The organism is Bombiscardovia coagulans (assembly GCF_002259585.1).
Lineage (GTDB): Bacteria > Actinomycetota > Actinomycetes > Actinomycetales > Bifidobacteriaceae > Bombiscardovia > Bombiscardovia coagulans.
In genome coordinates, this window is the sequence record NZ_MWWS01000003.1 from 115,343 (window position 1) to 167,031 (window position 51,689).

Genomic DNA, 51,689 nt, shown 5'->3' on the forward strand with positions numbered 1-51,689 from the left:
GCGTTTATCTTTGCTTTGAGATATAATTTTGCTGTTATTCGTGCGAGCGGGCCCTCTCATACCGTGAGGACGAGGAACACGTGGTGCTTGATTTGTATGCCCCACATAGAAGTCGAATACCACAATTCTAGTAACAAGGAGAGCCATTTTGGCAACCAAGATTCGTCTGAAGAGAATGGGCAAGAAATTCTACGCCTTCTACCGTGTAGTCGTAGTAGACTCCCGTAAAAAGCGTGACGGTAAGGTTATTGAGGAGATTGGTACATACAATCCAAATACCCAGCCTTCAACCATCAACATCGATTCCGAGCGTGCCCAGTACTGGCTTGGTGTAGGTGCACAGCCAAGTGAACCTGTCTTTAACCTGCTCAAGATTACCGGTGACTGGCAAAAATTCAAGGACCTGCCCGGTAAGGAAGGAACATATAAGGTTCCTCAAGCAGAGAAAGACATACAGGCCCGTATTGAGCAGGCAGAAGCTGAAGCCCAGAAGCTTAAGGCCAAGAAGTCTGAAGCAGAGGCCAAGGCAAAGGCAACAGCTGAAGCCTCCAAGTCCAGCGAGACTGAGACCGCAGAAGCAGCCGCCGAAACCGAAGCAGCTGCTGAATAAATCACCAAAAGACAATTAGAGGGGTAGACAGTTATGCTCGCGCAGGCAGTCGAACATTTAATTAAAGACATCGTCGATTTTCCTGATGATGTTTCAGTTCGTTCCCACGAGAATGCACGCGGCGAACTCTTACGCGTGCAAGTCAACCCTGAAGACATCGGCCGAGTTATCGGTCGTAGCGGAAGAACAGCTAATGCTATTCGAACCGTTGCTCAGGCTATCTGCGATCACAAGATTCGCATCGACATCATGGATGTGCGCCAGTGAACGCGGATACTGACCGCTATACGGCAGACCCTCAACAGTCTAGACTGTTGAGGGTCTGCCGTATAGGTCGTGCGCAAGGTCTGAAAGGCGAAGTCAATGTATTCGCCTATACGGACGAACCAGAACGTCGCTTCTCCCCCGGCTCTGTCTTAACCCAACCCGAAGAGCATCAAAGCTTTACCGTTGAAAGTTCTCGCCGTTTTAAGAGCCGCTGGATTGTGCACTTCACAGGTGTTGACAACCGAACTGCTGCTGAATCCCTTACTGGCATAGAATTATATGTTCAAGCCGAACTACTTGCAGATAATACAGATGATGATGCTTGGTATTTAGAGGATCTGGTCGGTCTCGATGTCCGCATGGCTGCCGGTAATACCTTGGGAAGACCAGCAAACGAGCAAGTCGGAAGAGTCAGCGCTGTGATTGACTCCCCTGCCCAACAACTCTTAGAGGTTCAGTTAACCTCTAGCAAGCACGGAGATAGTGATGATGGCACTGATGTAACTACTGGACTAGTGCCGTTTGTAGAAGAGTTGGTACCCGAGGTCAATCCTGAAGAAGGATACATACTCATTGATCCACCAAAAGGTCTCTTAAGCTTGCCTGAATAGGCATACACTTTCATCCGAACTTGCAAAAAACTAAGGCAGGTATTACCTGGCTGCACCTGTACTATACTGCGAGTCAACGATTGCGACAAAGCTACCGTTGACTCGCCTGCTACATATCACTGACAACCAGATACGTCATATCCAAAGGACCATGAACACCGACTACTAGCACCATTTCAATATCACCAGTGTTGGATGGTCCGGTGATAATGTTGATGTTGGAAGTCTTGAGTTCACCTGCCTTTATAGCCTTGTCATAGCGATCCATAGCCTGCCTGGAGCGAGGTAAAATTCTGGATTTACGGACGATTGCCAAATAGTGCACCGGCAAGAAATGAAAAGCCCTCCCCTGCCCTGGCGTCGTAGCAGTAGTAATACTACAAGACTCAGCCAAGAGATAATCTGCAAAAGCTATAGCAGCACCTGCATGTTCTGCGGTAGTGATGTTGGTTGTACGACCTGCTCCAGGTTTCCAAAAGGTTGGTGCTGGATCCGTGAGACCATCTCTCCAAGACTCTAAACCAAAATCAGCATACAACTCCGAAGTGGGCAGTAAAAGATGGTTGTGATCGTTGGCTTGGTAAGGGTCATCCTCGTTATTAGTGATCTTGTCGCGAATAAAATCATCTAGGACGGCCGGCAGGTCCACTTTCGTCGTAACCTGTAAGTTCACGTTGACTGCCGTACTGTTTGCCTTAGCAATTTCTAATAGCTCATCCTGGGTCTTTCCTGAGAGGGTTGTCTCAGGTAAGTCATTGACAGGAACTAACGGGTTATCCTTGAGCTGGTGACGGGGACGACGGGCCTTCTCAGCGATGTTATTGAGAAATACTTCGCGATCTGTCATTGCTCAAGCCTTCCTCTCAGCTTGTATTTCCTGTTCTCGTTGAGCCGTATGCTTGGCTATCTTAGGATCCACATCAGCTGGTTTGTGAGTTTTGAACCAGCTACGGAAATTTTTAGAGTGAGCCGGTGGATCAGGCAAATCACGAACTTTTGTCCAACCGCCAAACACAAAGGGCATCCATTCCACGTGCTTGTCGTCGGAGTAGAGGTTCTTAGCAGCTTCAGGCCCTTTTCTAGCAAGAGGAGCCATAGCTAAGTGGTCTAGTCCCAGAGCAGTTCGGAAGAGAGAAGAATGGCCTGTTCCCAAACCGACGACGCGCATCACTACATCATCTATGAGCTTACTTTGATGAATGTCGTCCATCTCAATCTCACGATGTTTGAGCAACAGCTTGTGCAAAGGAATTTTAACGGGGCAGGTAGATGTGCAAGCCGTACACAAGCTGCACGCATAGGGCAACTCGGCAAAGTCATCATAGTTGCCTTGCAAGACTGGAGATAAGATTGAACCTACAGGACCTGGATAGATAGAACCATAGCCATGACCACCAATATGCCGGTAAACTGGGCAGACGTTTAAGCACGAAGCACAACGGATACATTGCAGGATCGGCTCGAAGTCAGTACCCAGGGCGTTAGAACGGCCGTTATCAATAATGACCACATAAAACTCTTCAGGACCATCCGACTCTCCATCAACCTGCCTAGAGGTAAAAGTGCAATACGTGGTAATCTTTTGACCAACTGCTGAACGGGCCAGCATATTATCAATCGTCTCAGCCTCACGCATACCAGGTACGATACGTTCCATCCCCATGCACACCACTTGAATTTTAGGAATGGCCATACACAAGTCAGCATTGCCCTCATTGGTGTCTAAGTTGATCATACCGTTATCAGCTACGGCAAAATTGCAGCCAGTAATGGACATCTCATTCTCAAGGAAGCGCTTGCGCATTACCTTACGGGCAAAACGGGCTAAGTGCTGGGGGTCATTGTCACCCTCATAACCCAGCTTCTCCATAAAGACTTCTCGTACCTGATCGCGGTTCTTATGGAGGGCCGGAAATACTAAATGAGTAGGTTGGTCCCAATCATCCTGCTGAAGAATAAACTCAGCTAAATCTGTCTCCAGTAACTCCATACCAGGAATTTCTAAGAGAGCCTCATCTATCCCGATCTCAGTGGTGACCATAGACTTGGACTTGACCACATGTTTGACTTGCTTTTCTCTGGCTAAGTTTGTTATAAAATCACGAGCTTCTATGTCAGTCTGAGCGAAGAACACATGTCCGCCATTGCTTTCAACATTATCGGAAAATTCTTCCAAGTAATCAGGCAAATATCGTACAGTGTGCTGACGGATTTGTTCACCAAGTTTGCGCCAGTCTTCCCAATTGCCCAACTCTCGGCGGGCACCCTCACGTTTAATCCACTGGGCATCCTGGGCTTTTGCTACAGCTTTCTGCGCGAAAGTGTCTTCCTCGGATTCCTTAACACGAGTAAGAAAATCATGGTCACTGCTACGAATCATGCTCCCAGTCTTCATATCAAGACCCCCTTGCTTTCCTGTGCATCCACATAGGTAACTCGACTGATATCAACATCGTGGTTGAGTACCTCAGCAAGATGCATAATCGTAATGCTTTCACCTCGCCGGTTGCAACGACCACCTATGTTCATTAGGCAAGCCGGGTCGCAAGAAATAAGAACCGATGCATTGGTCGAAATCACATCATTAACTTTTTCATCAACCATCTGCCGGGAGATTTCTGGTTCCTTCATGGAAAACATGCCACCAAAACCACAACAATTTTCAATGTGCGGCAAGGGAACCATAGTTAAGCCCTTGACGTGATCTAGAAGGGCAAACGGGCTTGTGCTTTCACCCAAGAGCCGGGTCATGTGGCATGAACGATGATAGGTTGCCACTGCATCCAGCTCAGCACCAGCATTTTCAATACCGAGTACACGGTATACAAACTGCGAAAACTCATAGGTCTTATCAGCAATAGCCTGGGCCTTAGCCTGGTAAGCCGGTTCTCCCTTAAGGTGTGCGGGCAGCTCCTTGAGCATGTTGACACAAGAGCCAGCAGGACCAACAACATAGTCTGCATCGACACTCAGCAGAGCATCTACTTCATTGTGCATCACATGCTTAGTGGACTTAACATACCCGCTATTATAGGTAGGCTGTCCACAACAAATTTGTTGCATAGGCATAAAGGTTTCACAGCCGAAGCGTTCTAGTACCTCAACCATGGCTTTGCCAACATTAGGGAACATCATATCAACCACGCAAGTAGAAAAGATAACTACTTTCATGTTCACCCCTCACTTCTTTGTCAGATGTTCTATTTTTGGTCACCACAGTCAAAAACAACCTATCCTACGACTCCAAGATAAGTACTAGGTGCCCGCCACCCCACAAGCACGACTGCAAAAGACAACCAAAAAACAGATACTTATATCATCTCACCACAATCGACTCATAGAGGCCAAAATAGGAAAATCTCCATATTCTGGTGTATGCATACTAGCTCTTGCGGATACATCTAAACTACATTTAGTACCTTGTGCCCCTTACTGAAGGGGCAGATGAGCAGTTTTCTTCTTCCGAGCCATCAAAACATAAGCAGCTGAGATGGCAAGAACTACCGATATGACAACAACAGCAATTATCGGAGAACCGGTTGAAGCAAGCGTTGACTGACCATGCCCTGACTGTGTTTGCCCTAGTTCAGTAGTTTTAGTTGGAACATCTGCTAGGTGCTGAGCCGCATCACTCGAACCCTGCTTCCTATCTACGAGTCCAGGAGCAGCGGGCTTGGGGTCGGTTTGTTGCTGTTGTATGAGTTTTGGTGGAACTGGGTTGGTAGGAACCGGCTGAGGTACAGTTGCTATCTTATTGGGAGCGTATGCCAGAGTATACGTTACAGGAACAGCCCAAAAAGATGAGGGTATCGTTCTGCGCGCTGCATCCAGGTGAACGGTAAGATCTGGCCTCAGTCTGATGAGGGTATAGTTACCGCCAATAGCAGCGGGATTGAGTGTCCACGTATCACTACCACCTACACTAGCTTGAGGCATTTGCGCTGCCACTAGAACAGAATTGTCTTTCTCCATGGTGAACACATAGTCTAATGAACGTATATCCTTGCCTGAACCCTTGATGATGGATATATCCACATAATGAACTTGATCAGCATGTACAATCCCATCTATCTCATTACCAGCTATGTCATACCAATGCACACCCAAACCAAACCCTGCCTGGTGTAAGCTTTGAATACTAGCTCTCAGTTCCTGCCTGTCAAAACTAAGCTTGGACAACTGCTCATGGCTGAGTTGTAGGTTCGGATAGGTGTGCTTATCCAAGGTAAATTCCTGAAGGACAAAAGGACTCGTACCGTCGTTCTGATGAGCAGGTACAGCAGGCTTAAAATCTTGCCCGACTATTGTCTTGAGCTCGGTAAGATCATCAGAGCTGAACTGTGTATTCAAATGAAAATCCACGGAAGCGCTGATATTCGGAGCACTTCCCCCCTGCGGATTACCTGAAGCTGTTGCATTCTCTACTAGCCAACCATTCGGCACGTTAGTGACTTGGATAGCCTTAGGTTTAGCTACTAACTGGTAGTTCGTTTTCATATACGTAAATCCATCAATAGCCTTACCATCTGTAAGAATATTGATACCGGAAAGCTGCTGGTCTACTGGCAATACATGAGCTTGAGCAGACTTAGGTGAAAGACCAAGAAAAATCAATGCTACACATGCACAAGTTGCCGCTAATCCTTTTCCATACTTGTGCTTGCTTAGGTATGTAAGACTCATACATCCACTCCTCAATGTGAATCCACTACTGCCTCAAACCTACATCCTCGTAACTGCTAATACTTACTATCTAGCCTAGTAGCCACATAGGCTTTTATCAAACCAGGAAGTCAATCCTATGAGCGCTGGAACGGCTATATATGGCATGATAGGACAAGCGAGCGCTCTGCCTGACTGGGCTACTAGATACAGTTGACTGCATGAAGATTGACATAGTATCTGTGTTTCCTGAATTCTTCGAGGTTGCTCAACTGAGCCTCCTAGGTAAGGCTCAAGATAAGGGGATACTTCAAGTACAAGCGCATAATCTACGCGACTGGACTCACGATGTACATCACTCAGTTGATGACACACCGGTCGGAGGTGGGGCCGGAATGGTAATGAAAGCTGAGGTATGGGCTGAGTGCTTGGACGATCTCCTTGGACTATCTACGTCTGCACCTACCCAAGCCCAAGGGACTTCGCCTGCGGACGCAACAGGATTCACAGACAGGCAGCCCGTACTCATTTTCCCTAACCCTTCAGCACCCCTCTTTACTCAGTCTGCCGCCAGTGAGCTCAGCCAGGCCGAACACCTCATTTTTGGCTGCGGCCGCTATGAAGGCTATGATGCCCGCATTCCTACGTACTATCGAAGGCAAGGTATTCAAACTCGCGAGTACTCCATTGGTGATTACATACTGAACGGCGGTGAAGCAGCCGTGGCCGTTATGGTAGAAGCCATCACCCGCTTAATCCCAGGTTTTATGGGCAATCCCAATTCCATCATAGAAGAATCCTATACGGGAGACGAATCTCTCTTGGAATATCGCCAATATACTCGCCCCAGTTCTTGGCGCGGCATAGAAGTACCATCCATCCTAACCTCTGGAGACCACGGTAAAGTCGATCGTTTCCGGCGCGATGAATCCCTAGAACTCACCTCAAGAATCCGCCCCGATCTCATTGAGCACCTTGACTGTAACCGTCTCGATATTAAGGATAAAAACAAACTCCGTGACTTAGGTTGGAATGTCGATGGATCTCATCCCCGGCATGGCACGCAAGGGCGTTCCCACTTATAGGTTTCCACCCATAAGCTATTTCTTGCCCAGTAGCAACGTTTGTAAGGAAGTCATGCCAATAGAACCAGGTAAACAGTCACTCACATTCGATGTAGTAGATGACTGTTTCCCCATAGGTCTTTGCCTGGCTGACACCCCATCCTTGAGGTGACTGAGGTGGTTGGGAGCGTGTAGAACGTTCAAGTATGACGATTGATTCCGTGGTTACCAGACCTGAACTGATCAATTTTTCGAGAATAGTATCACACTCTTGTGAGTCCACATCGTATGGCGGATCCATAAAGATCACGTCAAAGGTTTGAGCACTTGCATGAGCTGTCCCTTCTGGTGAAACAGCTCGTGGCTCCTTCATAGATTCCAGGTAACGATCGACAGGAAGGGATACCACCTGGGCGTAGTCAGTAGCAGTCCAGGAGGGTGCAGCTTTAAGCTCCTTCAAGGTGCGAGAGAGGAGGGCAGCTGCCTTGCGGGAAGATTCTACTGATACCAAGCTAGTAGCGCCTCGTGAAAGCGCTTCAAAGCCAAGCGCCCCTGTCCCAGCGAATAAGTCAAGAACCCTGGCATTCTCTAACACAGACCAAGCATCCAAATGCGAAAAAATAGCTTCTTTGGTTCGATCGGTGGTAGGCCTTGTTCCCTGTAGCGCTGATGGTATAAGCAAACCTTTGAATCTGCCGGCGATAACACGCATATTGGGCCTGCCTTGATAAGAGCGTATATGAACTTGCCCTATTGTAAACTTGCGTCCAGCCAACCTGTAGATGGTGTTTTATACCGCCCAGCTGTTTGACCGCTTATGAAAATCTCAGGTTGACGTAAGGAAAGTTTCGTTACCCCGAACGAAGTCAAGAACTGCACCAGCAAGCTGGACCTCATCCCCTAACTCCGGATCAGAAGTCAACAGGGTCTGGGCATCCTGCCGAGCGTCAGTGATCAGTTTAGCGTCCGTCACTACTCGCAGAAGTTTGAGGGAAGAACGACCTCCAGACTGTGCATCACCAAGTACATCACCGGCCCCACGTAATTCGATATCAGCCTGAGCAATTTCAGCACCGTCCGTAGACTTGCGAATAACTTCTAACCGGCTGGCTGCTAATGAATCAGGATCTGCCCGAGAAACCATAAATGCCCAACTATGCGTACCACCACGACCCACTCGCCCCCGCAACTGATGAAGCTGGGACAGCCCGAAACGATCAGCATCAAAAACTACAACAACTGAGGCCTGCGGCACATCCACACCAACTTCAATCACCGTAGTAGCTACCAGCACCGGAGTTTTTCCTGATGAGAAGTCGGCCATGACCTGTGTTTTCGTCTCATCATCATCCTGACCAGTAAGCGTAGCTATCGCAATATCTTGGAACTGGGGCAAACTAGACAGGCGGCGGCTCATTTCCTTCACAGAGTGCAAAGGCACTTGCGATTGACTGTCTTTATCCTCAACATATTGGGGCGCATACGGGTCCATGGCAATGAAATCATCGGCAGGGACTTGCAAAGCGTTACTGGCAGCCTTTGTAGCTAGCCGCTGAGTATTGCTACTGGCCTGCCCAGCATCATCTTCCCCGTCACTAATTCTGGGGCAGACGATATATGCTCGTTCACCCGCCTGCACCCGCTGGTGGATAAGCCAGAACATGTTGCCCATAGTAGTCGAATCTACTTCTGGAACAATGAATGTCTGTATCGGCTTACGCCCGCCTGGCAATTCAGTCAACTCTGAAATATCTAAATCACCAAACCACGTCATTGCTGCCGTTCGTGGGATTGGAGTAGCAGTCATCACTAACAGGTGAGGCGACTTTTCTGACTTGCGTCGTAACGTTTCTCTCTGCTCAACACCAAAACGATGCTGTTCATCAATAACCACCAACGCTAAGTGGGGAGCTTGGAAGGTCTTAGAAAATGCGGCATGAGTTGCAACAACTATACAAGGTTGTCCTGAGGCTATAAGAGAAAGCACCCGACGACGCTCCGCCAACCTCATTCCACCGGTAAGTAACACTAAAGGTACGGGAGATGGCTTGTCGGTTGAGGTCTGCAAACGTAAACCTTGTATCATGCGACCAATTGACTCGACATGTTGCTCAGCGAGCACCTGAGTGGGCGCCACTAATACCGCCTGATATCCTGCGTCGACAGCCTGGAGCATAGCAGCCAGAGCCACTACAGTTTTACCAGAACCAACTTCGCCCTGTAACAGCCGCTGCATAGGATACTGCCGAGCCATATCTTGGTATATCTGTTGGATGACTACCTGTTGCCCTTGCGTAAGCTGAAAAGGCAAGGAGTCAATAAAGCGTGCGGACAAACTACTGGCTTTTGGTTCTGGACAGGTGTATGTTGTAACATCTCTTGCTTGGTACTTGCTCCGCAAAAGTGCTGTCTGAGCAACAAGCGCTTCTTCAAAGCGCAGAGTATTCACCGCAGCACGAAAATCCTCAACTCGGTTGGGAGTATGCATGTCCAACAAAGCCTGAGACCGATGAAGTAGCCCCCTGCTAACCCGCAGCTTTTCAGGCACAATATCTGGAACAGCTGCCGCAAAAGCTTCACTGTCAATAACCTGGCTTGGCTCTTGGTCTGCATCTGTGCTTTCCCCAATCGTTTGCGTTGACGCTTCGAGATTGTGCCCCTCCACAGCCAGCGCAAGCATGCGCATGATAGAGACGATGGTGTCGTGGATATGATCCGAAGAAATACGAGAGTTGGCATGGTAGACAGGTCGCGGGCGAGAAACTTTAGATAAAGCCTGTGCCACGCTCTCTGCATCTGGACGGATAGATGTCGACAGAACAGTATGCTGTTGATCATCGCTCACCTGAGGTGCTACCACCAGTACCTCAGGGTGAGTGAACTGTAGTTGATCGTTAAACGTGCTTGGCTCTCCGCCAATCACAACGGTTGTTCCAACCTGCAACCGCAGGTTCATCCAGTCTATATAGGATTTACGATGCGAAAAGAAAACAAGCTTAGCTGATCGAGCTACCATACCGCCCGTAGTATCAAAGTCACTATCTTCTACAGATACCTCCAGCCGAAATCCTCGGCGTACGCCCATTGAAACAACTCGCATCTGCTCTACACGAGCAACACAAGCAACTGGAGAACCTAGCGTAATTTGGGATATTGTGCGGACCGGAAGCGGATCAGTAACCCTGAAAGGATAATACGTCAGGGCATCAGCAATAGTGATAATGCCTAGTGATTTTAAGGCACTAACCCGGCGCTTATTCGTCATCAGAGATGACACTGTACTCTGTAAAGACAGTCCTTCTCCAGTTGACATACACGTCCTCCTCTTGCTTCCGACTATATCGGAAGGCTAGGAAGCTTTGAGACAGAAAGATACACAAAGGCCTCTAGAGCACTGCCCTAGAGGCCTTTACCATATATCGCCCGTATTTCAGGCTGCTACGCGCTGCACCTTGCCAGCCTTCAGGCACTTGACACAGACGCGAACATGTACATTCTCGCCGTCAATAGTGGTGTGCACCGACTGCAGGTTGGGGCGGAAGACGCGCTTATTGCGGATATGTGAATGAGAAACACTGTAACCAGAGCGCGGGCCTTTGCCGCACACTGCGCAACGAGCTGCCATGATGACTCCCTTTGACGTCGTTCTTCCAAGTCCTACCGTGTGTTCTCTTAAGAGCTCTATGCGCTGCACGAACACACAACTTGTCTAAGATACCACAATTCCTAGCACTTGACAAGCTCAGTATGTATTACCGCTTATTAGAGTACACGCATCCACGGTCAGATCACTCCATACCAATCGATCAAACTGGAGTATTGCCAACTTGCCCCCGTCACCAGTGCAGTTACAGAAACGCCCGAAGCAGTCATTCATGACTGACTCCGGGCATACAGAACTGCTCAACCTTGGACTACCAGAACTTACGCAAGGAGTTCAGCTGAAGCAAACTGACTGTTGTAAAGGTCTGCATAGAAACCATCTTGCTTGAGCAATTCCTCATGCGTACCGCGTTCAATAATACGACCGTGGTTCATGACTAAAATCATATCCGCATCACGAATAGTCGACAGTCTATGCGCAATTACAAAAGACGTGCGGCCTCGACTCAAAGCATCCATGGCTTTTTGGATAAGTTCCTCAGTACGGGTGTCCACTGAGGAAGTAGCTTCATCCAAAATCAGAATCGGTGCATTTTGTACCATGGCGCGAGCAATCGTCAGCAGCTGCTTCTGCCCTTGAGAAAGTGAGGAGTCGTCAGATAGCACCGTATCATAACCTTGCGGGAGAGTACGGATAAAGTGATCCAGTCCCACTGCCTTGCAAGCTTCTACTACTTGCTCATCACTGACACCTTGCTTATCATAAATAATATTTTCTTTGACGGTACCACAGAAAACCCAAGTATCTTGCAAAACCATAGAGAACTGATCATGGACATTCCAACGAGGTAGGTCCCGGGTAGAAATTCCATCAATGCGAATGTCTCCAGAATCTGCCTCATAGAACCGCATCAGCAAACTAACCATGGTCGACTTTCCAGCTCCTGTAGGACCAACAAGAGCTATCTTTTGCCCCGGTTGAGCCTCGGCTGTGAAATCATGGATGACAGGATGCTTACCGTCGTAGGAGAAGTTCACATGATTGAACTCTACGTGACCCTGTACTGGAGCAGCATGAGCACCTGCGGCAGCACCTAAGAGCGCAGGTTTGCTGGATTCATCTTCCATTTCGGGTTCATCGAGGAAGTCAAACACACGTTCCGAAGCGGCAGCTGTACGCTGGAGGTTCTGGAAGGCTTGAGCAAACTGACTCAAAGGCTGAGTAAATAGCCTAATGTACATCATAAAGGCCACAATCACACCGAATGATATGCTGCCATTGAGAACTAAAGCGGCACCGACTACGCACACGGCAACATAGCCAAAGTTACCAACAAAATTCATTAACGGCATCATGAGTGAAGACAGGAATTGGGATTTCCATCCAGAATCGTACAGATCATCGTTATAGCGTTCAAACTCTGCAATAGAGTCCTCTTCACCCGAGTATGCTTTAACGATGATATGACCGGTATACATTTCTTCTACATGCCCATTAACATCACCAAGGGCAACCTGCTGGCGTACGAAATACTTCTGTGAAATAGCCATGATTACCATCATCAATATACCCCCGATGACAGCTGCTCCTATGGCCACAAGCGTCAAAATCACGTTATTGGCAAACATCATAATCAGGGAACCCACAAAGGTAGTGATAGAAATAACAAGCGAACCTAAGCTCTGGCCTAAGGTCTGTCCTATGGCGTCTACATCGTTCGTAATGCGAGAAAGAACATCCCCATACGAGACCTTATCAAAATACTTAAGAGGCAGCTTATTGATTTTATGAGAAATTGCCTCACGCAGACCTTGTGAGATACGTTGTGTAGTAGTAGCCATAATCCACGACTGCACATACGTCAGGAGAGCATATCCCAGGTAGAGGCCAACAAGAATAAAGCAAAGGTGCTCTACGTATTGCAAATCAATAGAGCCCGCTATAGGGCGCCCGTGAACTACCGCCGGTAATCCATGAGCGATAGCATTGGTCACATCTTTCAGTTTGTCAGGGCCGATAATCTGGCAAGCAGCCCCAACTCCACCAAAAATGAAAGCTACAATTACTGCCGGCAGATAGCGACGAGAGAACTGGGCCAACTGTTTCATAGCTCCACCAAAGCTCTCTGGACGCTCTACCACTCCTCGAGAAGGTCCGTGTCCCCGTCCAGCTGGACTGGCAACTGACCCAGAATGTGGTGAACTCATAGTCATTAACTCCTTGAAAAAGTACTACGTCTACACGCCAGGGCACGCCTGGCTCCAATTTAGGGTCTTACGCTGCCAGTTCTTTTTCAGTCAGCTGGCTCCTGGCAATTTGCTGATACACTTCACAAGATTTCAGCAATTGTTTATGAGTGCCCTTACCGACAACCTTGCCTTGGTCTAAGACCACGATTTCGTCAGCGTCCATGATGGTGCCAATCCTTTGAGCAACAATCATGGTAGTGGTACCCTTCATTTGCGTTTTGAGAGCATCACGCACTGCACGGTCAGTTTTGAAGTCAAGTGCTGAGAAAGAATCGTCGAAAATTAAAATTTCAGGCTTACGCCACAGGGCTCTTGCAATTGAAAGTCGCTGCTTCTGCCCTCCGGAGACATTTGAACCACCCTGCGCAATTGCTGCACGGTATGTTCCAGGCATGTCGGCCACAAACTCTTGCGCTTGGGCAACCTGCACAGCTTCTTTTACCCCATCCAATTTTTCTTGCTCATCAACATTTTTGGCCTTATCACCATATGCCACATTGGATTCGACCGTACCCCGGAACATCAAAGATTGTTGGGGAACATAGCCAATCTTGTCCCGCAAATCTTTGACTTTATAGTCGCGCACATCAACGCCATCAACCATAACCTGACCAGAAGATACATCAGCGAAACGGGGAACGAGGTTAATGAGAGTTGATTTACCTGAACCAGTAGAACCTATAAAAGCTATAGTCTGACCTTTCTTGACTTCAAAGTCTACGTGCTCCAAGATTGGAGCAGATGCACCATGGTAGGTAAAAGATACATCACGGAAGACCACACTGCCATCTTGGTCAGGCTTACCTGAAGATTCACTACCATCCACAATAGTAAGCTTGGTGTCAAGTACTTCCATAATGCGTTGCGCAGAAACATCAGCACGAGGCCACAGCACAAATACCATACTCATCAGAAGGAAGCTCATAATTACCTGAACTGCGTATGAAGAGAAAACCACCATATTGCCGAAAAGGGTTATTTTATCCATTAAGTTGGCAGCATTGATAAGGTAGGCACCGATCCAATAAACAGCTAACATAAGTCCGTTCATAATAGTGTTCATCAACGGCATCATCAGGCTCATAGCTCGAGTCGTAGAAAGCTGTGTATTCGTTAACTCACTATTAGCTTTGGTGAACTTGTCCTCTTGATAGTGTTCAGCATTGTAGGCGCGCACAACCTTCAAACCGGTCAAGTTCTCGCGGGCTACTTGGTTAATATTGTCAGTTAAGCGCTGCATCCGTTTAAACTTGGGCATCACAAAAAGCATGAGCAAAAATACAGAAACCAAAAGAATAGCCACAGCAATTCCCGTAGTTACTGTCCATTCAAATCCCTTGCCTGCGATTTTACAAACTGCCCAGACTGCCATAATAGGAGCCTTGATGAGCATCATCAGGCCCATGGTAATGAACATTTGTACCTGAGTTACATCGTTTGTTGAGCGGGTTATCAAGGAAGCTGTAGAAAAGTGGCTGAGTTCTTCACGAGAAAAAGACTCCACCTTAGCAAACTCTAACGAGCGAAGAGTCTGGGAAAAGGAAGATGCTACACGTGTTGCAAAGTATGAAGTAATAATCGCACAAACCAGAGAAAGGAAGGATACCATGAGCATTTTGCCTCCGGCCTTCCAAACCTCGCTCATTTGACTACCAGGCGTCTCCACCAATTCGGTTATGTCTGACATGTAGTCAGGCAGCTTAAGGTCTAGCCAAACTTGGCCAACGATAAAGGCAATCACCACAAACAGCTGACCGACCTCACCCTTGGAAAGATATCGACAAATTCGTATCATGCTCGTTGTTCCTTTAACTTTCTTGGTAAGCAGTAGATTGCTTATATCTTTTACTAGACCAGCTATGTGTCTGTACCCTTCAAATAGACGCTAGCTATACATCTCCGTGCAACTCATAAGGTGATGAAATGGTTTGGTATTGCAGCCGAACACTTGTCATGCCCACAAAATGTACCCTGCCCAAACCACCTGTTGAAAGGAAAGTAGTAGATCCTCCGCCCATCACTCAAGTTGAAGTTGAACAAGTTGCTGCTTGCTTAACACGCATTTGGAATCTTTGCCCTGAACACTGCACAAAAAAAGAACACAGACGAATAAATTCTTGGGTTTGTGCTTTCCCCATCTGCTCAAAGATCCAGCAAATATCTTCTTGCATCATACTATGTGCAGCCTGATTCCGCTGACTACCGGATTCAGTGATAACAACATGCACGTTACGGCGATCCTGTTCATCGCCAGATCGGCGCACTAATCCTTTCTCCTCCAGTGACTTCAAAAGTGAAGAAACCCTGCCAGAACTCAAGCCCACTAATTGAGACAGTTGCGAAGGCGTAAGACTACCAGATTGTTCCAATACTCGCAGAATAACCGCTTCCCCCCGCATAGAACGGTCTACCTGATCCGGAATCATTCCCCTGTGCTTCATGACTAGCTGTGACAGTTCTTCAAAAGCTTCCTGCGCGTATGTCAATCCTATACCTCCCACAAACATAGCCATTAACGTCTGCCCTATACACTTTATCTTCTACCCAAAGTTATTTTGAATAGAAGATATTATTTCACAATTACTACACAATAGGCTCCTCGTTCTCTGCGGAAAGCAAGGAGCCTATTGAGTATTCAAGGGTAATTAGTCAGCTTCAGGCACCCTGTGGGGTAAATCAACAGCATCACTGTCAGTAATTTCACGAACCACTTTGCAGGGGGTACCGACCGCCAGAGAGTGGGGAGGGATATCATGAGTCACGACAGAACCGGCACCGATAACTGACCCCTCACCAATTGTGACACCGCCTGTGACTGTCACATTAGCAGCAAGCCAGCAGTTAGAACCTATAGTGATAGGAGCACCGTACTCATAGTCAAAGAGGGATCCATCAGCTGCCTTGCGTAAGTTACGATCCTGCCAGCGTAATGGATGAAGGGGCGTCATAATCGACACGTTAGGCCCCATCATCACGTCGTCCCCAATCGTAACTGGGCACACATCCAATACCGTAAAGTTAAAATTAGCAAAGACACGGTTTCCAATAGTCGTAAAAATGCCGTAGTCAAAGTAGACTGGCCCTAAAATCTCACTATAGGCCCCCATATGAGGTACAAGCTGCTTCATAATCGCCGCCCTCTCTTCCCGAGAGGTTTCAGGCAAAGAATTGTACTGACGGCAGAGTTCATGGGCTTTATCCCGCAAGGATCCCAATTCGGGCGACGCAGCATTATAAAACTCCCCAGCCAGCATACGTTCACGCTCACTACGTTCCCCTCGTAGATTTCCCTTATCTAGTTCACTCATTATGATGTCCCTTCATGCTTGACAACTTACTCCAGTAACCACTGTAGCGGAGATTTGTTGCTGCAAGCGAGATAATACCAGTAAAATGCAAGCTATATTACAGGATTCGTTAACTCACGAAACAGTCTACCAACTATGATTATGAGTACAGGTTCCTGTCGTCAGTCAAACGTTGAGGAGAGCACTCATGCGATACTGCACCTATGATTACTTGCCCGCTCAGGCCCGGTTGATTCGAGAGCAGGTATTTGTAGACGAACAGGGGTTTCACGATGAATACGATCACATAGATGACCTCTGCCAGCATTTACTCGCTTTTGCTTCACCCAACGATTGGGTAAAACTAGAACACGCGAACATGACAGTGGACCAGAGCACAGATGGTCCTGTCGCTATCGCCACTAGTCGCTTTTTTGCAAGCACCCCCAAGGGCGAACCTCTCCCCCAAGACCAGGCTTCCCATGCCACAATTTATACCATTGGCCGAGTAGCTGTTGACAAAGCTTGGCGGGGGCTGCATTGTGGCGCACAGGTCTTAGCAGCAACAGAAGCAGCTATTCGCCAGCGCGGAGGGCGAACAGCAATACTCCACGCTCAGGAACAGGCGAAAGACTTTTACACCAAGCAAGGCTACCAAGTTATAGGAGAGCGTGACTACGATCAGCATTGTCCTCATGTGTGGATGAGTAAAGACCTCGATTGAGCACTTTCATAAGCAAACGACTTAGACCTCAAGCCGAAAGCAACAAACACAAATCTCAGAAAGAGAGAGCATGAGCCACACCTTACTCATAGCATCAGATTCAGATCACTCGACCATCCAATTGGGTGATTTTGTCTTAAACTGGTTCAGCCACAATACTTGGCGCATTCTGCTTTTTGTCATAGTGATGCTTGGAGCCGGTCTAGCCTCACGTTTCGTCTCTGTTGTTATGCGTCGCACCTTAGAACACACTGCAATACCATCTGCATCTATTTTTATCAACATCGTTAAGGTGGTTATTTGGATCTTCGCAGCAGCTTGCGTACTTCAACCAGTCTTTGGCATAAATCCAACTACTGTGGCGACAGCATTAGGTGTCTCTGGATTAGCCTTATCTCTAGGTCTCAAAGACACGATTGCCAATATCGTCGGTGGTTTTGGCCTCATGCTGAGCAAGGTAATTCAACCAGGAGATATTATTTCAATACAAGGGATCACAGGCACAGTCAAGGACATCAATTGGCGTAACACGATAGTTGTTGACCGTACCGGCAACGAAATGTGGATACCGAACTCAGTACTCAATACCACAGCTCTCGAAAAGATTCCCAGTGCAGGAGAAGCCGTAGCTATTGTTAGCTTTACCGTACGAGGCAGCGAAAATCTGGACACTTGCGCTCAGCAAATAAAGAAGACCGTAGAGCATTCCACCAAAACACTCATGATGCCAGGGAATCCCCCCATCGTTCAATTCCAAGGCTTCTCACCTTACGGAGTAAATGGCAAAGTAGTCATGTTTGCTAAACACGGTGTTGTTGCAGCTGACATGCAAGATGCCGCCACACGCGCCTTAGCTGGACAACCATATCTGGTGCAAGACACTACTCGTCTCTTGCGCGAAGAGGATGCACAACATTAATAAGACCATTACTCCAACACCAACCGGAGCAACAACTTGACTTATACCTATCCGTCTAAGCTACAGAGTCCATTAGTTTACCTACAGCTGTCAGCAATAGGGCACAGTTGCCATGTTATACAGCAAAGAATGCTTGCAGCACATGGGGACCCATCTTACTGGTTACACAACCACTTACACATGCAGGTACCTTATGCTCCCGCCCACAACCCACAGTAGCCTGAATCGGTAGGTGCTTTTTCTCAGCAAGCCCATTATCCTCAATACAAGCAAGACTTATGGCAACAGAAAGCGTGCAGTACACCCACAGTGGCGGGGTTATTCAGCGCAGACACCTTCAATCAGTTGAGTAATGAGGTCACTGTAAGAAATACCTGTAGCCTCCCAAGCCTGGCGGTACATGGAAATAGGCGTAAAACCTGGCATTGTGTTTATTTCATTGACCATGATCTGACCGTCTGGCAGCACGTAGCAATCTACACGACTTAAGCCGCGTCCATCTACAACCTGGAAGGCCTTGGCAGCAATGTGCCGAACCTTTTGCAAGGTCTCTTCTGGCAGTTGAGCTGGCACTTCAACATGAGCAGCAGTCAAGTCCATGTATTTGCTATCAAAATCATAAAAAGCCTCGTCAGAAGGTTTGTCAAGTACAATCTCTCCTGGCCAGGATGTCTGCGGTTGCTCACCTTCAACAGGGTTGAAAACTGCGCATTCAACTTCGCGAGCTTCGATCCCCTCTTCAATCAGTACACGCCAATCATGCTGAGAAGCTTCAAATAGTGCATGAGCTAGGTCCTTCGCGTTCTCTTCTCCTACTTTGGTCACACCAAAGGAAGAACCGGCCCGCGATGGTTTTACAAAGACAGGATACTTAAGTCCAGCCTTGCGCACGAGTCCGACAAGTTCGTCACCAGCCGCTTCAATGGACTCACCACAGGCTACGGTGCGAGCATCCACTGTAATTCCAGGAGCTACAGGTATACCAGCAGACTTGAGCAACACCTTAGTGAAATGCTTATCCATACACACTGCTGAAGCAAGAACAGAGCAACCAACATAAGGTACTCCCATCACCTCCAGGAGTCCTTGAACTGATCCGTCTTCTCCATAGGGGCCGTGTAAAACAGGAAAGACTGCATCAATATGCCCCAATGAAGTCAGTGAAGCACCTTCAGCATGCAGTTCTTGTGGGCTCAAAGCTGCCCGGTATCCAGCTGGTCGTTCGGCGGCAGCCACCAGGGTCTCATGACTACCCGCATAGAAACCATCTCCGGAGCGAGCTATATCGAGTACAAGAGGCTGAGAATGTTCACTCAGTCTGACCTCAGGAAGTTCTCCACTCCCTAAATCCCAGTTACGAGGATCTTCGCCGTTGACAATCCAGATACCATCTCGTGTGATTCCAACAGGAATGGGCTCAAATCGCTCCCTGTCGATAGCTTTGAGGACACCAGCAGCCGAGATACAAGATATGGGGTGCTCATCAGCCTGACCACCATACAAAATCACAACACGCTGTTTTGTCATACGACAATTCTCCTTCTTGAAAGGCCTGCGTCTATTCTTGTTTCACTCACACAACCCAATGAGAAGCAGTTTTAGGTTACTTTGACGATTAAAATCTGCTTATTGTAGCTCTGCGATCAGCATATCACAAACTCAACATGAGCCCTGAGATGTATCCTTATTCCCCAATAATCGGCCCACCGAACAGTTCTGTCACCAGACCAGCACCATCTAATCCCTGATCTAAAACATGGCTCATGGCCGTAGCTAAAGGAGTTGCTACGTGCAAGCTCTGTCCTAATTGCACCACTGCATCAGTAGTAGGGACTCCTTCAGCAACTCCATTACTAGCTAGGGACGCTTCTTCCACACTCATTCCCTTGCCTAAATTAAAACCGAACGTATAGTTACGACTTAAGGAAGAAGCACAGGTAGCTATCAAATCTCCAACCCCTGCCAAACCAGCAAATGTCTTAGCTTGAGCTCCGGCAGCCTGCCCTAACGCCGTCATTTCAGCTAAGCCTCGAGCTTGAATCATGGCAGCGGTATTCTCTCCGTAGCCAGCTCCACGAGACATACCAACAGCGAGCGCAGTTACATTCTTCAGAGATCCACACAATTCTAGTCCAACAACATCAGATGAGACGAACGGTTTAAAATAAGCCGTTTCGCACGCATTAGCAACTGTTAATGCTGTCTGTTCACTACTAGAAGCCACAACAGTTGCTGAAGGCTGCCGGGCAGCAACTTCTTTACTTAAATTAGGACCAGATACAGCTGCAAACCGATCAAGTGGTAGTCCCAAAACTTCCGTGACTACCTGATCCATGCGTTGACCAGTTTGGCGCTCAATGCCCTTCATGAGAGAAACAACGATAGTGGAGCTGTGCATGAACGCTTTGAAAGGCTCAAGAGCTTCGCGGGCATGCTGAGCGGCTATGGCCACTACAACGATCTCAGCACATGCAACAGCACTCTGCCGATCAGATGTAGCTCTTACATTATCGGGCAAACGCTCAATACTAGGCATACGTCTAGGATTTCTGTGTTCTTGATTGATAGAGTTCACAGACTCAGGATCAATGTCCCACATGGTAACCTGGTTACCCGCATCAGCTAGCACTTGCCCAAAAGTAGTACCCCATGCGCCTGCTCCCAGCACCGCAATATTCATCTTGCTGCTCCTTGGATCTTATGTCAACGTTCTTTGAAACCAGATAACAAACACCGCTGTCTGCACTGGGCAAACTCAAGCAAAACTATCCTAAGCCCACAGACGCAAGCCATCAAGTAAGAGCGCGTTGCGGGCGAGGCCTGCGGCTCATTGAGGGATAGTCGAAGTACCCTTCAACTGGTGGTTCACTGGCACGAATTTCCGCCATGATAACTTCCATTCGATCCCTCAACCGCTGACATAGTTCATCTACTACTTCCTTGGGAGGTTCCTGCCCCCAAGTATCCATGTCTTCCAAGAGATCCGAGTAATCTAAAGCATGGTCAAAGCAGGTCACCACGTTTTTCCGTGGCCATGGCCACCAATGGTTGATTGAAGCAGCTCCCCAAGTCACACAAGGATAGAGAGGCACCATATAACCAAGAATGCGGGATGACTTCAGTGCAATAACACCAACTCCTGGCTTGAACGACATCGGCCACTTCAGTGGATCCCGCGTAACAGTACCCTCCGGCCAGATAGTCAGCGGGCGACCAGACGTAACAATATTGATGGACTCAGCCTCAATCTGCTGTGCCAAACCCGAGCGCCTCGGCACAGGTTGCATCCCTACCCACTGGAACCATTTACCAATGACTGGCCAGCGTCCCATTTCAGCTTTTGCCATAAACCGCGGACGCCGCCCCAGGTGGAAAAGAGCCATCATAGGTACAAACACATCAAACTGAGTCACGTGGGTTGCCGCAGTAATAAAAGTACCAGTTTCAGGCACCTGCTCTAGTCCCCAAGCGTATGTCTTGCAAGAGGCCCGCATCACCTCAGATACACCAGCTAATAGCCTGGCTGTAGCTTTCGGATTCTGCTCATCTATTTCAGCTTGATTCGGCTTCCTTGGACCAGTGGGGTAATAACGAGTGGGATCCACCAAATGATGGACTCTCCCCAGTCTCTCAACTTGCTGGTTGGAAAGAGGGTCAACTGCCGAGCGAGGTGAAGGTTTACCTTTCGATACCATACTTCTATTGTGCCTCAGGTGTTGACCGCTACCAAACCAATACTACAATCTGCCAGCAGCAAATTTCTTGCTGACACCCACACACAGTACGTATAGACGGAACCTGGACCACTTACATCAGATTCGCAATTAATCGATATTGGCACCCAGAGCCACCAATTTTTCTCTGAAATCTTCATACCCACGATCAATCAGAGAAATACCACGTACCTCAGAAGGGCCCGTTGCAGTAAGGGCTGCAATCAAGTGACTGAAACCTCCACGCAAATCTGGAACATCGATAATTTGCCCTTGCAAGGGTGTAGGCCCAAAAATGACCGCGGAATGTTCAAAATTACGTTGCTGGAAGCGGCAAGGTAGTGACCCCAGGCATTCCCTATACAACTGAATAGTGGCGCCCATCTGCACTAAAGGTCTGGTGAAGCCAAAACGGTTTTCATACACCGTTTCGTGAACTATAGAAAGACCTTTAGCCTGGGTCAACGCAACTACAAGGGGTTGCTGCCAATCAGTCATGAAACCAGGATGAACATCGGTTTCAATGGCTACAGGGTGAAGATCACCACCGGGATGCCAGAAACGAATACCCTCATCACGAATATCAAATTCACCACCTATTTTACGGAAGACATTCAAAAAAGTCATCATATCGGGCTGCTGAGCCCCTTCAACGTAAATGTCTCCGTGTGTGGCCAGCGCTGCTGAAGCCCAAGATGCTGCTTCAATTCTGTCGGGCAATGCTGTATGAGTATATCCCTTGAGCTTCTTAACACCCTCAATACGAATCGTTCGATCTACATCAACTGAAATCTGCGCACCCATTTTTTGCAAGACTGCAACTAGGTCCATAATTTCTGGTTCTGTTGCTGCTCCTGAAAGTTCAGTCTTACCCTCTGCCAATACCGCAGCTAGCAAGGTTTGTTCAGTAGCACCCACCGATGGATATGGGAGGTGAATTTTAGCTCCATGCAAGCCATTAGGGGCAGTGATATGGATACCTGCCTCATGTTCCTTATCCACTTTGGCACCTAGTTTACGAAGGGTATCCAAATGGAAATCAATCGGACGAGAACCAATCCTACAGCCGCCGAGAGCAGGAATGAAAGCCTCTCCCATCCTGTATAGAAGTGGGCCTGAGAAGAGAATGGGAATACGTGAAGAACCAGACAGCGTATCTACATCTGCCACATCAGCAAGTTCTACTGTGCTGGCATCAATAGTGACTACACCCTCTTTAGGCTGAACGTTGACCTTGACCCCATGCAAGCGCAAAAGATCCGAAACGACCTGGACATCGCGAATTTCAGGGACATTTTTTAAGACTGAAACGCCTGGCGCTAGTAGAGCTGCAACCATTGCCTTAGAGACAAAATTCTTGGCACCGCGCACATGAATGCTGCCACCCAAGGGCTTACCACCAACGACGTGCAGAACATCATTCTGGGGATCAACTGTTGCCATTCCCACTCCTCTTTGTACGTACTATGCGCCTAACCAGCCGGCACACTCTCAAATGCACCATCACCTATTGTAAGTTTGCCATAAGGACTGTAAGTGTTAGGACAAAATGCGCGCGCAGCCTAATAAGCTGGCAGCTCACAGCGGAGCGTAATATGGCATCGCCCTATAAACCTTAAACAAACACACGTTTGTCGTGCTGTTAGGAAGACACAGGGCTAAATTCCATAGCAGTCACCAGTAGTTGAATAATGATGAACACAACAAACCAAAAACTAGCCCACGAAGCATACACGCCTTTGTACGCATGGTTGGCGGTAATAAAGTTCTTAATTCGAACCCTTGCTAGGTACAACACCAGTACACCCAAGACTATGCCAAGTACAAGAAAACCTAAATTAGTCCAAAACTGGGCTTCTTCAGGCAATGCACTAAAAATAACGCTATCAATATTAGAAATAACCATGTTATTGACAATGTGCAATAGTATGGACCAGAAAATAGAATACTCACTTGCGATGTATCCTAAAAGCAATCCCCCACTGAAGGCAAATAAACCTTGAGATACGTCCGAATGGAAGAAGCCAAACATCGCAGACGAAGTAACAATAGCAAAGACTTTGCCGTAGCGCTGCAAGCCCTTCATGATAACGCCACGGAAAATGATCTCTTCGACGATGGGGCCGAAGAGGCTAGCATATACCAGCATTGCAACTGTGCCCGAGGCAGCCTGAATCCTTTCAGAATTGCTTACTACTTCTAAATTGAGCTGTTGAACAACCCAAGAAAAGCCAATATTGTAGATGGTAGATAGGGACTGACATGTAAAGAGAAGGCATACAGCACCGATAAAAACTAAAGGCGGCATGCGACGCTCGCTGCGATGAAAGACACCATCGCTAGACGTATCTGCTATTTGTGATTTATGAGTTAGTATCCAAAAAACGAAGGCTGAGGCCACGCAAATTAAATTTGTAAGGCCTACATAAGAGGAAGAACTGAGTTCACCAAATGCGGCACCTAATGAAACAGACTGATGGTGCATCGCTTGCATCAGTGTAATAAGGATGGCCGCTATTGCTGGTCCAATCAACTGCATAACCACCAAGTAGAGGATCAGCATTCCTGCTTGCTCATTCAAGCTTGCGCGAATTTGCTTCATTGAAGCGTGTGGCACATTAGCTCCGCTAGGAAATGCTGTACTCGATACATATACCCGAGAGCTCATGTCTGTTAAGGTTGTATTTGCCTGTTTCCCTTGATTGGGTTGCCATAACAGCTTCATAGGCTACCCTCCCCCTATGCTCGTGTGCAGGATCCCGCTCTCGCTTTCTATCCTACCGACAGTATGTGAAACTGAAGTTGTTGTATATAGTGTATCTCCACCTCCATTCCACAATATGATAAACAGCACAAACGAAGTAGAAAAGAACGTATACAGACTAGTGACAGAATCTCCAAAGAATGAAAAAGATTTGAATGCCGATTACTAGCAGAAACCAAGGATTAGTCCAAGAAGCAAATACATTGGGTGCAACATTATCGTTTGCGCTAAAAGCACGCACTCGGTGATGGTTAGTAAGCAAGATAGCTACGCCAAGCAGCAGCACCAACAACCAAAATAGCATTTGAATAAAACTTAGCGTATGTCCTGCAAAACCCATTGTACGCAAGCTTATGCGTAAGACAAACGGGAGTACGGTAGCAATCACATTACTGAATATGTGCAAGCCGATAGACCAGATCAGCGAAAATTCACAGGCCACATATCCCAAGACTAAACCTAGACCGAAGGTAAAAACCCCCTGAGAGAGATTGCCATGCAAAACTGCAAACAGCAGAGAAGATGTGACTATCGCAAAAATTTTGCCATAGCGCTTCAAACTCGTTAGCACCACTCCCCGGAAGGCAACTTCTTCTACCACAGGCGCCCATAGGCAGCTATACACGGCTATTGACATAAAAGAAAAAGGTGTATCTACCACGCCTATATTGGTGAGATTAGACGAAACTACCTTACCTGTTGTTTCCCAGACACCAAAATCATAAAACCTTGAAAACGCTTGACAGCTTATCGTCATAACCACACAAGCGATGAGAGTAAGGGGAGGTACAGAACGTAAAGAACGGTGAAAAACACCATAAGGACCTGCATCTTCTATTTTTGACCGCCAATAGATCACGGTAAAAGCAAAGACCACGGCACTGGCCACCACATATAACTCTGATACTTCCCAACTACTTAAGCTAGTAACCACTTGTTCTGGAGAAAAACGAATACCAGCATACAGACGTTGGAGAATAATGAGAGCAATACCTGCTGTATACCCAATAATCTGCATAAAGATGATATAGAAAAATATGAAAACTGCTTGATCACCCACAGCGTTCCTAACTCTACCTAGAGCAGAACGGGACAGCGCAGCAGAGTTTTGAAGTTCAGTAACCGTGCCTTGAACCTGTATACCTGCATGACGAGGTGCACCAACTCCGTCTTTCACCTCATATCGCATTCGGGTTCGAGAACGCCTTGAGTCACTAGCAGCATGTCTGCCTGTCATAAAAACTCCCGTATTGCTATCTGCCGGTGGCAGGCGTTTACCTTCCCCTAGGTTAAAGTACACCAAACGTCGCACAAACCCACATTATTTGTAACACGTAAGCCATCAGTAACACAATGGACTTACCTTGTTTACATGAAAAACCTATCATAAGAGGGTATGGCACATTCTTCACATACAACAGTAGCAGACCATACCTGCTTCCAAGATGCCATGACTCATGAGTCATCTGTTTCTACTAACCAGACTACAACTCGAGACAATTGGGTTCACACCAATGTAGGAGTCTTAGATAAAATTGTGGAAATACTGGAGGCCCTGGAAGCTGGACCTATCAGCTTGGGACACTTAGTCACTACGACAGGGTTGGCAAGGCCTACCGTCCACAGGCTAGCTATGGCTCTAGAAAGACACCAATTCATCTATCGTGATGATCAGGGGCGTTTCGCACTCGGCTCCAGATTTGCTGAATTCGCTGCGAGTGCAAGTGAGGATCTCCTACTAGGCGCAGCGAATCCTATCCTGCGCAGCCTACACAATCGTACTGGCGAGTCAGTGCACATCTTCCGTCGCCAGGGAGACAACCGTGTCTGCATCGCTGCAGCTACTCGTTCTAGTGGCGTATATATTCCTACACCACTGGGAGCATTATTACCTATGCATGCTGGCTCTGCCGCACAAATCTTACTTGCCTGGGATGCTCCCGAACGTATCCATCAAACCTTACGAAAAGCTCGGTTTACCGCCACAATCCTTGCAGATGTCCGTAGGCGCGGTTGGGCAGAGTCTATCAGCGAATATCAGCAGGGAATCTGTTCCATCTCTGCACCAATTCGAAGTGCCACAGGGCAAGTTATGGCTGCTATATCTATAGCCGGCCCTGTAGAACGTATGAGCTCAACACCTGGCCGTCTCTATGCTCCTCTAGTTATGGCAGCTGGAAAATACTTAAGTGAAGCCATGCATGCTCCAGTTCACTAAATCGCAGTGTGCCGTTAGTGGTTAGTACTCCGAGTCGACTATGTACGGTCCCTCTTACTTCGATCACTATGGGACGACACATAGCCAGCAACCCGGTTTGCAAGATTGCCTGCAAGGATGCTCGGCTTCCGTAAAAGGTTGAAGGCTTCACCCTTAGATGTGGGCATATAACTCATTGCAAAAGTATAGGCCCTATGAGAACTCGGGCGGCCAACCAATTCACCAAACTCTAAAAGCTGTGTCCGCGGTTGGTAAGGATGACGGATATCAAACTCAAAGAGTCTAGCTGCTCGTTTACTCGAAGCAGGACCGTAAGAACCAAAACCACAAGTAGGGGTAACACCCAACGTAATGCCATCCACTGAACCTACAAAACCATTTCTGTGGTCGTGCCCAGCAAAAAGAGCGAAGTAACCAGCTTGTTTTAAGATTGCAAATTCCCCACTGTCATGGTCGGGACAAGAAACACCTTCTCCCAGAAATGAGCCAGCCAAAGTCTTGTTGTCATCGAGGACATAATAAGCCTTATCGAAGGAACGATAACCTTGTATAGCATGGGCAGTCGTAGCCGATACTGGCCGTAACAGCTGGTAAAACTGCGGTATCGGCATATGCTGAAAGAGGATAGATGGACGACCGATTCTGGCTGGAACCTGACTCAGGAAGGCAAGAGCTCGACGCGAAGGACTGCCATACCCACCCTGACGAGCATAATCTCCAGAATCTAACAACACTAGGTTCATAATAGGCTGCTTGCCTTCAGTGTCCGCAACAGGTAAGGCAAAACTACCGGGCTCACAAACAAATGCCTTCTGTTTGCTCATACCAGACGCTGGTACCGGTCGCGCCAGGTCTGAACGGGTGGCAGCAGTCGACTCAGGGTTGAGACAGCCGGGGAATTCGCGGAAAATAGCATCTAATTGATCAGTATCAAGCCCGCATTGGAAATCGTGGTTACCGTAAGTAACAGCAAAAGGAATTCCACGTTCAACCAATGGTTCAACTATTTGCGCTATTGTCTTTCTGACGGCATCAGCGCTGCGCTGGAGTTCATACTCTCGCTTGCGCTCGGGCTCTTGGGTCCTATCTTCAGGTAAGGCAACCTGGCCAGCTTGCGACTTCTTACCTCCGGGCGTTAACCCTTGCAAGGCATCACCCACCCAACGGCTCATAGACAGACCAGCTGAATACACCGAGTCAAGTGGTGTAGACCAACGACGCCTACGAAAGGTTTTTTCGTAGGAAGTATCATAACCAGCTATCTGATTACCAGTAAAAATAACAAGATCGGGTCTCGCTGCGTCACAGGCCGCAGCAATCAGACGAATAGTGTCAGAAGAAACTTTTGGTCCTTCTTGAACGTCAGCTAGTTGCAGAACCCTAAACTTGCCAGAATGATGGAATTGCAATTGTTTCAAGCGCGCGGACACAGACAAGGGTCGGTCATCTGGAGCAGCTTCCACAGCCCGCTGGTTCTTCAGAAAATAGTGTGCTTGACTCATATACCTAACCCTACTTCACCTACCCCACTACGCCAAACATCTTCCTGCAAGGCTACTATTGTCTCCTGAACTACTTCGTCCCTTAAAGAATCCTTCGACGGCATTGTTTCCGCGCTCTTGGCAAGAACACGCAGAACAGACGTACCTGTTAGACAGGGCACACTTTACGCGTGATAATAACTTGTAGACTGTGGTTTGATAGTTCTAGCATGAGAAACTTGCTATATTGGGAGCGTTTCTACTTTTGAGAGGTTGAGTCACTATGATACACAGACAACGAACGCTGCTTGACACAGACATGCAGCATGTTGTCAACAAACTCCAGGCAGAAGAAACATCAGTAACTCCCTACCGCAAGGAATACCGCAGACTTCTAGATAATCACGGAAAAATGCTCCGAGCAGCACTGTTGCTATGCTTCGGGCGAATTCAAGATGATGACAACCATCAACCTTTCAGAGCAGACAGTCCCCTGCTTACAGGCGCTGCCGCTATCGAAATGCTCCATCTAGCTACACTAGTACATGATGACGTTCTCGACGATGCTGACACGCGCAGAGACCAACCGACAACGCATAGTATCTATGGGAACAAGGCTGCTATTTACTTAGGAGACTTGATTTTATCCCGTTATATGGAAATTATGGCAAGTATTGCTCCCGATACCGCTTTCTTACAAGAGCAAGCAGGCACTGTGTGTGAAATTGTGAGCGGTGAGCTTTTACAGGAGTCAGGCCGCGGAAACACTCACATTACCCGTGAATATTATGAGCGTGTAATACAGGGCAAAACCGCAGCCCTCTTCCGTCTGGCATGTACAACTGGCGTCAAATTAAGTCAAACTAATCCAGACCCTGATCTGCTTAAGAGTGCCCATGACTTCGGACAGCACCTAGGGATGGCTTTCCAAATAATCGACGACATCGGTGATTTTGATACATCCCACGCGTCTGGTAAGCCCAAACTAGAAGATATACGCGAAAACATCTATACCTTACCTGTTATCGAAGCCCTAGCATCAGATCAATCCTTTGCTCAGATCTTAGAAAAACATGAACCGCTCTCAGTTGTGGATTACCTTACAGCACATCCTGAATTCATAGCAGCCAGCAAGAGTCGGGCAAACTATCACATTCAGCAGGCACAAAAAGCAGTAGAGAGTGTGACCACTACTCCATCAGTACTCGATCTACTCAAAGATTTGACCAGCACATTAGCACGTCAACTTTAAGAACCCTCATTGACATCACCGACATCTAACCTATAGAGCTGCCGGAAACGCGGATTATTCTGATATAACTCAGCAGGTGAACCTTGCATTGCTATATGCCCATCTTCCAAGAACACCACTTGGTCAGCCTCTTCAAGCCCCTGCAAGTGGTGAGTGACCCATATTAGGGTGCGGCCTTCGGTAGCAGACAGTATCATCTGCATCAACTGTCGCTCAGTAACTGGATCCAAGCCAATTGTTGGCTCGTCAAGAAGAATAATGGGCGTATTTTTTACGATGATTCTTGCCAAAGCCAAACGCTGTCGTTGCCCACCAGAGAACCGCGCTCCCCCTTCCTGTACCGGAGTATCAAGACCCTTAGGCAAACTGCGAACGTACTCGTCCATCTGTACTGCCTTGAGCGCCTGCCAAATGTCACTATCACTAGCTTGAGGTTTCCCAAGTCGAATGTTGGATGCAATAGTGGTATTGAAGAGGAAAGGTTGCTGATTGAGATAGCCAAAGAGCTGGGGTCGTTCATCCTGGAGACTAGCAATAGGATGTCCATTCACCAGAATGCGACCCTGATTCGGTTGAAGATCACCAAGCAAGAGCTGCAAAATGGTTGTTTTACCTTCACCACTCGGTCCCAGTAATGCTATCTTTTGACCAGCTGTAATGTGCAAGGAAACATTGTCCAAGAGCTTGACCTGCCCAGGCCCATACGCGAATGTAACATCCTCAATGTCAATCGTCTGAACAGGCTCACCGAGGCTCATTTGCGGACCTGGCTCTTGCTGTCGAGCATCCACCCGTTCACTCAACGCATTTAAATGCTGTAAAGAGTCACTGTAAAGCGGTACTTCCGCACAAGCCTGAGCCACCACGATGAAGCAGTCAACCAGCGGAAACAGCGAAAGAACAACGGCAGCTGCGTAGTCGGCTATTGACTGATTGCCGGTCATAAAGATCTGACAACCGACTACTAGCACCACTGCCATGACTGCAAAAATAAGCTGAATATTAAAATCTCGCCAGCGTTCGAAGCACTGTTGCTGAGCTTGAGAATCCATGATTCGGTCGAACTCTTGCTGTCCTATCTTCGCGAATTCTTGCTCCCTGTGTGTAATGACCCAATCACTCAAACCAAGATAGCTTTCAGTCACTTGAGTATATTCGTCCTGTTTCTTGGACTTTTCTAGAGCATAGTGTCCGTCGGAAAAAGCGAGAGACAGTAAGGGTATGAGGATAAGAATGAGGGCAAAGAGGACGAAAAGCAAAAGAGATGCTGCCCACGAGAATACACCTACCGCAATCGTAACGATTACCCACATGATGTATGCGACAACCGTTGGGAAAATAGTACGCAGGTAAAAATTCTCCAAGTGTTCCAAGTCATCGGCCAAAACAGAAAGTACTGTACCTGTCCGTTCATGTTCCGACAAGAAGGAGGCATCTTTGGACAGTGTGCGGTAAAGCTGAACTCTCAATTTTGAGACAACTCTCAACACCCAATCGTGACTGCGCGTCCGCTCCAGATACTTAAAGACAGGACGACCGATACCAAAGGCACGAGTAAGCACTATCGGAACATATACCACGAAAATATTGAATGGTTCCCTAGCTGAACGACTAATCAGAAAGCCGGAAGTAAACATAAGTCCGGCTGCGCAAATAAACGTCAACGTGCCAAGAGCAAAGATAAGAGCCAACAACACTCTATTTTGCTTAAGGAAAGGCCAGAACCAGTGATCATTATGCCACAGTTTGAGGTAGTTGGTGCGTTTGGAACTCCGACTCGATGTATTACTTGAGGTACCCATCAATCTGGTTGCCTCCCATCTGTTCCATTAAGCGGTCAAGAGGACCATCCTGTCCGATCACTTCACTAGGACTTCCCTGAGCCACTATCTTGCCTTTGTCTAGCATAATTACCTTGTCTACATTTGACAGCCAGTGCAGTCTGTGGGTAGCAAAAATAACGAGATGGTTGTCCATAATAGGCAGCAGTGTTTGCTTGAGCTCATATTCTGTTTCGATGTCCAAGTGTGCCGTCGGCTCATCGAATAGCAGTATTTCCCGAGACTTATCAAGCAAAACACGTGCTAAGGCAATGCGCTGAGCCTGTCCGCCAGAAATACCACGATGCCCCTCGCCTATTAAGGTTTCAAGACCATCTGCCAGAGTCTCTAACCAATCAGACAAACCGGCTTCTTGAGCTGCAATACTGACAGCTTGATCATCTGCCGTAGGAATATAAAACCGAATGTTCTCAGCGATACTTCCCGAGAAAATATATGGGGTCTGTGGAATGTATGCGATATGCCGCTGCCATGCTGGGAGGTTCAAACTGTGGAGCTGATGACCATCGACAGTAATACTGCCGGAAGATGGTAGGTCGAAACCTGCCAGCAATTGAACCAACGTGGACTTCCCAGCACCAGAACGACCTATGACTGCTACTTTTTCAAACCCACTCAACGACAAAGTAAGATCGTTCAGAGCAGGCTCAAGATCCTGAGATTCACTTGTGGGAGAATCCTTGGTTTGGTCTTTCGAGGCCGAAGGATCCTTGCTGGAATTTGACGACATCGCAGACTGAACAACTGCGTCTGGTTGAGGTTTAGTGGGGTACGTAAATTGCACATTGTCCATGGTCAGCTTGCTATCAGCTGTCCAACCAGACCAATCAATATTAGGCTCTAGCTCCGGCTCTGCACGGTCGAGTAGCCTTACCATGTCCTGCAAAGCGTTCTTACCATCAAGGGTGGCATGGTAGTCATCGCCGAACTGGCGGATAGGCAAGAAGTAGTCGGGAGCCAAAATGAGTGCAAACAGGGCAGGAAATAGGGGCATACTGCCATTGATCAGACGATTACCCAAGAAAACTGCCATCATAGCTATGGCTAACGTTGTGAAAAAATCTAAGGCGAAGGTAGAAGTCAGAGCTACCCGGATAACACTCATAGTGCGCTTGCGGAAGCGTTCAGAGACTGAATAAATTTCTTCTTCATAGTCCTTGTTGATACCCAACATCTTCAATGTCGGTAGACCTAAAATAGTGTCTACGAACCTAGTGTTGAGCTGGCGAAACTGAGCGTACTGTTTATCAGAACGGTCTCGAGCAGCCAATCCTAAAATTGCTAGGAAGAAGATCAAGAGCGGGAACATACAAAGCAGGATAATGCCGCTCAAAGAACTCTGCGTCCAAATGACTGCAAGAGTAATCAAAGGAATAAAAAACAGATCCATCATCTTGGGAAGGACCGTTTGAATATAAGTCTTAACTTGATCAAGTCCGTCGATGAGCATAGTGACCGTGGAACCTGTACCTCGTTGGCTCAAGACGGCAGGCCCTAGGCGAAATACTTTGGACTGAACTTTGGGGCGCAATCCTTGTACAACTTCATCTGCATAATGCGAAGCTAGTTTTTGCTTGGCTACTTCGCACAAGTGACGAACAACGTATGCCGCAACAAATACAGCCGTCGGTACTAGTAGAGAGGACAGAGCCCTAAGATGCCATATTTGCACCAGAGCCCAGGTCAAGCCGAAAGCTTGACCTGAGATACTAACCCCTTGAAGGATGGAGAGCATAGCCAGTAATAGCATCTGACGCTGAATACCAGCGAACTGAAAAAGACTCTTATCTATCAAGAGGTAAACTCCTCAATCTAGTATCGACGGCCTTTATATCAATGCACAGCAAGTGGTTTACGCAAATCAGTCATACTGACATCATTGGAAACCAAGCGCTTGCGCTGGATGAAGTAACTCCAGACGAAGTAGGCCAAAACGATTGGCAAGAATATGCACAATACAATGGTCATAATCTTCATCGTGTAAGGAGAGGCGGAAGCTTCCGTAATCATCATGCTCTTTGCAGGATCCTCAGCCACCATCACTCTTGGGAAGATTCCGTTGAAAATCCAAGCGATAACCGCCATCAAGGTGATGCCTGATGAGGCGAAAGCAAAACCACCACGCTTCTTCACTGTGCTTACGTGCCCACATATCGTAGCTGCAAGAATGACCACAGTCAGCATCCAACTGGTAACCGGACGCAACTTATAGAAGTCAGTCATGAAGAAAGCTAGGATAACGAAGACAACTAGTGCAGGATAAGCGATCCAATAGAGTTTCTCAGAGGTATTTAGCATACGTCGAGAATCCCCTGGACCTAGTTTCAAGCTCAAGAAGTGCAGGCCGTGCAGGAAGCAGAAGAAGACAACTGCAATTCCACCCACGATTGAGAGCCAGTTCACCACATCAAAGAAGCCTGCCCAAACGTTACCCTTGTCATCCATAGGAACTCCCTGGATGAAGGAAGTCAACATCATTCCAAGGAAGAAAGGAGCAAACAGGCAGCCGACGAAATTGGCCCACTGCCAGATGTTACGTTCTTTGTCGGTCAATGCTTGACTGGCAAATTCAAAGGACACGCCCCTCAAAATCAGCGAAACCAAAACCAAGAAGAGGAGAATGTAGTAGCCAGAGAACAGCGAGGCATACCACAGTGGGAAGGCGGCAAACATAGCACCACCAGCGGTAATGAGCCAGACTTCATTGCCGTCCCAGTGTGGGCCGACTGCTCGCATGAAGAGAGCACGCTCATCACCATTTCTGGCCAAGAACCGAGTTGCCATACCTACGCCAAAGTCGAAACCTTCAAAGAGAAGGAAGCCTGCGAAGAGGAGGCCTATAACACAGAACCACATAAGTTGCAGGAAGCTCATGCTAACGCCACCTTTCTTTGAGTGCCGGCAGTAACTTCTACTGGGGTGTCTCCTTCATCGGGCTGGTAGAAAGGCCCCTGGTGAAGCACACGACGGCTGTAGAAGATCATGACTGTTCCCATAAGCAGGAAGAGCAGGAAGTAGACCACGCAGGTAAACAACACTTTAGGCACGGTGCTAGTTGGAGAAACAGCATCGGCAATGGTCTGGTATCCATATACAATCCAAGGATAACGGCCCATCTCAGTGACTAACCAGCCTGAAGTTGTAGCTAAGAATGGAACGAACGTAAACAATCCCATGATCCACAACTTCCACCTGCTCTGCCACAATGTATTTTTCTTTTTGCGGGTAAACCAGAGCACACAGATAGAAACCACAGCAAAAGCAAAGCCGATACCGACCATTAATCTGAAGACCCAAAACAGGAGTGTGGTCGGCAGGTAGTAATTCATATCCTCACCGAATTTGGCGTCATACTTCTCGTGCAGTTCCTTGTTCACAGAGTTCATGCCACGTACTTTGCCATGATTCGTGCCATAGTAAAGTATCGAACCTTGCTCGGGGATATCAACCGAAGCCTCAACCTTATGATCTTTCTCATTGATCAGTGCCACTGCCTGCCAGGGTGCAGGATCACCAGTATCTTCATAAATACCTTCGATAGCAGCCAACTTCATTGGCTGATCATATACAATGAACTTTCCTTGCAAATCTCCCATCAAAATAGCAAGGCAAGCACCAATGAGTCCTAACACGGCTGCCATGCGAAGAGACCTAGTGAAGAAATCTACTTTTGCAGTTCCTTCAGCGTCTGCCTGTACGCTTTCGACGTCTTTCTTGCTCTTGATATGCATACGCAGCAAGCTCCAAGCTGAGCAACCCATAACCACGAAGGCACCGGTGCATATGGAAGCAGCAAAAACGTGGGGGAATTCAACCCACAACTGAGGGTTTGCGATGAGATCTTTAAAACTCCTCAAACGCACATGCCCGGTGGCAGTGTTAATTTCAAACGCAACTGGGTGCTGCATAAAGCTGTTTGCTGTGAGAATCCAAATAGCTGAAAGAATGGAACCGATGTTAGTAAGCCAGATAAACACCATGTGCCAGACTGGCTTGAACCTATCCCAGGTAAACATCCACACACCAATAAAGGTGGATTCCAAGAAGAATGCCAACAAGGCTTCAATAGCCAAAGGAGCACCAAAAATATCTCCCATAAAGCGGGAGTAATTGGACCAGTTCATACCGAACTGGAACTCCTGAATAATACCTGTGACAACACCAACAGCGAAGGCAAGCAAGAATATCTTGCTCCAGAACTTCGTCATCGTCTTATACACATCTTTCTTCGTCACTACGTACATGGTTTCCATGATGGCTACGGCTAAACCAATACCGATAGTCATAGGTACGAAGAAGAAGTGATAGATAGTTGTCATCGCAAACTGTATTCGCGATAACTCTAAAACACCCATTATCTTCCTTCCCTTATCTTTCTCACTGCTGTTAGATTGTTGTTATAGTACAGGACTAGTTGCTTTCCAGCATGGCCTTTACACCACCGAGCTCGAAAGCAGAACGATCACTAGTAATCTTCTTCACCAATCCAACTTTCATACCTTTGAGCTTCCAATGACCTAAGAAGTTGATCTGAGCCACACCTGCTAGAGGTCCCAAAGAGCAAACTGTACCCGTACTGGTATATGTGAATGGTATGCCAGGGCGGCCCTGCATACGTGCCTCGATATTGCGGGCAGCACAATCCGCCTGAACAACAGAAATCTGAGCTGTTGTGGGATACGGTCGATGAGTATTCGGATCCATAGCCGCGCAGACATCTCCGATCAGGAACTCACAGGGGTTACCTTTGACGCTTAAGTCTTCTTCAACTATGACGCGATTTCGCTTCTGATCGTAACCTGAGTCAGCGATAACTTTGCTACCTTTGACCCCGGTTGCCCAAATAATGGTGTTGGCATTGAAAGAACTGTCTTTACTAATAACCTTACCTGGCTCTATAGCGGTAATCGAAGTTGATGTGTAGAACGTAACTCCGTGATCCATCAAGTACTGCCGGGCCCAAACAGCCAAGTCAGGCTCGAACATGGGCAGTATCTTGTCTGCTGCTTCAATACACGAAATTTTGACCTTGTCCAGCGGGAAATGATATTGCTTAGACAATTTTGGCAGCCTATATGCTAATTCACCCATGTACTCGATACTGGTAAAACCTGCTCCGCACACAGCAATAGCAAGATCGTTCTCATCGTGAGAGTACTGGTAGCGAGCTAGGTGATTTTCAAGCTCTTCCTTGGCCCGCAGAGCAGTTGGGATATCAACCAGAGGAAGGCTGTTTTCCTCTACGCCAGGAATACCAAAACTCTCCGATTCAAAACCTAATGCATTGACCAGGTAATCATATGACAATTCGGAACCACTAGCTAACAACACACGATGCTGTTCTCGATCAATTGTAGTGACCCTATCAAGAACAAACTTGACACCCCTGGGAAGGACACCCTGAATGTCGAAAGTAATATCGGCTACCTCTTTGGTACCAGCAGCCACTTGATGGAGCTGGGTAGACTGATAATGGTATGAATTCTGATTCACCAAGACCAGCTCAGCATCTACTTTGGCCGCTGCCAGCTGCCTAACTGTGCGCAAACCTGCGTACCCGCCACCTAGAATTACTATCTTCGTCATACGCTCACCTTTTTTGCTAACGCTTCTCTGTCGTAGCGAGTCAGCAGATGCTGGTGTGCAATGCACCATAGCAGCATCAGCCAGCTTCTACCGATATAAGAACAGTATATAAGAAGGTAAACATTTTGAATAACCCACAAGCGAAGAAAAGTACCAATACGCTATATTCTGTATGATATGCCACACCTGTGCATACCTAAGCCACTTACGCAAACTAAGACTCAAACTACACCACCATCATCATGTTTTCCTAGTAGCTCACTGCACAGAGGGCAAAAGTTGTGATGGCATTCCCTAACCTGAATAGGAACGATGCTCAATCACAGACAGTCTACAAACGTTCGTTCTTGAATCCCAATAAGCGGTTACTGCCAGTAATCGTATATACAAAAAACGGCCTCTTGCTTATGCAAGAAACCGTTTTTGGTTCATGTGCTGGGGTACCTGGACTCGAACCAAGAACAGATGAACCAGAATCACCCGTGTTGCCAATTACACCATACCCCAATGGGCTTGTAGCAGGTACTTGACATCTACTACATGGCCTTGTACCCCCGACCGGATTTGAACCGGTGTTGGCGCCGTGAGAGGGCGTAGTCCTAGGCCGCTAGACGACGGGGGCTTGCTATCCGCCGCGCCATGACCCGGTTCAATGGGTCACGGACACAACGAATAAAATTATATGCTACGCCAGGTGCTCACGCAAGTTCTGCAACCGACGGAGTGTCGTATCTTTACCTATAATCTCAAGAGACTCAAAGAGCGGTGGCGATACCCGACGACCCGAAACTGCTACTCGAACAGGCCCGAAAGCAAGACGAGGCTTGTAACCACCTTCATCGACGAGCGCTTGAGTCAAAACATCATGCAGGTGGTCAGTTGTCCACTCGTCCGCAGACACTCCATCAAGTGCCTGACTGGCCTGCGTCAATACCTCTGCGGCAGACTCCTTAAGCTGCTTACGGGCGTCTGGAGCCGGTTCAAGATACTCTTCCTGACTGAGTAGAGACTCCATCATGCCTGGAACCTCCCCCAAGAGTCGGACGCGCGGCTGTACCAGCGGGGCAGCCGCGTTAAGAATCTCGCGCTCACGATCACTCAAGTTTTGCCAGGAATCAGAGGACAGCATCCCTTCACGCTTGAGATAAGGCAGCGAGCGCTCCAAGAAATCATGTGAGTCGAGCATACGAATGTGTTCAGCATTGATAGCTGTAGCCTTGTCGATGTCGAAATGGGCAGGATTTGCTTTGACATCACGGACATCAAAGTGTTCAACCATCTCGTCCATAGAGAAGACATCACGGTCAGGAGCAATAGACCAGCCCAGCAGTGCTAGATAGTTCAACAGTCCTTCTGGAATAAAGCCGTTCTCCCGATGAAGGAAGAGGTTGGACTCCGGATCGCGTTTCGACAGCTTTTTCTTACCTTCACCCATTACATAGGGCATATGTCCAAAGACAGGCATTTCTTTCGCTATACCAAGCTCAATGAGATAACGATAGAGAATAATCTGTCGCGGAGTGGATGAAAGCAGGTCCTCACCGCGTAAGACAACGTTGATCCGCATCAGAGCATCATCTACGGGGTTCGTCAGCGTATAGAGAGGATCGCCGTTAGGGCGAACGATGACATAGTCTGGAACCGAACCTGCCTTGAACTCAATACGCCCACGGATCAAATCATCGAAAGCTATGTCCTCATCCGGCATTTTGAGACGGAGAGCTGGTTGACGACCCTCAGCTTGGAATTGAGCTTTTTGCTCATCTGTGAGCTTACGATCAAACCCGTCGTAGCCGAATGCTTTGGGGCGACCTGCTGCCAAATTACGAGCTTCAATCTCCTCTGCGGTCGAATATGACTCATAAGCATAACCGGCCTCAAGCAGCTTAGCCGCCACATCTTGATAAATGTCACTTCGCTGGGACTGACGGTACGGGGCATAAGGCCCACCTACTTCAACACCCTCATCCCAGTCTAAGCCCAACCACCTCAAGGCATCGATGATTTGGTCATAGCTTTCTTCACTATCTCGGACAGCGTCGGTGTCCTCGATACGAAAAATTAACTTACCATGGCTATGCCTTGCTTGCGCCCAGTTAAAGAGCGCTGTGCGCACCATACCGACATGAGGTGTACCGGTTGGCGAGGGGCAGAAGCGCACACGCAAGTCATCTGGGAGTTGGGGTTTAGCGTTTTTGTCTTGCTCTTGACTCATAGAACCTATTGTGCCTTGGCAGCCAGACGTTGGCTTCCTAGCGCAGCTCAAACTATCCTCGAGTTTGTTCTGCCTGGCGGTCCTTACTGTAGTGCTCTGGAATAAAGCGTTGTTGGTCATGCAAGCGACCCCACATTACCAGTTCATCCTGTTTCAGCGATTCAGGCACATCAATAATACGTTGATTAGACGAACCTCGGAATTGTAAGAGCGAATTTTTGAGACTGTCAATATAGCGACCATCGACCAAAACATCAACGTAAGCAAGTAGGGCTGCCTTATCATCGGTTTCACCAGGCCGCATCAGCTCCTCCCACGTATAGCCTGTCCAGCACCAAATATCCTTACTGTGACCATACTCTCGGCGAATACGTTCCGACAACCTTAGGAGCATGGGAGTATTCAGCATGGGCTCACCGCCCAAGTATGTAATTCCTTGTACGTAGGAAGGAGAGAGATCGTTGATAATACGGTCCTCTAACTCTTGTGTATAGGGCTGCCCAGCTTGGAAATCCCAAATTGAAGAGTTATAGCAGTTGTGACAGCGAAAGGGGCAACCGGAGACATAGATAGAGCAGCGAATACCCTCACCATCCGTCATTACTAAGGGTTTGTAATCGGCCACAATGAAACGGCTCAGTTTGCGACCGTCCCACTGGCCCGCCTTCGGGTTGTTAGTTAAAGGACTGGGAATACTTGGCCCTCTCCCGGACTCACCTGCTGCAAAATCTCGATGAGAGTGACCAGTGGATACAAATCCTTCTACTTCCTGAACCATCCTAGGTAGTATTCCTTCCCTTTGGTATACAAACCCCTTGTACTCATTGCGAGCCATGTAATTACCTATGGCTGCACCGACCAGTTGAATCTTGTGCAGCATAACCGCAGGTAACTAGAAATTGGTGGTTATTGGTAGTTCCCATGATTGCTTCTGCATACACGACTCACCTCCACGCCAAAGTATTACTCTTCCACGTCGTCAAACCACTCTTTAGTAGATCCGTCCTGTAAGAGCACATGTCCGGTCTGCCCCGCCATGTGCTTAACTCGATGCGTAATCTCTTCATGCCTGCCATGGACCATAGGACGCTGCACGGGATTACCCAGGTAACCACAAGTCCGTTTTGTTACATTGCATTGTTCTGGGTCATCGTTACCACACTCTGGACACTTAAATCCTTCTTCAGTAGGTTCGAAGTCTCCTTCATACCCGCAGATAAAGCAGTGGTCAATAGGAGTGTTAGTACCCAAATATCCGATACCGATGCCGTAAGCATAATCCCAAACCGCTTCCAAAGCCTTGGGGTTTGCCTGAAGTGAGGGGAATTCACAGTAGTTAATGAAGCCACCCGAGGCTAGATAAGGGAAGTCTCGTTCGAACGAAAGCTTCTCCATTGGAGTGGGCCTCAGCCATACGGGATAGTGGAAGGAATTGGTGTAGAAGTCATGATCAGTCACTCCTTCGACCTTGCCAAACTTCTCTTGATCTAACCGGCAGAAGCGATCAGTCAATGATTCAGCAGGAGTTGAGTATACAGAATAGTGATATCCTTCAGCCTTCTCCCACTGCTTACACAATTGGTTCATCCGACGCACGATTGAAAGAGCAAACTCCTTGCCTTCAGGATCCCACGAGTGATCCTGCATCCAGTCCTTACCATAAAAGACAGCAGTAGTTTCATACAAGCCTATATAGCCCAAAGAAATTGTTGCCCTGTTATTACGGAAGAGCGTGTCTACCGAGTCACCTGCCTTAAGGCGACCAAAAGCTCCAAACTGATAGAGCGTAGGTGCATTGATAGGTGTCGCCTGCTTACAGCGCATGATACGGAATTGCAAAGCGTGATGAGCTACTTCCATACGCTGGTCAAACAGCTTCCAGAAGCGGTCCTTGTCCCCGCGCGACTCGAGAGCAATGCGTGGAACGTTAACTGTGACCACTCCCAAATTCATGCGGCCCTCTTCTTCATCCTCACCGGTTTCAGGATTAATCCAACCCTGCAAGAAGGAACGGCAGCCCATGGGAGCCTTAAAGGAACCAGTTATGGTAATGAGGTTTTCATAGAAGACAACGTCTGGATACATGCGTTTAGTGGAGCATTCCAAGGCTAGTTGCTTCATGTCATAGTTTGGATCACCAGCATCAGCATTCAAACCATGCTTAATCGTAAAGACGAGTTTAGGGAAAATAGCTGTGTGCCGGTCCTTACCCAACCCTCGAATGCGGACTAAGAAAATAGCTCGCTGAATCTCTCGCGCGAACCACGAGGTACCCAAACCGAATCCAACTGTCACAAACGGTGTCTGCCCGTTTGAAACACGATTAGAGTTAATCTGATACTCCAAGGTTTGCATGGCATCATAGATGTTCTTCCGAGTTACAATCTTGGCATACACTTGGCGCAAACGAACAATGGCTGGCGCATCGAGATCAAAAGGAGTGTCCTCGTCCAAGGCTGGACGGTCATCAAGGTGGAGCCAGGTAGATTCACGAGACTTGAGACCACGGACTACTTCTTGAGCAATTTCGATAGGCTCTTCGTCAGGAAGCACCGCCTCTGCCATCGCATAGTTCTTTTGGTAGTCTAACTTGGCATAATCTTCCAGCATTTCGTCAGCCCTATTGACAGTCTGCCCACCATACTGGGAACCAGCAATATCTTTGATAATCTGCGTTATCTGTGTGGCGGCTGTACCGATTGACTGCGGGGAATCCATCATCGCATTACCCAGCTCAAAACCATATTTAAGCATGTTGCCAAAATCCGGCAACGAGCAATTGGTCTCAGCAGTAAAGGGAGAGTAATCGGCATCGTGGAAGTGAATATCGCCCTTCAGATGGGCATTAGAAACATCTTTAGGAAGCATCTTTAAAGCGGATGCCTTAGAGACAGCACCAGCTAAAAGATCACGCTGTGTGGCATAAACATTGGCATCTTTGTTGGCATTTTCACGCACTAACGACTCATCATTAGATGTTAAGCGGTGTACAGCCTCATTAACATCGGTAGCCTTAGCCCTGCGTATGTCGCGATTCAATCGGTATGCAGTATAAGCTCGAGCAACATCGTAATAGTGCGCATTCACCAAGGCATGCTCAACTAAAGTCTGTATGTCTTCTATCCTCACTGGATTTGTATAGCGATTGCGAATTTCCGATTCAACAGAAAGCGCCATTGCTCGAATGTGCTGTTTAAGCTTGGGGTCGATATCTCGATCATCATCATGAAATGCAGATTCAACAGCATTCATAATATTCACAGGATCAAAATCGACAATACGCCCGTCTCGTTTTTCCACAAGGATGTCTTCAACGCCATCGGACACATCAGCACTGTTACTGTCTCGTGTCTGATCTGACATGACCTGCGTGTCCATAACTCTCGCTCCTTTGAAGCAAGCACACCTCTTGTGTCCGATGCTTGCATAATTAGGCTTATACACTGTTCTTAGCTATTCAAGAATAGCACCACGCATCACTATATCTAGTGGTTAGACAAAAGAGCATCACTATATGTAGTTAGTTATGTCAGAAAAAAAGGAATCTTGTACCATAACCCAGCTTTGCCCCACACAACACAATCGGCTTGACGTCAAGGAAAGCATAGGCCAGGTGCCAAGTGCCTCTCTTCCATGCCTGTTAGAGAACTGACGACACGCCTTAAACCGTCAAGACTGTATATAACAAGACGACATGCTCTACTACCTTTACTACTCCGTAACCTATGGAGCTTTTTCTCACCACTCTTTTATAATGAGGTTAGCTTCGCGCGGTTGGTGGCAGCAGCCGCGTTCAAGGATCTTATTCAGTGCAGCGCAGGTACCTCTTAGGGGTGTCGTCGTTGGCGATTCGAGACATCGCGCGGGCTCCTCACCTTCCCGTTTAGCGGCCTCGGCATCGCAAGCTCGTGCACACTAGCACGGAAAGCAAGGTGATTGGCAATGAGAATTTCATGTAAGACACAAGTTGGCACTAACCAGAGTCGCCAGCAACCCTCACGCAAACAAACTCGGAGGCGCTCCCTACTAGCCCTCGTTGCTGCGAGTGTTTTGACTCTGGGACTATCAGGATGTGCCAGTACCAATTCGCATAATTTTGCAGCAAGCGATGCAAATCCCATTTCGTTCATGCTGGATTGGACACCCAACACCAATCATGTTGGTATTTACGTGGCCAACAGCAAGGGGTATTACCAGGACTCGGGTATTACCGTGAAGATACTGCCTACAGCACAAGCTGGTGCGGAAACTTCCGTAGAGAATGGGGTGGCAGATATCGGATTCTCAAAGTTAAGCAATTTAGCTGATTTCAACGCTAAGGGAGCACATCTGAAACTCGTTTTCAATTTGGCGCAACAGCCTATTGCCCGCTGGTGTTCATTGGCATCACGGACAGACATCACCAGCCCTAAAGACTTTGACGGGAAAACATTCGTAAGCTTCGGCTCTGCCGAGCAGACAGCCGTAGTGAAACAGATGATCAAATACGCTGGGGGTAAAGGAGATTTCACAACAGTAACGTCAGGCACTAACACTTTTACCACGCTCACCAGTGGCAAAGGAGACTTTGCTGGCTTCTATGTATCTTGGGAAGGCGTGCAGTCAGACTTACAAGGACCTAAGCTTAATTGCTTCACTCAATCAGATTGGGGAGTGCCAGGTAATCCGGATCAAACTGGTTTCGCCGTCAAAGATTCATGGCTCAAAGACCCCCAACACAAGGAGAACCTTACCAAGTTCATCCAAGCCACCAAGCGGGGGTATGATTGGGCCCTTGCCCACCCTGACGAAGCTGCTGACATTCTGGTCTCTCAAACTCCCACAGCCCATATAGACCCTCAGCAAGCTCGAACTTCTATGAAACTCATAACCCAAGAGGGTTATTGGACCAACCAGCCCAAGCAAACCACTGTTCCAGGCCGCCTCAACATGCAAGACGCTCAGACCTATCTGAATTTCCAATATGAAGCTGGCTCATACCAAGACAGCAAAGGCAAACCAGTCAAGCAAGCACCACAGGCCCACAACTTGTGGACTGATGAGTTTATACGATGAAACAACACTTCTCACAATTCTGTAGGCGCGCCCTCCCGCCTACCTTAACCGCCGCCCTTATCCTTCTTGCGTGGCAACTCTGGGTCACTTGGGGAGGTGTTTCCGAGTTAGTCTTGCCTTCACCTGAGCATATTGTTTTTGCCACTATCGCCAATCTCCCTGACCTCATAAGTGCAAGCAAAATCACCACAATAGAAGGATTAGCAGGGTTCGCGTTGGCAACCGTTGTAGGCTTATTCATGGGAATAGTCTTATACTCTTGGCGTTTTTTGCACGATGTGCTCTACCCTCTTATTGCGACAGCTCAAATGGTGCCACTCATCACCATAGCTCCGCTCTTTATCATCTGGTTTGGTTTCGAGCCAGTCGGCAAGGTGGTCATCGTTGCAATCTTTAGCCTCTTCCCTATTGCCATTCAAACATATCGCGGTTTAGCTGAGGTACCGAACTTTTATGAAGATGTGGCCCTGACATGCGGTGCCAACCGTTTCTGGACCCTGTGGCACGTCAAACTACGTGTGGCAGCCCCACAAATATTCTCGGGTCTGCGTATCTCCGCAGCATACGTCTTTGCCACAGCGTCTACTGCGGAATACCTTGGAGCACAGAACGGCTTAGGTATTTGGCTTCAATCTGCCTTCAACTCTTTCCAGACCACCCTTATTTTCAGCGCTACCTTCGTTATCGTATTGTTAACTTCCGTATTACTTGGGGTGATTGCTCTTGTGGAAAGAGCCACTATTGGAGAATGAGAACAAATTCACAGAAAGCCGTCTGACAACTCTGCAATACTCATTATCTGTCATACTAGTAATACCAGCATGTCTCATTTCAAGCGTGTGATTAACATAAAAATGACCATACGAGGTCGATAGAAGTATAGAAGAGGTATACATGCCGCAACTTAACGAGGATTCCAACAACTCGAATGCTGCCGGAAACTCACCAAGCCAGCAGCCCCAATACAGGCAGCCAGCCCCACCCCAGTATGGACAACAGGTGCCTAGCACCCAACAACCCCAATACGGGCAACAAGTTCCTAGCCCGCAGCAGCCAAGATATGGGCAAGCAGCTCCATCACAGTACAGTCAGCAACCACAGGCCCAGACCCAACCACAAACCCAGCCTCAATACAGGCAGCCAGCATATGGGCAACAGACACCAGGAGCAGCACAATATGGCGTACCGGGCGCACAGTATGCACAGCAGCCCCAAAACAATGCACAGGCAGGCAACCAGAATCCAGGCACTCAAAGTGCATTCCCTCAGAACACACCAGTTTATAACGGAGTAACCAACACCATGGCTGTACCTAGTCTCGATCAGCCTTGGTACGGCATTGGCTTTACAGACGCAGTCAAACGCTTCTTCAACAAGTACGCCGACTTCAAGGGACGGGCTTCAAAGGGAGAATATTGGTGGGTCATACTCTTCGTTTCCCTATGCAATATACTTTCCCTTTTCCTAAGCGTCCTCCTGGGAGAAGCTGGCACTTTTATTGACTCAATCTGGCATATAGCTATATTCATCCCACTTCTGTCGGTGGCGACGCGCAGACTGCATGACAGCAACCTGTCCGGAGGATGGCTCACCCTTCCAATTGCAATGTTCTTCAGTGGTTTTATGCTAGATGTAGTTACTTTAGCAAGCCTGCCTACAACTCTGTATAATGACCTGCAACCCGAAGACCTCTACGCCTTAAGTCCTGCGATAGGAACAATGATAACTATTGGCGGATTACTTATGATCCTGAGTATAGTTGCTTGGATAGTCCTTACTGTTCGAGACAGTAAACCAGAAGGAGCACGTTTCGACCGCCAAACCCCACCCAACTATCAGCGCTAATACCTGTGTGGCTCAGCATTTGCCATAGCGCTTAGCTGACACCACGCATAGAGTGTTAAGCACAGATTGCGACCCGAATAGACCACGAACATTCACAGTTCTACCGGTGGTTTATTCGGGTCTTCTGGTACATGCGCGAATTTAGCCCTTAGAGCTTCACGACTTTTGCGTTCGTCATCCTCTTTAGCTTTTCTCTGGGCTTCTTCTGGATCCCAGAGAACATCGACACGGTGCTGCTCCCATTCCTGCTCCAACAGCGGCGCAAGAGCTTCACTGAAAACCACTACTGCCTCTTGCTTCTGACCTTGACTACAAGTTACCAAGAGATCTTGCAGCTGAAGGTCAGAGATATAACAGCGAGGAATTCCCACACGATCGTTGAACTCATTGACTACCAATAGGATCGGTAAAACCTTGCGAGCATCATCCCTGCTGGCACCCACTGCCTGCCCTAACTCGTACGCCAACATAATAGATGCTGACAAGCGTTCAGCAAGAGCCTGTATGTCACTTGAATCTATGTGATTCGTTTCGTCTGTATGCAGAGATTCCACAGCTGCTTGCAGTATCTGCTGAACAACCTGACATTGTTCTTGATCCCAGCCGGCTTCCAAGTCACCCACGGTCTGCATTATGGCATCAGAATCAGGTGGAAAACCAGTCAGACCATCGTAAGCATTGTTTGCCGCCAGAAGCGCATCAACAATAGACTGAGGCCGTCCGGGAATCTCGTCAGCTCCCTCATACACAAACTCTGCATCAGCTATAGTCACATCCTGCCCAGTCATAATTCTCGCTAGACTTTGTGTCATCCTAACCTGGAGGTTCTCACCATACTTAGTATCGTTATCGAGCTGGGTTGCATCAGTCAATGGCCACAATTCAATGAGATTAGCAGCTGCTTGAGATGACTTTACCACACCCGGTAAGAGCGCCAACTTAGCTACCATACTCATATCGAATTGACTCATCATGCCCTCCTCGGCTTTGCTTCGATGGCGATCTATGCTACAGCTTACCTACTATTGTAAATAGTGTATTGCGCCCTGCGCAGCCACCAGCAGGATCTGCATACGTTATGCCAAGCACTTTCTTACTGTCATCATCAAATGTAATAGAAGTTACTGAAGCTAGGGCTGTACCACGCATAAGCATATTATGCTCGGGACGGCCAGTTTCCAAGAAATGACGGAAACTCCAAATAGGCGACTCATGGCTTACAGCGATTATTTGCTGCCCTGGATACCGATCGACTTGCTCGTAGGCAAAATCTCGCACCCGTTGGGCTATCGACTGGTACGACTCCCCCCAAGAAGGTTCCATAAGATTGGTTAGCAAGCGCCAATTACCATTACGCCAGAGGGCACCCTCCCCTTTGCCGATACGCTTGCCTCGAAACTCGTTACCCGCTTCGATGAGCCTATTATCGAACGCCAATTGGAGGGGATCGTGCTCCTCCTCTTGCCGGGTTGCGTTTATCTCATCACAGATAATTTGCGCCGTTTCCTTAGCCCTATCAAGGGGGGAAGAATAAATGGCAGCTACGCCCTGAGTCGCAGGGTTCAATGACAGGAAGCGCCCTGTTGTCTCAGCCATTCTCCGGCCTGTATTGGATAGGTGAAAACCAGGGAGCCGCTCATAGATCACGTGCTCTGGGTTATAGACCTGACCATGTCGGACAAAATGAATGGTCGTTGCAGACAAAATACCGCCTCCTAGTACTAATATGAACACACGCAAAAATTATTGTTTTTCTGCGTGTCGTTATCTCTTTCCACTAAAGTTTTGCACGGATTGCCTGTGGCCACAAGTCGAAAATACAATCCATCTACCACTCCAGAATACTCACCCTTCGGTGAAAGGAATCCGATGCCCAATCAGGTCATCGCTGCGGTCAAAGAAGTAGGACACCGTGTTGTCGACGGTTACGCAGAATTACTCAGAATGCCCAATACAGCTCGTTTCGCTACCGGAGCTGTCATAGCTTCCATGCCTGCACCTATGGTTGGTATGACCATTACTATTGCTGTTCAGCATAATTACGGTAGCTACTCGCTCGCTGGAGCCCTCACAGCCATTCAAGCCATTTCTATGGCTATCGCGAGCCCACTGATAGGTAAGCTAGTAGATAAGTTTGGCCAGAAGCAAACAGCTGTTCCCACAATTATTATCTGGCTGCTGGCAGCTGCCAGTCTCATAACAGCCATCACCTTGAACGCCCCTGTTTGGGTGCTTTATTGCCTTACCCCGTTAATGGCAGCTATTCCACCTTGGGGAGCTATGAGCCGTCACCGGTGGACTACCCTGCTCAAAGGTGATCATATTCGCACTGAGCGCGCACTATCCCTGTGCGGCGTCTTTGACGAAGCCATGTGGGTAGTAGGTAATCCACTAGCATCAATCCTGGCTGTTTACTCTGGAATTGTGGCCTTTGCCTTTACCGGATTGTGTGTAGTTGTTGGTGCCATTATGTTCTTAGGAGCTTTGGGAACAGAACCACCCTCTCAAACTGATTTAGCACGCAAGGAAGGCATCACCCGTAAAGAGTACCGTAGACGACAGGCAGCCCTGCAAGCCTCGCTTCAAGGTGAAAAACGTAAATCTACCTTTTGGAGTGCTGGACTCATCGCTGTCTGCGTTACTTGGTTTGGCCTAGGCGCTTTCCAGTCAGCAGCCTCAATCTCGATTATTTCTTTTGCCACCGAACAGAACATGAAGCAGATGACAGGTTTTGTCTTTGCATGCTTCTCCTTCAGCTCTCTCATCGGAGCTCTCTTTTATGGAGCAAAAAGCTGGTCGACTCCCCTATGGAAACGATTCTACTTCTGCCTCGTAGTGGTCAACTTAGGCATTGCGTCCTTCCTTTTCGCACACAATTTGTGGACCATTATGGCTATTTACTTGATTATTGGTATCTGCCAGTCTCCCACCTGGATTAACGGCAACCAGCTCATGCTCCACCTAGTGCCGCCCATCCGCTTTACTGAAGGTATGTCTTGGCTCAACGCCATGAATGCAATCGGGTCGTCAGCTGGATCAGCTATCGCTGGTATCTTTATCGATTCTTATGGATCCCGTGGTGGTTTTGCGGTTGTTTCTACATTAGCGCTCACGAGTTTGGCCATAGCTTTCGTCGGCTTACGACAGATTCGCGCATCCACTGAACAGCCAGATTTGACACTCATGTCTCGTTGAAGAAAACACCACCACAACTCAGCAATGTGATTGTAAGGGCATGCTGTAAGATATCCATGTGCGAAAACTCATTGGACAAATTGCTAAGTTTGGAATCGTTGGCTTCATCGCTTTTGTAATTGACTTCGGCGTTATGAATGTCCTCCTCTACTTCCACCTTAACAATTTAGTTGCTAGCACTGTATCTTTCCTACTCTCTTTGGCTTTTAACTACCTAGCAAGCATGAAGTATGTGTTCACCCACCGGGACGACATGGCTCGTTGGATGGAAATTCTTGTTTTCTTCGTTTCTTCGGCCATCGGCCTAGGTATTAACGAACTCATCATTTGGGCAGGGACTGCTATGCTGCCAATCGATGCTTCACAGACCATGCATTCCAAGTATGTGCTGTACTCCAATGCCGCAAAGATCGTAGCAACAGTTATCGTATCTGTCTGGAACTTCCTTACCCGTAAATGGCTCCTCGATGCTCCTACAGAGGGTAAGAATGTGTCAGAAAACTCTCTTTCCCGTCGCTTGGGCAAATTTTCACTACAGCATAGCCCCTTTGGCTGGCAGTAATAACCATCTGGGATTAGGCTTATCAGTGTAAGTATTGCTGTTAGAAGCATCCAGACTTCTAAGGAGAGTAATTATGCCTGTTATCCATACCCATATCAGTACCCCGTTGAGTGCCGACCAGCGAGACAGAATTAAGACCGCATACGGCAAGGCCATCACTGCTATTCCAGGTAAAAGCGAAAACTGGCTGATGTGTCCATTCGAGGACAATATGCCCATCTATTTTGCTGGCGACGATTCCAAGCCCGCAGCCTACGTTGAAGTCAATATTTTTGGCTCAGATGTCGATCGTTCAGTATGGGAGCAGCTCACTCAGTCCATTATGCAGATCCTGAAACAAGAAGCCAGTGTCCCCTCCGACCGTATGTACATCCGATATACAGCCACCCGCGACTGGGGTTGGAACGGCTCCAATTTTTAGTTGTTGATGGATTGTTGGTGGGTTGGCTAGTGTTTGGGTTGGTGTTTGTAGGCTAGCTTGTGTTTCGGCCGGTGTGATCGCTTGATTGATGGCTTGGGCGTTCGCTTGGATGATTGCTTGATTGATTGTTTATGTGTTCGTTTGATTGATTGCTGGGATGATGGTTTATGGGTTGGCTGGTGTCCTGTTTGTTCACGCTTACCCGCCAACCAACCATGCTTTCCTGGTTGTTTCACACTCACTACCAGCCAACCACTATCAGCCACCAACACCACTACCAATACCAACAACCACCAAGGAAACGAGGGAACACTAGGCTTACTCACAGCTGCCTGCCGGGCCTGAACCGGTGTAGGAAACACTCGCTGACCCGTCACAAAAATACGCTGCGTGTTAATCCCTAACGGAGTACACGTCACCAACGTCACTAAATCCTGACCCTCAACCGGTTGTAAACTACGAGTCTGTTCGGGTTCAACAACCTGTGTGTTCACGACCTGATACGTGACCACGTGATGGAAACTCGAGATAGTGAACTGGTCACCAACCTTGACTTTATCCAAATTCGTAAACAACGTCGCTTGAGCCAACCCCCGATGCCCGGTCAACACCGCGTGGGTACCACTACCACCCACCGGCACACTCGTGCCTTCTAAATGACCGATACCCATCAACAAGGTAGCATCACTGGTACCGTGATACACCGGTACATCAACACGAATACTCGGCACTTGTAACCGAGCCATCAACCCGTGTCCTGCTGGCAGGGTCTGCTCGTACCGTTCATGGAGATCCTTACCCTGTTGACTAAATGGCTGGTTCGTGTTTGCCCGGTAAGCAGCACCAGCATGTAACGCGTTGTTATACGCGTACGCGGCTTGTATGTAACGCTGCTCTTCTTGCGCTGATACCTGACCCTCATGTGGTACCCCTTGACCAATCAAGCGTGACTGCTCGTACTGAGCAACCCACGAAGCAGCTGACGGATACACCAACGCGCTCACACCAGCAGCTACCAACACAAACACGAGTAACGCGCTCCACCATTGACCACGCCGTACACGCTGCCACCATCCCACCCGATAACCCACCTGTTCCACCCTTGCCACTACCCGTCATACACGCCAGCCCACACTACCAACACCACACCAAGCCACACACAAACACCACCCCCATGATCCATGATCCTTGTCTAGGCTTTACGTAGTACGCCCCTTATCAGGTTCTTCCTACACACGCCCCTGTCTAAGTTTTTACGTACGCTCCTGAAGAATCTTCCTAGACCCATGACCAGGTTTTACACACACCCGTGTTCAGGTTTTTCTTAGACTCCTGACTTAGGGTTTTTCTTATGCTTGTGTTTAGGTAATGATATGCGGGGGTTTACCAAGGTTTGGGAAGAGAAAAAAGACCAAACCCGGTAAACCCCCGCCACCAACCGTGGCTTTGCTGGGGGGATTACCATACAAGCCACGGTAGTCTTCTACCAGCAGTGAGTATTCAACCAACACTCACTCGTGATGATTTCTCCGATACACCAGAAC

General features: G+C 48.0%; 43 protein-coding genes and 2 tRNA genes. 14 read left to right on the top strand and 31 right to left on the bottom strand.

All coding sequences use genetic code 11. The features are described from left to right. The first annotated feature begins 148 nt into the window (after positions 1-148). From rpsP to rimM, 3 genes are read left to right on the top strand one after another with little or no spacing between them, the layout of a single operon-like run. Entirely contained in the window at positions 149-610 is a 462-nt protein-coding gene (gene rpsP / locus BOCO_RS01390) for a 30S ribosomal protein S16 (RefSeq protein ID WP_094722322.1), read from the top strand. 33 nt (positions 611-643) lie between these two features. Beyond that, positions 644-877: an RNA-binding protein gene (locus BOCO_RS01395; RefSeq protein ID WP_094722323.1), complete on the top strand. Its 234-nt coding sequence runs from the start codon at positions 644-646 to the stop codon at positions 875-877. Continuing rightward, entirely contained in the window at positions 874-1,488 is a 615-nt protein-coding gene (gene rimM / locus BOCO_RS01400; RefSeq protein ID WP_094722324.1) for a ribosome maturation factor RimM, read from the top strand. The genes BOCO_RS01395 and rimM overlap by 4 nt, the downstream gene beginning before the upstream one ends. 109 nt (positions 1,489-1,597) lie before the next feature. On the opposite strand, the gene BOCO_RS01405 is transcribed toward rimM, so the two are convergent. The 4 genes from BOCO_RS01405 to BOCO_RS01420 all read right to left on the bottom strand — a co-directional run bounded on the left by BOCO_RS01405 (position 1,598) and on the right by BOCO_RS01420 (position 6,171). Then, the gene (locus tag BOCO_RS01405) at positions 1,598-2,335 is read right to left on the bottom strand and encodes a LutC/YkgG family protein (RefSeq protein WP_094722325.1); all 738 of its coding nucleotides are present in this window, start codon (positions 2,333-2,335) and stop codon (positions 1,598-1,600) included. Positions 2,336-2,338: 3 nt separating this feature from the next. Further along, entirely contained in the window at positions 2,339-3,883 is a 1,545-nt protein-coding gene (locus BOCO_RS01410; RefSeq protein WP_211278670.1) for a LutB/LldF family L-lactate oxidation iron-sulfur protein, read from the bottom strand. After that, positions 3,880-4,659: a (Fe-S)-binding protein gene (locus BOCO_RS01415; protein WP_094722326.1), complete on the bottom strand. Its 780-nt coding sequence runs from the start codon at positions 4,657-4,659 to the stop codon at positions 3,880-3,882. The genes BOCO_RS01410 and BOCO_RS01415 overlap by 4 nt, the downstream gene beginning before the upstream one ends. Before the next feature lie 258 nt (positions 4,660-4,917). Beyond that, complete coding sequence (locus BOCO_RS01420) at positions 4,918-6,171, bottom strand: hypothetical protein (protein WP_094722327.1); 1,254 nt, start codon at positions 6,169-6,171, stop codon at positions 4,918-4,920. 200 nt (positions 6,172-6,371) lie between these two features. Here BOCO_RS01420 and trmD point away from each other — a divergent pair, with 200 nt between their 5' ends. Further along, positions 6,372-7,235, top strand: coding sequence for a tRNA (guanosine(37)-N1)-methyltransferase TrmD (gene trmD, locus BOCO_RS01425; RefSeq protein WP_094722328.1), 864 nt, complete (start codon positions 6,372-6,374; stop codon positions 7,233-7,235). Positions 7,236-7,311: 76 nt separating this feature from the next. Here trmD and rsmD read toward each other — a convergent pair whose 3' ends face one another. The 7 genes from rsmD to BOCO_RS01460 form a co-directional block, all read right to left on the bottom strand. Continuing rightward, the gene (gene rsmD, locus BOCO_RS01430; RefSeq protein WP_094722329.1) at positions 7,312-7,926 is read right to left on the bottom strand and encodes a 16S rRNA (guanine(966)-N(2))-methyltransferase RsmD; all 615 of its coding nucleotides are present in this window, start codon (positions 7,924-7,926) and stop codon (positions 7,312-7,314) included. A gap of 114 nt (positions 7,927-8,040) precedes the next feature. Further along, on the bottom strand, positions 8,041-10,527 hold the full coding sequence (locus BOCO_RS01435) for an ATP-dependent DNA helicase RecG (RefSeq protein WP_094722330.1): 2,487 nt from the start codon (positions 10,525-10,527) through the stop codon (positions 8,041-8,043). Between the two features lie 117 nt (positions 10,528-10,644). Continuing rightward, positions 10,645-10,839, bottom strand: a complete 195-nt coding sequence (rpmB, locus tag BOCO_RS01440) for a 50S ribosomal protein L28 (RefSeq protein WP_094722331.1) — start codon at positions 10,837-10,839, stop codon at positions 10,645-10,647. A 299-nt stretch (positions 10,840-11,138) separates the two neighbouring features. Then, positions 11,139-13,025, bottom strand: a complete 1,887-nt coding sequence (locus BOCO_RS01445; protein WP_094722332.1) for an ABC transporter ATP-binding protein — start codon at positions 13,023-13,025, stop codon at positions 11,139-11,141. A gap of 67 nt (positions 13,026-13,092) precedes the next feature. Beyond that, the gene (locus BOCO_RS01450) at positions 13,093-14,862 is read right to left on the bottom strand and encodes an ABC transporter ATP-binding protein (RefSeq protein WP_094722333.1); all 1,770 of its coding nucleotides are present in this window, start codon (positions 14,860-14,862) and stop codon (positions 13,093-13,095) included. A 226-nt stretch (positions 14,863-15,088) separates the two neighbouring features. Continuing rightward, positions 15,089-15,580 (bottom strand): MarR family winged helix-turn-helix transcriptional regulator, encoded by a 492-nt coding sequence (locus tag BOCO_RS01455; protein ID WP_094722334.1) that lies wholly within the window; start codon positions 15,578-15,580, stop codon positions 15,089-15,091. A gap of 132 nt (positions 15,581-15,712) precedes the next feature. Continuing rightward, a complete protein-coding gene (locus tag BOCO_RS01460) occupies positions 15,713-16,375 on the bottom strand; it encodes a sugar O-acetyltransferase (protein ID WP_094722335.1) in 663 nt (220 codons plus the stop codon). A gap of 187 nt (positions 16,376-16,562) precedes the next feature. Between BOCO_RS01460 and BOCO_RS01465 the strand changes: the two genes are divergently transcribed. Together BOCO_RS01465 and BOCO_RS01470 are read left to right on the top strand one after the other, a co-directional pair. Next, positions 16,563-17,078: a GNAT family N-acetyltransferase gene (locus tag BOCO_RS01465; RefSeq protein ID WP_094722336.1), complete on the top strand. Its 516-nt coding sequence runs from the start codon at positions 16,563-16,565 to the stop codon at positions 17,076-17,078. A gap of 70 nt (positions 17,079-17,148) precedes the next feature. Further along, the gene (locus tag BOCO_RS01470) at positions 17,149-17,997 is read left to right on the top strand and encodes a mechanosensitive ion channel family protein (protein ID WP_094722337.1); all 849 of its coding nucleotides are present in this window, start codon (positions 17,149-17,151) and stop codon (positions 17,995-17,997) included. A gap of 318 nt (positions 17,998-18,315) precedes the next feature. Here BOCO_RS01470 and BOCO_RS01475 read toward each other — a convergent pair whose 3' ends face one another. The 6 genes from BOCO_RS01475 to BOCO_RS01500 form a co-directional block, all read right to left on the bottom strand. Next, complete coding sequence (locus BOCO_RS01475) at positions 18,316-19,524, bottom strand: D-alanine--D-alanine ligase family protein (RefSeq protein WP_094722338.1); 1,209 nt, start codon at positions 19,522-19,524, stop codon at positions 18,316-18,318. Between the two features lie 157 nt (positions 19,525-19,681). Further along, entirely contained in the window at positions 19,682-20,677 is a 996-nt protein-coding gene (locus BOCO_RS01480; RefSeq protein ID WP_094722339.1) for an NAD(P)H-dependent glycerol-3-phosphate dehydrogenase, read from the bottom strand. Positions 20,678-20,789: 112 nt separating this feature from the next. After that, a complete protein-coding gene (locus BOCO_RS01485) occupies positions 20,790-21,692 on the bottom strand; it encodes a lysophospholipid acyltransferase family protein (RefSeq protein WP_094722340.1) in 903 nt (300 codons plus the stop codon). Between the two features lie 129 nt (positions 21,693-21,821). Then, positions 21,822-23,153 (bottom strand): UDP-N-acetylglucosamine 1-carboxyvinyltransferase, encoded by a 1,332-nt coding sequence (gene murA, locus BOCO_RS01490; protein WP_094722341.1) that lies wholly within the window; start codon positions 23,151-23,153, stop codon positions 21,822-21,824. A gap of 199 nt (positions 23,154-23,352) precedes the next feature. Then, positions 23,353-24,435, bottom strand: coding sequence for a CPBP family intramembrane glutamic endopeptidase (locus tag BOCO_RS01495; RefSeq protein ID WP_094722342.1), 1,083 nt, complete (start codon positions 24,433-24,435; stop codon positions 23,353-23,355). Positions 24,436-24,592: 157 nt separating this feature from the next. Then, positions 24,593-25,711, bottom strand: a complete 1,119-nt coding sequence (locus BOCO_RS01500; RefSeq protein WP_094722343.1) for a CPBP family intramembrane glutamic endopeptidase — start codon at positions 25,709-25,711, stop codon at positions 24,593-24,595. 213 nt (positions 25,712-25,924) lie between these two features. Between BOCO_RS01500 and BOCO_RS01505 the strand changes: the two genes are divergently transcribed. Further along, on the top strand, positions 25,925-26,692 hold the full coding sequence (locus BOCO_RS01505) for an IclR family transcriptional regulator (RefSeq protein WP_094722371.1): 768 nt from the start codon (positions 25,925-25,927) through the stop codon (positions 26,690-26,692). A 38-nt stretch (positions 26,693-26,730) separates the two neighbouring features. On the opposite strand, the gene BOCO_RS01510 is transcribed toward BOCO_RS01505, so the two are convergent. Further along, a complete protein-coding gene (locus tag BOCO_RS01510; RefSeq protein ID WP_094722344.1) occupies positions 26,731-28,194 on the bottom strand; it encodes a metallophosphoesterase family protein in 1,464 nt (487 codons plus the stop codon). A gap of 262 nt (positions 28,195-28,456) precedes the next feature. Here BOCO_RS01510 and BOCO_RS01515 point away from each other — a divergent pair, with 262 nt between their 5' ends. Next, a complete protein-coding gene (locus BOCO_RS01515; protein WP_094722345.1) occupies positions 28,457-29,425 on the top strand; it encodes a polyprenyl synthetase family protein in 969 nt (322 codons plus the stop codon). On the opposite strand, the gene cydC is transcribed toward BOCO_RS01515, so the two are convergent. From cydC to nrdD, 10 genes are all read right to left on the bottom strand, one after another. Further along, complete coding sequence (gene cydC / locus BOCO_RS01520) at positions 29,422-31,227, bottom strand: thiol reductant ABC exporter subunit CydC (RefSeq protein ID WP_094722346.1); 1,806 nt, start codon at positions 31,225-31,227, stop codon at positions 29,422-29,424. The genes BOCO_RS01515 and cydC overlap by 4 nt on opposite strands. After that, positions 31,211-33,061 carry an ABC transporter ATP-binding protein/permease gene (locus BOCO_RS01525; RefSeq protein WP_244568708.1) on the bottom strand — a complete coding sequence of 617 codons (1,851 nt, stop codon included), beginning with the start codon at positions 33,059-33,061 and terminating at the stop codon, positions 31,211-31,213. The genes cydC and BOCO_RS01525 overlap by 17 nt, the downstream gene beginning before the upstream one ends. Before the next feature lie 38 nt (positions 33,062-33,099). Next, positions 33,100-34,140 (bottom strand): cytochrome d ubiquinol oxidase subunit II, encoded by a 1,041-nt coding sequence (gene cydB, locus BOCO_RS01530; RefSeq protein WP_094722347.1) that lies wholly within the window; start codon positions 34,138-34,140, stop codon positions 33,100-33,102. Next, positions 34,137-35,621 (bottom strand): cytochrome ubiquinol oxidase subunit I, encoded by a 1,485-nt coding sequence (locus BOCO_RS01535; RefSeq protein ID WP_094722348.1) that lies wholly within the window; start codon positions 35,619-35,621, stop codon positions 34,137-34,139. Before BOCO_RS01535 ends, cydB begins: the two co-directional genes overlap by 4 nt. Positions 35,622-35,676: 55 nt before the next feature. After that, complete coding sequence (locus BOCO_RS01540; protein WP_094722349.1) at positions 35,677-36,852, bottom strand: NAD(P)/FAD-dependent oxidoreductase; 1,176 nt, start codon at positions 36,850-36,852, stop codon at positions 35,677-35,679. 435 nt (positions 36,853-37,287) lie between these two features. Next, positions 37,288-37,359, bottom strand: a tRNA-Gln gene (locus BOCO_RS01545). Positions 37,360-37,401: 42 nt separating this feature from the next. Then, positions 37,402-37,474 (bottom strand) — tRNA-Glu (locus BOCO_RS01550). Between the two features lie 63 nt (positions 37,475-37,537). Next, positions 37,538-39,067, bottom strand: coding sequence for a glutamate--tRNA ligase (gltX, locus tag BOCO_RS01555; protein ID WP_094722350.1), 1,530 nt, complete (start codon positions 39,065-39,067; stop codon positions 37,538-37,540). 52 nt (positions 39,068-39,119) lie between these two features. Next, positions 39,120-39,845, bottom strand: a complete 726-nt coding sequence (nrdG, locus tag BOCO_RS01560; protein ID WP_094722351.1) for an anaerobic ribonucleoside-triphosphate reductase activating protein — start codon at positions 39,843-39,845, stop codon at positions 39,120-39,122. A gap of 185 nt (positions 39,846-40,030) precedes the next feature. Next, positions 40,031-42,430 carry an anaerobic ribonucleoside-triphosphate reductase gene (gene nrdD, locus BOCO_RS01565; protein ID WP_420835386.1) on the bottom strand — a complete coding sequence of 800 codons (2,400 nt, stop codon included), beginning with the start codon at positions 42,428-42,430 and terminating at the stop codon, positions 40,031-40,033. A 579-nt stretch (positions 42,431-43,009) separates the two neighbouring features. On the opposite strand from nrdD, the gene BOCO_RS01570 reads away from it, so the two are divergent. The 3 genes from BOCO_RS01570 (at position 43,010) to BOCO_RS07585 (ending at position 45,967) form a co-directional block, all read left to right on the top strand. After that, positions 43,010-44,122 carry an ABC transporter substrate-binding protein gene (locus tag BOCO_RS01570; RefSeq protein ID WP_094722353.1) on the top strand — a complete coding sequence of 371 codons (1,113 nt, stop codon included), beginning with the start codon at positions 43,010-43,012 and terminating at the stop codon, positions 44,120-44,122. Beyond that, positions 44,119-44,874, top strand: a complete 756-nt coding sequence (locus BOCO_RS01575; RefSeq protein ID WP_094722354.1) for an ABC transporter permease — start codon at positions 44,119-44,121, stop codon at positions 44,872-44,874. Before BOCO_RS01570 ends, BOCO_RS01575 begins: the two co-directional genes overlap by 4 nt. A gap of 142 nt (positions 44,875-45,016) precedes the next feature. Then, positions 45,017-45,967 (top strand): DUF805 domain-containing protein, encoded by a 951-nt coding sequence (locus BOCO_RS07585; protein WP_094722355.1) that lies wholly within the window; start codon positions 45,017-45,019, stop codon positions 45,965-45,967. A 92-nt stretch (positions 45,968-46,059) separates the two neighbouring features. Here the strand turns inward: BOCO_RS07585 and BOCO_RS01585 are convergent, their stop codons facing one another. Both BOCO_RS01585 and BOCO_RS01590 read right to left on the bottom strand, forming a co-directional pair. Continuing rightward, entirely contained in the window at positions 46,060-46,923 is an 864-nt protein-coding gene (locus BOCO_RS01585) for a hypothetical protein (protein ID WP_420835387.1), read from the bottom strand. A 52-nt stretch (positions 46,924-46,975) separates the two neighbouring features. Further along, complete coding sequence (locus tag BOCO_RS01590; RefSeq protein ID WP_094722357.1) at positions 46,976-47,671, bottom strand: histidine phosphatase family protein; 696 nt, start codon at positions 47,669-47,671, stop codon at positions 46,976-46,978. 165 nt (positions 47,672-47,836) lie between these two features. Here BOCO_RS01590 and BOCO_RS01595 point away from each other — a divergent pair, with 165 nt between their 5' ends. The 3 genes from BOCO_RS01595 (at position 47,837) to BOCO_RS01605 (ending at position 50,145) form a co-directional block, all read left to right on the top strand. Continuing rightward, positions 47,837-49,162, top strand: coding sequence for an MFS transporter (locus BOCO_RS01595; RefSeq protein ID WP_094722358.1), 1,326 nt, complete (start codon positions 47,837-47,839; stop codon positions 49,160-49,162). A 58-nt stretch (positions 49,163-49,220) separates the two neighbouring features. Beyond that, positions 49,221-49,724, top strand: a complete 504-nt coding sequence (locus BOCO_RS01600) for a GtrA family protein (protein WP_094722359.1) — start codon at positions 49,221-49,223, stop codon at positions 49,722-49,724. Positions 49,725-49,797: 73 nt separating this feature from the next. Further along, positions 49,798-50,145: a tautomerase family protein gene (locus BOCO_RS01605; protein ID WP_094722360.1), complete on the top strand. Its 348-nt coding sequence runs from the start codon at positions 49,798-49,800 to the stop codon at positions 50,143-50,145. Between the two features lie 26 nt (positions 50,146-50,171). On the opposite strand, the gene BOCO_RS01610 is transcribed toward BOCO_RS01605, so the two are convergent. Further along, positions 50,172-51,254: a class C sortase gene (locus BOCO_RS01610; protein WP_148140028.1), complete on the bottom strand. Its 1,083-nt coding sequence runs from the start codon at positions 51,252-51,254 to the stop codon at positions 50,172-50,174. Positions 51,255-51,689 lie beyond the last annotated feature (435 nt).

What these genes read in the sequence shown, in the direction of transcription:
- BOCO_RS01395 (WP_094722323.1), top strand. Translation starts at nt 644, where the DNA reads ATGCTCGCGCAGGCAGTCGAACATTTAATTAAAGACATCGTCGATTTT.
- BOCO_RS01405 (WP_094722325.1), bottom strand. Translation starts at nt 2,335, where the DNA reads ATGACAGATCGCGAAGTATTTCTCAATAACATCGCTGAGAAGGCCCGT.
- BOCO_RS01410 (WP_211278670.1), bottom strand. Translation starts at nt 3,883, where the DNA reads ATGAAGACTGGGAGCATGATTCGTAGCAGTGACCATGATTTTCTTACT.
- BOCO_RS01415 (WP_094722326.1), bottom strand. Translation starts at nt 4,659, where the DNA reads ATGAAAGTAGTTATCTTTTCTACTTGCGTGGTTGATATGATGTTCCCT.
- BOCO_RS01420 (WP_094722327.1), bottom strand. Translation starts at nt 6,171, where the DNA reads ATGAGTCTTACATACCTAAGCAAGCACAAGTATGGAAAAGGATTAGCG.
- trmD (WP_094722328.1), top strand. Translation starts at nt 6,372, where the DNA reads ATGAAGATTGACATAGTATCTGTGTTTCCTGAATTCTTCGAGGTTGCT.
- rsmD (WP_094722329.1), bottom strand. Translation starts at nt 7,926, where the DNA reads ATGCGTGTTATCGCCGGCAGATTCAAAGGTTTGCTTATACCATCAGCG.
- BOCO_RS01435 (WP_094722330.1), bottom strand. Translation starts at nt 10,527, where the DNA reads ATGTCAACTGGAGAAGGACTGTCTTTACAGAGTACAGTGTCATCTCTG.
- rpmB (WP_094722331.1), bottom strand. Translation starts at nt 10,839, where the DNA reads ATGGCAGCTCGTTGCGCAGTGTGCGGCAAAGGCCCGCGCTCTGGTTAC.
- BOCO_RS01445 (WP_094722332.1), bottom strand. Translation starts at nt 13,025, where the DNA reads ATGAGTTCACCACATTCTGGGTCAGTTGCCAGTCCAGCTGGACGGGGA.
- BOCO_RS01450 (WP_094722333.1), bottom strand. Translation starts at nt 14,862, where the DNA reads ATGATACGAATTTGTCGATATCTTTCCAAGGGTGAGGTCGGTCAGCTG.
- BOCO_RS01455 (WP_094722334.1), bottom strand. Translation starts at nt 15,580, where the DNA reads ATGGCTATGTTTGTGGGAGGTATAGGATTGACATACGCGCAGGAAGCT.
- BOCO_RS01460 (WP_094722335.1), bottom strand. Translation starts at nt 16,375, where the DNA reads ATGAGTGAACTAGATAAGGGAAATCTACGAGGGGAACGTAGTGAGCGT.
- BOCO_RS01465 (WP_094722336.1), top strand. Translation starts at nt 16,563, where the DNA reads ATGCGATACTGCACCTATGATTACTTGCCCGCTCAGGCCCGGTTGATT.
- BOCO_RS01470 (WP_094722337.1), top strand. Translation starts at nt 17,149, where the DNA reads ATGAGCCACACCTTACTCATAGCATCAGATTCAGATCACTCGACCATC.
- BOCO_RS01475 (WP_094722338.1), bottom strand. Translation starts at nt 19,524, where the DNA reads ATGACAAAACAGCGTGTTGTGATTTTGTATGGTGGTCAGGCTGATGAG.
- BOCO_RS01480 (WP_094722339.1), bottom strand. Translation starts at nt 20,677, where the DNA reads ATGAATATTGCGGTGCTGGGAGCAGGCGCATGGGGTACTACTTTTGGG.
- BOCO_RS01485 (WP_094722340.1), bottom strand. Translation starts at nt 21,692, where the DNA reads ATGGTATCGAAAGGTAAACCTTCACCTCGCTCGGCAGTTGACCCTCTT.
- murA (WP_094722341.1), bottom strand. Translation starts at nt 23,153, where the DNA reads ATGGCAACAGTTGATCCCCAGAATGATGTTCTGCACGTCGTTGGTGGT.
- BOCO_RS01495 (WP_094722342.1), bottom strand. Translation starts at nt 24,435, where the DNA reads ATGAAGCTGTTATGGCAACCCAATCAAGGGAAACAGGCAAATACAACC.
- BOCO_RS01500 (WP_094722343.1), bottom strand. Translation starts at nt 25,711, where the DNA reads ATGACAGGCAGACATGCTGCTAGTGACTCAAGGCGTTCTCGAACCCGA.
- BOCO_RS01505 (WP_094722371.1), top strand. Translation starts at nt 25,925, where the DNA reads ATGACTCATGAGTCATCTGTTTCTACTAACCAGACTACAACTCGAGAC.
- BOCO_RS01510 (WP_094722344.1), bottom strand. Translation starts at nt 28,194, where the DNA reads ATGAGTCAAGCACACTATTTTCTGAAGAACCAGCGGGCTGTGGAAGCT.
- BOCO_RS01515 (WP_094722345.1), top strand. Translation starts at nt 28,457, where the DNA reads ATGATACACAGACAACGAACGCTGCTTGACACAGACATGCAGCATGTT.
- cydC (WP_094722346.1), bottom strand. Translation starts at nt 31,227, where the DNA reads ATGGGTACCTCAAGTAATACATCGAGTCGGAGTTCCAAACGCACCAAC.
- cydB (WP_094722347.1), bottom strand. Translation starts at nt 34,140, where the DNA reads ATGAGCTTCCTGCAACTTATGTGGTTCTGTGTTATAGGCCTCCTCTTC.
- BOCO_RS01535 (WP_094722348.1), bottom strand. Translation starts at nt 35,621, where the DNA reads ATGGGTGTTTTAGAGTTATCGCGAATACAGTTTGCGATGACAACTATC.
- BOCO_RS01540 (WP_094722349.1), bottom strand. Translation starts at nt 36,852, where the DNA reads ATGACGAAGATAGTAATTCTAGGTGGCGGGTACGCAGGTTTGCGCACA.
- gltX (WP_094722350.1), bottom strand. Translation starts at nt 39,067, where the DNA reads ATGAGTCAAGAGCAAGACAAAAACGCTAAACCCCAACTCCCAGATGAC.
- nrdG (WP_094722351.1), bottom strand. Translation starts at nt 39,845, where the DNA reads ATGGTTCAGGAAGTAGAAGGATTTGTATCCACTGGTCACTCTCATCGA.
- nrdD (WP_420835386.1), bottom strand. Translation starts at nt 42,430, where the DNA reads ATGTCAGATCAGACACGAGACAGTAACAGTGCTGATGTGTCCGATGGC.
- BOCO_RS01570 (WP_094722353.1), top strand. Translation starts at nt 43,010, where the DNA reads ATGAGAATTTCATGTAAGACACAAGTTGGCACTAACCAGAGTCGCCAG.
- BOCO_RS01575 (WP_094722354.1), top strand. Translation starts at nt 44,119, where the DNA reads ATGAAACAACACTTCTCACAATTCTGTAGGCGCGCCCTCCCGCCTACC.
- BOCO_RS07585 (WP_094722355.1), top strand. Translation starts at nt 45,017, where the DNA reads ATGCCGCAACTTAACGAGGATTCCAACAACTCGAATGCTGCCGGAAAC.
- BOCO_RS01585 (WP_420835387.1), bottom strand. Translation starts at nt 46,923, where the DNA reads ATGAGTATGGTAGCTAAGTTGGCGCTCTTACCGGGTGTGGTAAAGTCA.
- BOCO_RS01595 (WP_094722358.1), top strand. Translation starts at nt 47,837, where the DNA reads ATGCCCAATCAGGTCATCGCTGCGGTCAAAGAAGTAGGACACCGTGTT.
- BOCO_RS01605 (WP_094722360.1), top strand. Translation starts at nt 49,798, where the DNA reads ATGCCTGTTATCCATACCCATATCAGTACCCCGTTGAGTGCCGACCAG.